Origin of the sequence: Scopulibacillus darangshiensis (assembly GCF_004341035.1) — a bacterium.
Taxonomy (GTDB): domain Bacteria; phylum Bacillota; class Bacilli; order Bacillales; family Sporolactobacillaceae; genus Scopulibacillus; species Scopulibacillus darangshiensis.
This window is the reverse complement of the sequence record NZ_SLXK01000035.1, coordinates 1-44,060: the sequence shown is the minus strand read 5'-3', so window position 1 is coordinate 44,060 and position 44,060 is coordinate 1. Positions and strand designations below refer to the sequence as shown.

The following is a 44,060-nucleotide window of genomic DNA, read 5'->3' as shown; positions in this document are numbered from 1 at the left end:
TCTTCAGCGCCGATGGTAATTGGGGGCTTCCCCCTGTGAGAGTAGGACGTCGCCAGGCAAACATAGAGATAGGCTTTAGAGCCTGTCTCTTTTTTTGCATTTTATATCAAATTCGCCCAACAGCTAATTTTTATTGATGTGACAAACACGAACGGTATTAATTGCCCATATAATATAAAAACGCGTCAAAATACAATATTTATTCTATGATAATCATTGAGCTGATGAACGAATGCATAAACTGGAAAGGTTTGCAGAGTGCAGGTCATAATTTGCCTGAATCATGCCACAGTCATGCAGAAACATTTCACATAAATATTCACTTAAAGTGAATATTTATTAAAAATTTGGGCAATATGGCTAATGGAGGTGGTTGGACGTGGCAGTAACGGCGAAAAAATACACAGGGGAAACGTGTATGATATGTAATGAAAAAAAAGCAGAAGGTATTCATATTTGTGATCAATTAATCTGTGATTCTTGTCAAAAGGAAATGCTAGAGACAGATGTAAATGACATAAAGTATCATTACTACTTAAAAAAGTTATCAAAATTAAGCATACAGGTAAAGCATGCTATGGAGAGTGGGCATTCATCATGATGTCCGCTTTATTTTTTTCTCAGGGGACAAGCCTCAAGGTGAAGTGAAGGATAACGAATCATATGATAAAATATGATTATGATAGATAAGATGGTAAAGGATTATATGATGAACCAATTTAAAACGCCACTTTTGGATGCTTTAACGAGATATAAAAAGAATCAGTATTGTTCCTTTCATGTGCCCGGTCATAAAGATGGCTTAATTTTCCCTGAAAAGGGCAGGCACCTTTTTAAAGACGTTCTTTCAATTGATGGGACAGAGGTTGACGGGTTGGATGATTTGTATCAACCCATGGGGCCGATTCAGGAAGCCCAGGCATTGTTGGCTGAATATTACGGGACAATCCGCAGTTACTTTTTGGTCAATGGGTCGACGGTTGGCAATTTAACAATGGTGTTATCGACCTGTCAAAGCGGGGATCAAGTATTGGTCCAAAGAAACAGCCACAAATCCATTTTCAACGCCCTTAAACTGGCAAAGGTTGACCCCATTTTTATATCCCCAACCATTGACCCGGAAACACATCTCCCTGTGGGTATTGACGAAGGGGCTTTAACTAGGGCATTAGATCTTTATCCTGATGCCAAAGCGTTAATACTCACTTATCCTAATTATTATGGTATGGCCTCTGAATGTGTTAACAGTGTCATTCAAATGGCCCATCAAAAGGGAGTCTTGGTCCTCGTCGATGAAGCGCATGGCGCTCATTTTAAAATGGGCGGTCCTGTACCTGAAAGCACGATCGATATGGGAGCGGATGTCATCGTTCATTCCGCACATAAGACATTACCCGCAATGACGATGGGATCTTATTTGCATATTAACAGTGAGACCATCTCTATTAACAAAATTGAAAATGTATTAAGCATGCTGCAATCGTCCAGTCCGTCATATCCAATTATGGCATCATTGGATTTAGCAAGATATCATTTAGCGGCAATGCCTAAAGACCAAATGGAACGGGCACTTTTTCAAGTTGATCAATTTGCCAAAAAGTTAAACAACATCCCCCAGATTAAACGAATTCACCCAAGTCCGGGGAAATATCGGTTGGATCCTTTTAAGCATTTGCTTCGCGCGCCTGACGGGATGACAGGCTACCGGCTTCAGGATATCCTCATGGCAGCTGGGATTTATCCTGAACTAGCCGATCCTGATCACGTTTTGCTAGTATCGGGAATAGGAGATTGCATGGACGAAAAAAATCCAATTGATAGAATAAATAAATGTTTGAATGGCTTGCAGGCAATAAAAGAAAGGCAACGAGATAATTGCAACATGCCGCCCTCGGTTTCCCATCTTGAGATTGCATATGAGGACATGGCCGATTTACCCGAAAAGGCTGTACCATTAAACGAAGCAATCGGCTATGTGTTATCTGAGGATCTTATTCCCTATCCGCCTGGCATTCCATTAGTATTACAGGGCGAAAAGATGACAGCTGATGGCGTGAAGAGTGTTCAGAGCTGGCTTGCGGCAGGTGCGACATTTCAGGGCAGCAAAACTGTTCAAACAGAGAAAGTAAAAGTCTATGATATCTATGAAGGAGAATGATAGTGAAAGGGTTGTTCATAACATTTGAGGGGCCTGACGGTTCCGGAAAATCAACACAAATAAAAAAACTGGCAGACTATCTTGAGCTTTGCCAAATCCCTTATATATTAACACGGGAACCCGGCGGTACCGAAATAAGTGATGTGATCCGATCACTTATTCTGAATCCTGCATATGTTGGACTAACGGATAAAACTGAAATATTGTTATATGCTGCATCAAGAGCACAGCATGTGAAACAAAAAATTAAACCTTCACTTAAAGAAGGGAAAATCGTCTTGTGTGATCGTTTTATTGACGCATCAATTGCCTACCAGGGATACGGCCTAGGGGCGCCGATTGAGCAAGTCAAGGCTATAAATCACTATGCTTCAGAGGGCCTTGAACCTGATAGGACATATCTTATTGATATCTCACCCGAATCAGCAAGGGAGAGAATGCAGAAAAGGGCGGAAAAGGAATATAATGAGGACTTGGATCGTATTGAACAAAGGAAATATGCCTATCATCGTCGGGTACGGGAAGGATTTAAGGCCATCCGTAGCGAAAATAAACAGCGTATTTGTTTTATAAATGGTGATCAAAGTCAGGATGATGTGTTTAAAATCATTCAGGAAGACTTTATTGAATCACTAAAACAGTTTAGCAACTAAAAAAATGAGGTGAGGACATTGAAGCTTATAATGGCGGTTGTTCAGGACAAAGACAGCAATAGATTATCCTCAGCGTTAGTGAAAACGGGGTTTAAGGCGACAAAGCTTGCAAGTACCGGCGGTTTCCTCAAGTCGGGGAACACAACATTTATTATCGGTACTGATGACGAGAAAGTTGATAAGCTTTTAAATATCATTAAAGATAATTGTGAAAGCAGAGACCAGTTAGTTGCACCGGTTTCTCCCATGGGCGGAAACGCAGATTCATATGTCCCGCATCCGGTAGAGGTAGAAATCGGCGGCGCAACGGTTTTTGTCCTCTCCATCGATCAGTTTAACCAATTTTAGGAGAGTCAGATGGCTATAAAAATTCAAAAGGAACGATCGATACATGAGTCTTTAGCAAAAACATTTTCATCAGATACGAAATCGGCTACACCATTTACAAACCATATAGACAAGCAGAATGAACGGCTGCAAGCAGATATGCTTCATAAACTGCTAAGTAAAATTGACGATCAGGCCAAACGGTTGACAGTCTCAAAAACGATCAAAGATGTTCAAATCTATAAAAAATGTATCCATGAATTTATTAAAGAAGCTGTTCATCATGGGTTGGAAGCCAAACAGTCCCGTTCATGGCATCGCCTGTCGGGTCCGCATCAAACGATTGTGAAACAACTAGATGAAAAGCTTGTTGCCCTGACAAATGATGTGCTGAACAAAGAGTCAGCGCCCATCGATCTATTGAATAAAATTGGAGAAATCCGAGGGCTGCTTATTAATTTATATATATGAAAGTGTGATTGTTCATGAGTTGGAAGGAGCTTGCCCAAACACAAGCAACAGCAGCGCGAATTTTAACGAATGCCCTTACCCAAGGCCAATTAGCCCATGCTTATCTTATTGAAGGCCAAAAAGGCACAGGCAAAAGAAAAGCGGCCAAGTTGCTTTCACAAAGCTTTTTTTGCCAAAATAAAGAAGGCGCAGAGCCTTGCGGACATTGCCGGGATTGCCGACGGGTTAACTCGGGTAACCACCCCGATGTCGTATGGGTCAAACCCGATGGCCAATCAATCAAAAAGGAACAAGTGTCAAACTTGATTAAAGAATTTTCATACCGGGGTGTTGAATCGCGCAGGAAAATTTTTATTATTGAACAAGCAGACCATATGACAATACAAGCGGCGAACAGTCTCCTAAAGTTTATCGAAGAACCTAATGGTGAAACTATTGCGGTGCTAATGACAGAGCAAATGCAACAGCTTCTTGATACGATTATTTCCAGGTGCCAAATCCTGACTTTTAGGCCCCTATCGAGACAACAAATGGAGGAACAGCTCGTTGCGAAAGAATTGCCCCGTCCGCTTGCCAGGCTTAGTGCTGCATTGACTAATGATATTGAAGATGCACTTGAATACTGCAGTAATGAATGGTTTGCAGAGGCAAGGCAAAAAGTGATACAATTCATGGAAGAGCTTATCAATCAATCTCAGTCAGTGCTACTTAAGATTTATGGCAGTTTTTCTCCTCACTTTGATGACCAATCCAAGATGGATATAGGCTTGGATCTTATCTTATTATGGTACAAGGATTTAATGTCTCTCCATTTGGAAAGAATGGATGATATCATATATATAGATCAACTCGATTTATTAAATAGACAAGCCCTAAAATCCTCATTGCAGCAAGTAACGGATGATATGTCATCAGTTTTATCTGCAAAGAAACGTTTGAGTGCACATGTCAATCAACAAAGTGTGATGGAACAGCTTGTACTCATGTTACAAGGGGGGGTCTCTAATGAATTATGATGTGGTAGGTGTCCGCTTTAAAAAGGCGGGTAAAATATATTATTTTGACCCAGGGGCATTCGACATGACACAGCATGATTGTGTCATTGTCGAGACAACCAGGGGTATAGAATACGGCAGAGTTGTGATCGAAAAAAAATCTGTAGGTGAGGACGATGTTGTTCTTCCTTTAAGAAAAGTCATTCGTGTTGCAACGGAAGAGGACCGTATTCAAGTGAACAAGAACAAGGCTGACGCAGACGAAGCGTTGGATATCTGTTTGACAAAAATCTATCAGCACGAATTGGATATGAAGCTTGTTGATGTTGAATATACATTTGACAGAAATAAAATCATCTTCTATTTTACTGCTGATGGACGCGTGGATTTCCGTGAGCTTGTTAAGGATTTAGCCGCGGTCTTTAAGACAAGAATTGAATTAAGGCAGATCGGTGTAAGAGATGAGGCCAAAATGCTTGGCGGGATCGGACCATGTGGACGGATGCTCTGCTGTTCAACCTTTCTAGGTGATTTTGAACCTGTTTCAATTAAAATGGCCAAAGACCAGAATCTTTCATTAAACCCGGCAAAAATTTCGGGGGTTTGCGGCCGCCTGATGTGCTGTTTGAAGTATGAAAATGATCAGTACGAAACGGCAAAGCAGGAATTACCGGACATTGGGGAAAGAATTGTTATACATCACGGCAAGGGCCGTGTCGTCGGGCTTAATATTCTAGAGAGACTTGTCCAAATTGAGTTAAGCGAACAGGAAAAAGTGATTGAATACACATTGGATGAACTCATTGAAGAAGGGGCCATCTCTTCGCAGAGCCACTAAATAATGAGGTGGATGACTTGGAGAAGAAAGACATTTTTTCACAAGTAAGTCGATTAGAAGAGCAGATTGGCCAGCTCTATAATGAATTAGGGGATTTAAAGGCTCAGCTTGCGAGTCTTCTGGAAGAAAATCAGCATCTTAGTATTGAAAATCGCAATCTTAGACGTCATATTGAGACATTACAAAAGGAACAAACGGAAGAGAAAGAGAATCGTCAGCAATCTCGAAAAAAGGAAATGTCGAAACCCGAAGTCGGTGAAGGGTACGATAACCTTGCCAGGCTTTACCAAGAAGGGTTTCATATTTGCAACCTTCATTACGGCAGCCTCCGTAAAGAAGGCGACTGTCTTTTCTGCTTATCTTTTTTGAATAAGAAGTAAAGCCTTTCCCTTGAGTGGAAAGGCTATTTTTACATAAAAAGGAATGACCTGTCATGACTACTGTTGGTGAAAATGAGCGGGTGGATAATCTATTTGATACAAATTTAAAGGTAATTCAATCGAACGATGTATTCGCCTTTTCTTTAGATGCCGTATTATTGTCGAGATTTGTTTATGTACCGATTCAAAAGGGTAAACTTATCGATCTATGTACTGGTAATGGCGCGATACCGATCATGTTAACGACACGAACGAAAGGAACATTAACCGGAATCGAACTCCAGCAAAGAATTTATGATATGGCTTTAAGAAGCGCCTCCTTAAATGGATTGGATGACCGTATTTCATTTATATGTGACGATGTGAAAAATGCCCCGGAGCGGCTTGGGAAGCATCAATTCGATATTGTAACATGCAATCCCCCGTATTTTCCGGCCCATCAGGCACGAGATCGTAACGTAAATGAACATATTGCCATTGCCCGGCATGAAATACATATTACATTAGAAGAGGTTATATCCATCGCAGGTGAGCTCTTAAAACAAAAAGGGAAGGCTGCTTTCGTCCATCGGCCGGAACGTCTTATTGAGATTATTTCTTCTATGAAAAAAAACAAAGTTGAGCCCAAACGAATTCAATTTGTTCATCCGAAAAAAGGAAAAGCAGCAAATATGGTATTAATTGAAGGAACAAAGGATGGAAAGGAAGGCATAACGGTCCTGCCGCCGATTCATGTCTATGATGAAAACGGTAATTATACGGAGGATATACGAAATGGCGGATAATAAAACATATGCAGTGTATATTCTTGAATGTGCCGACGGGAGTTATTATACAGGTTATACAACAAATGTGGAGCGGCGGCTGAAAGTTCATTCTGATGGTAAGGGAGCAAAATATACCCGCATACGCAGACCCCTATCACTTATTTATGAAGAATGGTTTGATGATAAATCCGAAGCGCTCAAAAGGGAGCATGCCATAAAGAAATTGTCAAAGAGGCAAAAGGTCGAGCTAGTAAAGGGGGCAAAAGCATGATGTTGTTACAAGAAAGCTTTCAAAATAAAGAGAGGAGCGGTATGCTTTACCTAGTACCGACACCAATCGGGAATTTGGATGATATAACCATGCGGGCGCTCAAAATATTAAAATCTGCTGATATGATTGCTGCTGAAGATACAAGGCAGACATTAAAGCTTTGCAACCATTTTGAAATCCAGACATCCTTAGTCAGTTACCACGAGCATAATAAAACGGTTAGCGGTGAAAAGATTTTGAAGGCGCTAAAAGAAGGTGCAAACGTTGCTCTTGTGTCAGATGCCGGCACACCAGCCGTGTCTGACCCGGGATACGAATTAGTTGTGAGCTGCGTAGAAGAAGGGGTCCCCGTTATACCGCTTCCGGGTTCAAATGCCGCAGTGACTAGCCTGATTGCTTCAGGGCTTCCAACGGATCACTTTTTGTTTTATGGTTTTTTGCCCAGGTCCAAAAAGGAAAAAGAAGCTGCTTTGGAGGAAATATCCCAATTCCCCTATACCTTAATTTTCTACGAATCCCCTTTTAGAATAAAGGACACCTTGGCCGCTGCATTCAAAACATTGGGCAACCGAAAGGCAGCCTTTGCGAGAGAATTAACCAAAAGATACGAAACCTTTGTAAGAGGTGACCTTGAGAGGTTGATTGAACATTTGTCGAATCAAGATATAAAGGGTGAATGTTGTCTTATTATTGAGGGGTCCAAAGAATCGGCTGATACGGAGACGAACGAATGGTGGCGTGAATTGACGATTGGGGAGCATGTCGATCATTATGTAAAGGTCAAGGCACTCTCAAGTAAAGAGGCGATTAAAAAGGTTGCAAAAGAACGTCAGCAGCCAAAGCGGGACATTTATCAAGCCTATCACGTTGACAATTAGCATTAAAATAACCCTGCAGGCATGAAAATTCATGCTAAGCAGGGTTATTTTTGATGACTTACTTTTTTAAGTAGCCCTCGATCTCTTTCATCACTTCTTCAGCGCCTTCTTTGCTTAAGATAAGCTTACCGCCGCCAATGTTCAGGTTATCGTCGGAAACGTCGCCAGTAATTTGACATGTCATGCTAGGCTTGTACTTTTTAAGGATAATTTTATCGTCATCAACATAGATTTCTAATGCATCTTTTTCATTGATTCCTAGAGTGCGGCGAAGCTCAATTGGTATAACCACGCGGCCGAGTTCGTCAACTTTTCTTACAATACCTGTTGATTTCATGAATATTTCTCCTCCTAAGTTCAAATTCCGTCATAATTCGACAATATTTGCTTTCTTTTAATAATACCAGTGTTTCCCAAACGGGTCAATGTTTTTCTTTTGAAAATTTAGTGCTTTTATCTGCTAAAGTTCACTAGCTCCTGAATAACCGGACAATGATGCGGATTATATAGTTTTCTAGATTTTCAAAGGACAGTTAAGCACCTCCTTTTGTTTACATTATTCGACAGCAATTTATTTTTTGTACAATCCATTTTAAAAAAATATAACTGTAGAAAGTTAATAATGAAAAAATTTACATGATTCGCACTCCGTATGTAAGGATTTTAACATTAATTACCTACCTTTTGTAATAGTAAAATAACCCATTTCACGGTAACGCGGGAAAAAGGATTTGTCGGAAGCATTAAAGTGCCAAAAGTCTTGGTATTCTTGACATTAGCGCTGCGGATTAGTATAGTTTTGAGCAGGAGACGGAGGCTACCTCTGCCTCAAAATTGGTATTTTTGTGTTAATAAGAAAGTGTAAATTTTCTTACGCACAACAATGTGACTACACTTCGTTTCGTCACAAGCCAGCACAGAAGTTTATTCGTCGCCGTAGGCTTGCAGCTAAGGCTTTCGCCATTTAAGGCTTGGCGATAAGCCAAGTTTTCTTTAGGAGGTTAAGGACAGTGGAAAATCGAAGGTCATTCTATATCACAACCCCGATATATTATCCAAGTGGAAAATTACATATCGGACATGCTTATACCACAGTAGCGGGCGACGCGATGGCTCGCTACAAACGGTTAAGGGGATACGATGTCATGTACCTTACCGGGACAGATGAGCATGGCCAAAAGATCCAAAGAAAGGCGGATGCTGAGGGAATATCTCCGCAAGAATATGTCGATAAAATGGCAGAAGGGATCCAAAGGCTTTGGAAAAAACTCGAAATTAGCAATAGTGATTTCATTCGAACGACGGAAGAAAGACATAGAAAGCCTGTGCAAAAAATCTTTAAACAGCTGTTAGACCAGGGTGACATCTATCTAGGGGAATACGAGGGCTGGTATTGTACATCTTGTGAATCTTACTTTACTGAAAGACAGCTTGACGATGGAAAATGCCCTGATTGCGGCGGGCCGGTTGAAAAGGTTAAAGAGGAATCCTACTTTTTCAAGATGAGTAAGTATGCTGATCGACTTTTGAAATATTATGAAGAACATCCGGATTTTATCCAGCCGGAGTCAAGAAAGAAAGAAATGATCAATAACTTCATCAAACCGGGTCTTGAGGATTTAGCTGTATCCAGAACGGCTTTTAACTGGGGAGTTGAAGTTCCGAATGATCCGAAGCATGTTGTCTATGTTTGGATAGATGCCTTATCCAATTACATTACAGCTCTAGGATATGGTACCGACAACGATGAGCGCTTCCAAAAATATTGGCCAGCGGATGTTCATTTAATGAGCAAGGAAATCGTTCGCTTTCATACGATTTATTGGCCAATTATATTAATGGCCCTTGACTTGCCGCTGCCAAAGAAGGTCTTTGCCCACGGCTGGCTGTTAATGAAAGATGGAAAGATGTCCAAATCAAAAGGCAATGTTGTGGACCCTGAACCTCTGATTGACCGTTACGGTTTGGATGCACTACGGTATTACTTGCTTCGAGAGGTACCGTTTGGTTCAGATGGCGTTTTCACACCTGAGGGTTTTGTCGAAAGGGTGAACTACGACCTTGCCAATGATCTGGGGAATTTATTAAACAGAACTGTGGCCATGGTGCAAAAGTACTTTGACGGTCACGTACCGTCCTATAATGGCAATGCAACTGATTTTGACCAAAGCCTCCGAGTTTTTGTCCTGGAAACGGTGAAAAAGGCAGAGAATGAAATGGAAAATCTGCAATTCTCCGTTGCTTTGTCGGCTATTTGGCAGTTGGTCAGCCGAACAAACAAATATATAGATGAAACCGAGCCCTGGGTCCTTGCTAAAAGTGAAGAAAACCGCAATAAATTGGCTTCAGTCATGGCACATCTTGTCGAGTCTTTACGAGCGATTGCGATTTTGATCCAGCCCTTCTTTACAAACACACCGCAAAAGATTTTCAGCCAAATCGGCGTGAGTGAAGATGCACATAAGTCTTGGGACAGCCTGCATGAATTTGGGTTATCGGATGGAAACTGGAAGGTCGAGAAAGGTCAGCCAATCTTTCCGCGTCTTGATGTTAAAGAAGAAATCGCCTATATTGTCGGGAAAATGAGAGGGACTGCCCCTGTTGCAGAAACAAAAACAGCAGCAAAAGAAGACAAGGTTCCAGAAGCCCCTGAATCGGATCATATAATGATCGATGATTTCGCCAAAGTTGACCTAAGGGTTGCTGAAGTGTTAGAAGCTGAGAAGGTTAAAAAAGCTGACAAGCTGCTTAAGCTAAAGCTTGACCTTGGTTTTGAAAAAAGGCAAGTCGTTTCAGGAATTGCCAAGTATTATTCCCCAGAGGAGCTGGTTGGCAAAAAAGTCATTGTTGTAGCCAATTTAAAACCCGTAAAACTCAGAGGAGAGGTATCTGAAGGCATGATTTTGGCCGGGGAGGAAAATGGAAAGCTGAAGCTAGCCACAATCGATGACTCCCTGCCAAATGGTTCAAAAGTAAAATAATTAGTAGTAAGGAGGTGGTGTAACATTATTGCCATCTCCTTTAATATTTGTTACATACTCTTAATATTTTGACATGCCGCTGTTGTATGCGAAATGTGAAATTGTGTTAAACTAGCTAGGACTTTATAATTGGTCCTTTATGGAGGATACATACGATGTTATTTGATACACACACACATATTAATGCTGAACAATTTAAAGATGACTTTGCCGACATGCTTGTCCGGGCAAAGGAAGCCGGAGTAGTTAATATGGTTGTTGTCGGTTTTGACCAACAGACCATTAAGGACGCCATGGCTATTGCGGAAGAATACGAGCATATCTATGCTGCTGTTGGCTGGCATCCCGTTGATGCCATCGATATGACGGATGATGATCTGCAGTGGATTGAAGAGCTATCCAAACATCCAAAGGTTGTAGCCATCGGGGAAATGGGGCTGGATTATCACTGGGATAAGTCACCGAAAGATATCCAGAAGGATGTTTTTAGAAAACAAATTCGACTCGCGAAAAAAGTAAAACTGCCGATTATTATTCATAACCGGGAAGCAACAGAAGATATCCTTGAAATTCTGAAAGATGAGCATGCTGAAGAGGTTGGCGGTGTGATGCATTGCTTTAGTTCAGATTGGGAAACAGCCAAACAATGTCTTGACATGAATTTTTACATAGGCTTTGGCGGCCCTGTGACATTTAAGAATGCACAGTTGCCAAAAGAAGTGGCTGCCCAAGTGCCGCTGGACCGGCTCTTAGTTGAGACGGATTGTCCATATCTTAGCCCTCATCCTTATAGGGGAAAAAGAAATGAACCAGCACGCGTCAAGCTCATCGCCGAGAAAATTGCGGAACTTAAAGGATTGTCTTATGAAGTGCTTGCAAAAAAAACGTCCGACAATGCCAAACAATTTTTTGGCTTAAAATAAATGATATTCAGCCCCAATTCGACAAATACCATCCAGGTTCATGTTAAAGTGAGTTGGAATAGTAGTTTTTGCCAAGACACCTGTCGATATGTTTGTATTTCATTCTAGCAATTAATCTGCTTATAATAAAAACTGCCCAATGAATACTAGAATTTATAAGATTATCACAAAGGAGAGGTTCGATGCTTGAAAACAAGAAAAATCTCTTTTTTCAAAAGAAGAGGGCCATCATAGCACTCCTGTCATTTGTTGTTTTAGTATCTGTCATTTCATATGCGGCCTATGAATCTAGCAAAAAGAAGGTCACATTAGTAGCAAATGGCAAAGTCAAGGATATCAGGACACATGCTGATACTGTAAAGGAATTGTTAAAAAACACAGGTGTGACACCCCGTTCGCACGATGTGGTTCAGCCCGGGATACATACGAATTTATCAGATAATATGAAAGTGGTTTGGGAGCCTGCCCAGAAGATACAATTCACCGAAAAAGGCGAAACAAAAACGGTATGGACGACAGCTGATACTGTGCAAGGCTTTTTTAAAACGCATCACATCAACATTAAGGCACACGATCAAGTCAAACCATCTCTTAACACAAAAATTGATGGCGGGATGGCGGTTTCTTATAAACCCGGTTTTCAAATTGACCTAACCGACGGGAAGCATAATAAGAAGGTCTGGGCTTCTTCAATGACGGTGAGTGAACTTCTCGCTCAAAAGGGCATTGATTTGTCAAAAAATGATCGTGTTGAACCTGGGAAAAACGTGACATTGACGCCGAATACTAATGTTAAGGTGATTCGTGTTAAAAAAGCGGAAGATATCGTAAAAGAGCCATTAAAATTTGATACAGTAAAAAAAGACAGCGGTGACCTTGAAAAGGGCAAAAAGAAAGTGCTCTCTGATGGTCATGAAGGTCAAGTTGCCAAGCATTATGAAGTGACATATGAAAACGGCAAAGAAGTCGCAAGAAAGCTGATTGGTAAAGAAGTTTTACAAGAAAGTCAAGACCGGATTGTAGCTTTAGGGACGAAAGAACCTGTAACTCATGATGAGCCGAATATTGTACCTGTATCCGCCAAGACGACATCACCGCCTAAGACAGCAGCTGTCTCCAGGAATGCATCAAGCTCAAACGATGAGGTTCGTTATGTTTCGAGCACTGCCTATACGGCAAACTGTTCAGGATGTTCCGGTATGACTACGACAGGGATAAATCTTAAAGCAAACCCAAATGCCAAAGTTATTGCTGTAGATCCAAACGTTATTCCGCTTGGGACTAAAGTATACGTTGAAGGCTATGGCTATGCGGTTGCCGGTGACACTGGCGGCAGCGTCAATGGCAACAAAATAGATGTCTTCTTCTCATCGGAATCCCAGGCTAATAGCTGGGGTTCGAGACGGGTTAAGATTAAAATCCTAAATTAACATTAAAAATAGATTATAATGGAGAAGTACAGAGGGAAGCTTTCTGTACTTCTTTTAGTTAATCAGAAAGCATAGTTATGCTCCTCCATTTCATTTTGTCGCAAGGCAGCAACGAAGCGGATCCATGCTGTAGCCTTTCTGATGCAGATAAGTGCAACTAAGCCTCTGTCTACGCCTATTTAAGGCTTGACAATCGGCAAGTTTTCTTTACATTTACGTTACAATTATAGGACGAGTGGGCGAAATAAAAGGTTTCAAAAAAGCGGAGGAAATTATGATTATTAAGGAAATTATCGTCGTGGAAGGCAAAAGTGATACAATGGCAATAAATAATGCCGTAAATGCGGACACTATTGAAACGAACGGCTCTGCGGTCAATAGAATGATTATTGAAGCGGTCAGGCATGCTAAAGAAAAACGGGGTGTGATCATCTTTACTGATCCGGATTTCCCTGGCGAAAAAATCAGAAAAACAATTAGTGAGAGCGTACCGGGTTGCAAGCACGCTTTTTTGACGAGAGAGGAAGCGGCAGGACTTGTAACGCAAAGCCTTGGCATAGAGCACGCTTCACCTGAAGCCATACGTGATGCTCTGGCAAAGGTTTATACAGAGACGTCCGAAACAGAAGAGCATATCTCGATGACAAAACTTAGAGAAAATGGTTTGGTCGGCGGAAAAGGTGCCAGAGAACGGCGTGAAAAGCTGGGTGAGCATTTGAAAATTGGCTATACAAATGCAAAACAATTACATAAAAGATTGAAAATGTTCCAGATTACTGAAGATGATTTTAATAAAGCATTAAAAGCTGTTATTTTGGAGGAAGTCAATGAATAACCGGGTATCTTCGCCTCGTACAACGAGTGACATCATAAAACAATATCAATTTACATTTAAAAAGAGCCTTGGGCAAAATTTTTTAATCGATGAAAATATTTTAAAAAAAATTGTATCCTCAGCGGAATTAACAAAAGACAGCTATGTCATTGAAATTGGGCCGGGGATTGGGGCTTTAACACAAGTGTTAGCCAAGGAGGCAAAGAAAGTTGTCGCATTGGAAATTGACAAGAGGCTTGAACCTATTTTAGCTGAGACCCTGAAGAATGAAGAAAATGTACGGGTTTGTTTTAAAGACGTCTTAAAGGCCGATTTGAAGAAGATTATTGCTGAGGAATTTCCTGCGGATGCAAAAGTGATGGTCGTGGCCAACCTGCCATACTATGTAACGACACCGATTCTAATGAAACTATTAACGGATCATCTCCCGATAAAGGGCATTGTTGTTATGATTCAAAAAGAGGTGGCAGAACGGCTCGAGGCAAAGCCTGGGGAGAAAAGCTACGGGTCGTTATCTATTGCTGTTCAATATCTTGCCGATCCTAAAGTGGTCATGACAGTGCCCAAAACGGTTTTCGTTCCGCAGCCGAATGTTGATTCTTCTGTTATACAGCTCAAAATGCGTAGAGAGAAGAAGGTCGCTGTCAAAGATGAAGCCTTTTTCTTCACAGTGGTGCGGGCTGGTTTTGCCAAGCGCAGGAAAACTTTAATGAATAATTTGCTTAACCTTTTCTCAAAGGAACAGAAAGAAGCTATTATGGAACGATTGGATGCCGTCCAAATTGATCCGGTCAGACGGGGTGAAACGCTGACCATAGAGGAGTTTGCGCGGCTGAGTGACGCTTTATTAACCATTCGGGATGAAGGTCAAACAAAATAGCTCCTTTAAAATCCTTTCATCAAAAAACCTTTCCTTGCATATGTTGAAAATAGGGTCTTTAATTTTCAGATTCGGTTCTTTTCGGGAAGTGTGAGGAGGTCTATAATGGAGATTCAAGTCGGCGATATCGTCGCAAGGTTATCCTACCAGTGTGACGTTTGTTTTCGTGTTGTCAAAATTGACACGAAAGATAATAAAGCAGAACTGTCAGGTCAGGAGCTCCGCTTATATGCTGACGCACCGTTAAGTGATTTAAAAGCAATGACTGAAGAAAAACGCCTGGAGTTTGAAAAGCGTTCTCAGGAATTAGAGGACCATTCTAACCGATTGTTTCGCCAGGATTATCAGAAGCTGAAATTAAAACGTGAATATACTGCGACGAACGGTTATCGTACGAGAATGACCTATTTTGAAATGCCTGGCAGGGTGCTGCATATTGATGGTGACCCCTTTTACCTCAAAAAATGCTTGCGGGTTTACGAAAAATTAGGTGTTCCGGTTTTGGGGAAGTATATGAAAGAAGAAGACATGCCTGAAAATGTCCCCAAATTAGTTAAGCAAATACGTCCGGATATTCTGGTTTTAACCGGACATGATGCCTATATGAAAAGTAAAGGGGAAGAAGATGATATTAAAGCTTACCGCCATTCGGGCCACTTTATCAGAACCGTAAAGGAAGTCCGATTTATTTTTCCGCACCTTGATCAACTGGTCATTTTCGCCGGGGCTTGTCAGTCTCATTTTGAAATGTTAATAAGAGCCGGAGCAAATTTCGCCAGCTCGCCGACACGAATTAATATCCATGCCCTTGACCCTGTATACTTGGTTTCGAAAATCAGCTTTACTTCATTTATGGATCATGTCAACGTATGGGATGTTCTGAGAAATACCTTAGCCGGGTCGGATGGTTTAGGCGGCGTTGAGACTAGAGGCATCCTTAGAACCGGCATGCCCTTTCCTTCTACAGATGAACAATAAATGCTGTATACATATTTTCTTAGATACAGCACATAATAACATCACTTGAGTGTGAAAAACATTGACAACATGGATTAAATACTGATATAATTCTCTGTTTTCCACTTTAGTTTGACATTTAGGCTCGAATGATGTTATAATTTGGTTAAGCGAGGTGGGTTGATCGATGGGAAAAACCATTAAGGATATCAAATGCGCTTTAGACGAAAGAGTCGGCAAACGTTTAGCTTTAAAGGCCAATGGGGGCAGACGAAAAACAATTCAACGCGTTGGTGTTTTAGAGGAAACCTATCCATCTGTGTTTATCGTCAAGCTTGATGAAGATTCGAATGCTTACGAACGTGTATCATACAGCTATACTGACGTATTAACTGAATCGGTTGAAATTACATTCTTAGAAGAAGCAGCAGCAAGCGGGCAGTAGGCATTCATGTCATACTGCTTTTTATTTTGTTTTTACATAATGGTTTTATTAGGAAGCTATAATCAGGCGGGTCCGATCAAATAATAAGAATGCTCAACTGAAAGGGGTTGTCTGATCATGGCTAGAAATCGTGGTGTGATGTCTGACCAGTTAAAAGAGGAACTTGCTAAAGAGCTTGGTTTCTACGACACTGTCCAACAAGAGGGATGGGGCGGAATAAGGGCACGCGACGCGGGTAACATGGTTAAGAGGGCTATTGAGCTTGCAGAAGGACAACTGGCTAATAAAGAAAATAAATAACGCCTGAGCAAAACCGGAGCCTTGTGCTCCGGCTTTTTAAGTTTTATGATTAAAGGAACCGAACAAAGAACGGAAAGTAAAGCGAGGGAAAGATGTGAAGGTAACTGAGAAAGCGCCGGCTAAGATTAATTTATCTCTCGATGTTTTGAATAAACGCGAAGACGGCTTTCATGAGGTTAAAATGGTGATGACCACTATTGATTTGTCAGATAGAATTGAATGTGAGGAGCTTCCTGGGGATGAAATCAGAATTTTTTCAACCGCTTCTTTTGTCCCTGAGGATCAGCGCAATTTTGCTTATCAAGCAGCGGATATTATAAAGAGCCGATATGGGATCAAGAGGGGTGTTATGATCTCGATTACTAAAGAAATTCCTGTGGCAGCAGGCTTGGCGGGAGGCAGCAGCGACGGAGCTGCAACAATACGGGCACTTAACCGTTTATGGAAACTTAATATGTCGCAAAAAGAAATGTTGGCTGTCGCATCAATGGTTGGTTCAGATGTTGCCTTTTGTGTCAAAGGAGGAACGGCTCTTGCTACGGGACGCGGTGAGTGTGTTCAGCCGATCCCATCGCCGCCCCCCTGTTGGGTCGTTTTAGCTAAACCACCCGTATCGGTATCCACCGCTGAAATTTATCAGGGGCTATGCTTAGAAAGGGCACCCCATCCGGATGTGGATGCGATGATCCAGGCGATTAAAAAGCAGGATTTTAATAAAATATGCAGGCTGTTGGGAAATACACTTGAATCTGTAACGCTCGATCGTGTTCCGGAAATATCCCAAATTAAAAGTCATATGAAACGTATGGGCGCGGATGGTGTTTTAATGAGCGGTAGCGGGCCGACTGTATTCGGATTGACCCAATATGAATCACGGATGCAGAGGTTATACAACAGTCTAAAAGGATTTTGTCCCCACGTTTATGCTGTTCGGCTTTGCGGAAGATGAGATTCTCTTGAATAAAGACGGATAAAGGTGTAAGATTTAGTTAAAATATTCGGATTTAGGAGGAGCATCATGAAATTAAAGCGGAGCAGCAGGTTAGTTGATATGACAGGATACCTCCTGCAGCGCCCTCATCAAATTATTTCACTTTCCACCTTTTCGGAACGTTATGGGTCAGCGAAGTCCTCAATAAGTGAAGATTTAGGGATTATAAAGGAAAACTTTGAATCACAAGGTACTGGACGGCTTGTGACGATTGCGGGGGCATCAGGCGGTGTAAAATACATACCCTATATGGAAATGTCCGATGCAAAGGAGCTAATGAGCCTTCTGAGCGGCCAACTGTCACAGTCCGATCGGTTGTTGCCAGGCGGTTATTTATATATGACGGATATACTTGGACAACCCTTTTATATCAATGCGATCGGCAGAATGATTTCAGCGGTATATTCGAAGGACGCCATAGATGTTGTGATGACAATGGAAACAAAGGGCATTCCGTTGGCTTATGCTGTTGCATCCCAATTTAATGTTCCGGTTGTCATCGTCAGACGCAGCAGTAAGGTGACAGAAGGGTCGACGGTGAGTATTAATTATGTATCAGGCTCCTCAAAAAGGATCCAAACAATGGTCTTGCCAAGAAGGAGTCTTACGCCCGGTTCAAAAGTCCTTATTATTGATGATTTCATGAAAGCTGGGGGAACGATGAAGGGCATGGCAAATCTTTTGCAGGAGTTCGACGCAGAGGTTGCCGGAATGGCGGTTTTCGTTGAAACCAAAGATAAAGCACCAAAGTTAATTGATGGTTACCTGTCATTATTGAAATTATCAATGACTGAACAAGAACAGAGCTTTGCGATCGAACTAGGAAACGTTTTTAATTATTATAGTTTGGAGGAGAAAATATGAAAAAGACACACACTGATGCAGCGCCAGCGGCCATTGGCCCGTATTCACAGGGGATAGTTGTTAATAATGTGTTTTATAGCTCAGGGCAAATCCCTCTGAAGGCTAATGGGGAATTAATTGGGGAAGACATTGAACAACAGGTCCACCAGGTTTTTTCAAATATTAAGGCAGTGCTCGAAAGTGCTGGAGCTTCGTTAGAAACGGTAATCAAGACAACGGTGTTTATTAAAAACATGGATGACTTTCCAGCTATTAATAATATCTATGGCACATACTTTACAGACCATTTGCCCGCACGTTCTTGTGTTGAAGTTGCTAGGCTTCCAAAGGATGTTAAGATTGAAATGGAAGTCATTGCGCTTGTAAAATAGGCCAAAAGCCACATAACTATAAAATATTTTGACTTTTTTTAATTCCTTTGAAGGATTTAAACAACATTTGTTGAATGGTTGTTATAGTCTCTTATTTATGGTAAAAGGTGGTGCCTAAAAATGGAAGTAACAGATGTAAGGCTGCGTCGAGTTAATACGGATGGACGAATGAAAGCTATTGCCTCAATCACGATTGACAACGAATTCGTTGTCCATGATATTCGTGTTATTGACGGAAATAACGGAATGTTTGTCGCTATGCCCAGCAAGCGTACTCCTGATGGAGAGTTTCGTGACATAGCTCACCCGATTACTTCTAGCACACGTGAGAAAATACAGCATGCTGTGTTGGAGGAATACCATCATGTAGGCGAAGTTGAAGCCGCTTATGAAGAAGCGGGTGCTTCTTAATAAACATTTTCGCCAGTAATAGAAGGAGACCTAATCACAATGGTTAGGTCTCCTTCGTTTGCGTTAAATTTGAATGCTCAAAGCAAAAAGATCTCTGCTCTTACGATTTTCTTGAAAAAACAGGCTATATAGGCTATAGTCATATGTGGACGAAAAGGAAGATGGAGGTCTTTTAATGTCGAATCGTTATGCTGTCATTCTCGGCGCAGGCAAAGGCACCAGAATGAAATCCAAGCTTTATAAAGTATTGCATCCTGTATGCGGTAAACCAATGATTCAGCATGTCGTTGATCAAATCAGGGGTCTAAATTTTGGAAAGATTGTTACCATCATAGGTCATGGCGGTGAAGCTGTCAAGGAACAGCTTGGCGAAACGGTCGACTATGCTGTCCAGGAAAAACAATTAGGGACGGCCCACGCTGTTCAGCAAGCTGCCGATATAATTCGCGGCCGACAAGGGACGACCGTTGTTCTATGTGGTGACACACCCTTAATTACAGGGGAAACAGTCGGCAAGTTGTTAGATTATCATGAAAATGAGGGCGCTGCAGTGACCGTTCTAACGGCACTAATGGCCAATCCGTCAGGTTATGGGCGGGTCATTCGAAATAAATCAGGTGATGTAGAGAGAATAGTTGAGGACAAGGATGCTTCTCCTTCAGAAAAAGAAATAAAAGAGATTAATACAGCAATTTATTGCTTTGATAATGAACGTCTGTTTGATTCTCTTAAAAAGATAAAAAATGATAACGCACAAGGTGAATATTATCTTCCGGATGTTATTAGCATTCTTAAGAGCGAAGGAAGTAAAGTGGCGGCGTTTTTATCGGATTCATTTGAAGAAACTCTTGGTGTTAACGACCGCGTTGCTTTATCACAAGCTGAAGGGTACATGAGAAAGCGCATTAATGCCTATCATATGAGGCAAGGTGTAACGATTACTAATCCTGATAACACAACAATTTCCGCAGATGCTGTTATCGGAAGCGATACCACCCTTTATCCAGGTACAATGATCCTTGGCCAAGCCAAAATCGGAGAAGGTTGTGAGATTGGCCCTTATACAGAAGTCAAAGATAGTGAGATTGGCCATTCTGCTAAAATCAAACAATCGGTTGTACATGATAGCAAGGTTGGGGAACATGTTAATATTGGGCCTTTTGCACACATTCGCCCGCTCTCACAAATAGGGGACAATGTAAAAATCGGCAACTTCGTTGAAATTAAGAAATCAGCCATGGGCGAAGGCAGCAAAGCCTCACATCTTAGTTATGTCGGAGACGCCGAAATCGGCAAGGATGTAAATCTTGGCTGTGGCTCTATAACTGTCAATTATGATGGCAAAAACAAGTATTTAACACGTGTTGAGGATGGGGCATTTATCGGGTGTAATGTGAATTTGGTTGCTCCTGTGACTGTCGGTAAGCATGCTTTCGTTGCTGCCGGTTCTACCATTACACAGACCGTTGATGAAAATGCGTTAGCCATTGCAAGATCACGTCAGACTAACAAAGAAAATTACGCTGAAAAGCTTGCGTTTAAGAAAAAATAATTGATGGAGGGACACACTGGCATGCCAAATTATTTAGACCCAAACCTGAAAGTATTTAGCTTGAATTCAAATCCCGATCTTGCAAAGGAAATTGCAGAACACATCGGGATCAACCTAGGAAAGTGTTCCGTTACATCGTTTAGTGACGGCGAAATTCAGATTAATATCGAAGAGAGCATCCGTGGTTGTGATGTTTATGTCATTCAATCTACTTGTGACCCAGTAAATAAGCACATGATGGAACTCCTGATCATGATTGATGCTCTTAAGAGGGCGTCAGCAAAAACGATTAATGTGGTTCTTCCTTACTATGGCTATGCCAGACAAGACCGCAAAGCACGTGCCAGAGAGCCGATCACAGCCAAGCTTGTCGCTAATCTTCTGGAAACAGCCGGTGCGACCCGTGTGATAACACTTGATCTCCACGCGTCACAGATTCAGGGCTTTTTTGATATTCCAGTTGATCAGCTGCTTGGCGTGCCGATTTTATCGGACTACTTCCTTAGTAAAGGTCTAGAGGACATTGTGATTGTATCCCCCGACCATGGCGGTGTAACAAGGGCAAGGAAGATGGCGGATCGCCTTAAAGCACCAATCGCCATTATTGATAAAAGAAGACCTAAGCCAAATGTTGCCGAAGTGATGAATATCATTGGCCACATTGAGGGCAAGACCGCTATCATTATCGACGACATTATCGATACGGCAGGTACAATTACTCTAGCGGCCAATGCCTTAATTGAAAGTGGGGCCAAAAAGGTATATGCTTGTTGTACACATCCGGTATTATCCGGCCCTGCCATTGAGAGAATTGAGAATTCGAGCATCAGCGAGCTCGTTGTCACAAATACTATACCGCTGCCTGAGGCGAAACAAATTGAAAAAATAACAAATTTATCTGTTGCGCCATTACTGGGTGAAGCGATTATCTGCGTTCATGAGAAACTTTCCGTTAGTAAATTATTTGATTAAATAAGAGTTATTTACCCTTTAAAATAGAAAAGTTAAAGCTGACTTTTGCACCTGAATTTTTTAATGCCCAAAAATTTCTGGTTTGAAATGATAGGAAAATGGTAATTGTATAATCAGAAAGGGAGTGTTGGTTTTGGTACAATTAAATGCAAAGAATCGTCAACATTTAAGGAAATCTATGACCAAGAAATTAAGAAATGAAGGAAGAATCCCAGCGGTTGTCTATGGGAAAAACGTTGGCAACCAGAATGTTTCTGTTGAAGAAGGGGAGATGATCCGCCTTTTCAGAAGTGACGGCAGAAACGCTGTAATACAAATGAAGGTGGAAAACAATAAGCCGTACTCAGTTATGGCACACGATATTCAATTCGATCGTTTGAAAGATGAAATAGTTCATATCGATTTCCTAGAGATTGATATGAAAACTGAAATAGATGCCGTTGTGCCTGTGGTACTTACAGGTGAATCTGCCGGTGAAAAAGAGGGCGGTGTCGTTCAGCATCAATTTAACGAATTGAACGTGAGATCACTCCCTGCGAATATTCCATCCAATATTGAAGTTGATGTATCTGCATTAAATATTGGAGATTCCTTGAAGGTCAGGGATTTAAAGGCAAATGCTGATTATGAAATTTTAGATGATGAGGATGAGGTTATTGTCTCAGTAACCCCGCCGACACTTGAAGAACCGGAAGCAGAGTCAGAAGAAGATGCTGAGCCGGAAGTGATTGAGGAAAAAGGGAAAGATGATGGCAACAACGAAGAGTAACTATAAATGGTTTAGGCAGGCGTAACCTGTGGTTACGTCTGTTTTCATATGACATACATTAGATTATAGTTAAGAATAGGAGTGCCTGACTATTGAAAGTTATAGCTGGTTTAGGAAATCCGGGTTCTGAATATGAGAACACCAGGCATAACATAGGTTTTAAGGCAGTGGATGCTTTATCAGCGACATACAAAATACCTGTCACAAAGTCCAAATTTAATGCGGTATTTGGTAAAGGTCTAATTAATGGCGAAGACGTCATTCTAGTCAAACCGCTGACATATATGAATTTATCTGGTGAGGCGATTTCCCCATTTCTAAGCTTTTTTAAAGTAGCTATTGATGACTTTCTTGTCATTTACGATGATTTGGACTTGCCTGCAGGGAAAATAAGGGTGCGCCAAAAGGGCAGTGCAGGGGGCCATAATGGCATCAAATCAACGATTAGTCATCTGCATACACAGGAATTTAAAAGGCTAAGAATTGGCATTGGGCGCCCCGATGGTATGCAGCCGGTTGTTGACTATGTGCTCCAACCGTTTTCTCCGGTCGATCAAAAGGCCGTCACAGAGGCAATCGAATTGGCAACAAAAGCCTGCTATAGTTGGATGACGATGCCATTTGACCAGGTGATGAACCGATTTAACCGATGAATAAAAGGATCTTTTAATGACGATACTATTCCTAGCATCTTTATTGCTGGGAGGTATATGCCCTTGGATGTTATTTATAAATGCCGCCATTGCGGTACCAAGGTTGGCCATATTGAAGCAAATGCTTTTCGAACGAATGATTTGGGTTTTGACCAATTAACAGCGGAGGAACGTAAAGACATGATTCAATATGACGATAATGGTCACATTCACGTTTCGACCATTTGTGAGGATTGCCAGGAGGCATTGGAAAGAAACCCCGAATTTCATCAATGGGACACATTCATACAGTAAACAGCTTTGGTCTTTGCCAAGGCATCTTTCTGTTTATTAAGGGAGGGGAATTCCTATGTTGGGGTTACAAAGGTATTATACAGAACAATTTAAAGATATAGATGCCATTCTGGACGGTTTTGAAAGCGGAATGAAACAACAGCTTGTTTCCGGGCTAACCAATGCTGCCAAATCTTTATGGATCGCTTCGATGTACGAAGAACGGGGAAAGACGATGGTGGTGGTTACGCATAACCTTTTTCAGGCACAGAAGCTTCAAGAGGATTTGGAGGAATTGATTGATCCGGAACAAGTATTTCTTTACCCGGTTAATGATTTAATTGCATCAGAAATTGCCACCCAAAGCCCCGAGCTGCGCTCGCAGAGGATTGAGGTGCTCAATCATTTGGTGCAGGGAGGTACGGGGGTCATTGTTATACCCGTTGCGGGTTTGAAACGCTTTGTATCTCCGACTCATATTTGGAAAGCGGGCCTGATTGATCTTCAACTCGGAAAAGTCATTGATTTAGATGCGTTAATCCACACTTTAACAGCGATTGGCTATGAAAGGGAAGCAATGGTGGCTGGCCCTGGGGAATTTAGTGTTCGGGGCGGCATTATAGATGTTTTTCCATTAACGGAAACCCATCCTTTGCGAATTGAACTTTTTGATGATGAGGTAGATTCGATTCGTTTTTTCAACAGCGACACACAGCGTTCCGAAGATAAGGTGGACCAAATTACCATTGGACCAGCAAAGGAAATACTCCTTTTCCCTGAGCATATGGACGCCGCTGCTGAACGGCTTTCGCAGGCACTCTCGCAAACTTTAAAAAAAGTCAAGGACCAAAAGGTTAAGGAAGCCTTAAGTGAACAAGTAGGTTATGAGATTGAACAGTTTAAAGAACATCAGGCATTTCAAGGGATAGCAAAATATACAGCCCTTATTTATGAAAAAGAGACCACTTTTTTGGATGTCGTCCCAAAGGATGCCCTCATTGTGATGGATGAAATTAGTAGAGTGCAAGAAATGGCAGAACAGCTTGATAGAGAGGAAGCGGAATGGCACATTGCTCTGCTTCAAAAGGGGGAAATTGTTAATGGTGTTTCCCTCTCTTTGAATTGGCATGATATCAATGAGTATCTTCAACACCCCGTTTTGTATTTATCGCTTTTTTTGCGCCAGCATGGCCATATCCAACCTCAGAATTTGATTAATGTCACCTGCCGTTCCATGCAAAATTTCCATGGGCAAATCCATGTTTTGAAAAATGAATGTGAGCGCTGGAAAAAAGGTCAATATGCTGTGGTTATATTGGCTGCGAATGAAGAACGGGCAGCTAGGCTTGAGAATGTCTTAGCAGATTATGATATTGAGGCACATACCGTTGAAAAAAGTACCATGCCAACACCAGGAGCCAATCAAATTGTTCCTCTTCGGCTCGATGGCGGGTTTGAATTGCCTCAGCAAAAGCTCGTGGTCATTACTGAAAAGGAAGTTTTCACAAACAAAGCTCCGAAAGCTTCAAGAAGAAATAAAAAACTGTCAAATGCTGAACGGTTAAAAAATTACAACGAGCTTAAGGTCGGAGATCATGTTGTTCATGTTGACCATGGTATTGGGAAATACATCGGCATTGAGACCTTGGAAGTTAACGGTGTCCATAAGGATTATTTGCATATTCTTTATAAAGGAAATGACAAGCTGTATGTACCTGTGGAAAGTATTGACCAGGTTCAAAAGTATGTAAGTTCTGAGGGTAAAGAGCCAAAATTATATACGCTTGGCGGCAGTGAGTGGAAGCGTGTGAAAAGCAAGGCCAAATCGTCCGTCCAGGACATCGCTGACGATTTGATTAAGCTTTATGCTGAACGTGAAGCAAGTGTCGGTCACACCTTTCAAAAAGACGGCCCCGATCAGCATGAATTTGAAGCGGTCTTTCCTTATCAAGAAACAGATGATCAGCTTCAGGCTGTTGAAGAAATTAAAAAGGACATGGAAAAGTCAAGGCCTATGGACCGCTTGCTATGCGGCGATGTTGGCTATGGGAAAACTGAAGTGGCTCTCCGCGCGGCATTTAAAGCGATATCAGAGGGTAAGCAAGTTGCTTTTCTTGTTCCGACAACAATCCTAGCACAGCAGCATTTTGAAACAGCAAGAGAACGCTTTGAGGAGTTTGCAATAAACATCGGGGTGCTCAGCCGTTTCCGAAGCCGCAAGGAGCAGCAGGAGACCATTAAGGGGCTTAAAAAGGGTGCGGTGGACATGGTTATTGGCACCCACCGTCTTTTATCAAAGGATGTTGTGTTTAAAGACCTAGGGCTTTTAATTGTTGATGAAGAACAAAGGTTTGGTGTGACACATAAGGAGAAAATTAAGAAAATGAAAGCGAACGTAGATGTTTTAACACTGACAGCGACACCGATTCCTAGAACATTGCATATGTCGATGCTTGGAGTCAGGGATTTATCAGTCATTGAAACACCGCCGGAGAATCGCTTTCCTGTTCAAACCTATGTCACAGAATACAGCGGGACACTTATGCGCGAGGCTATAGAGCGTGAATTGGCACGGGGCGGACAAGTCTATTTTCTATATAATCGTGTTGAATCCATCCAGAGAATGGCTGAGCAAATTGCCGCATTGGTCCCTGATGCAAGAGTGGCCTTTGCGCATGGGCAGATGAAGGAAACGGAGCTTGAAGCGGCAATGCTTGACTTTCTGGAAGGTTCATACGATGTCCTTGTCAGCACGACAATTATTGAAACTGGTGTGGATATCCCAAATGTCAATACATTGATTGTCTATGACGCTGACAGAATGGGACTGTCACAGCTATACCAATTACGGGGGCGTGTCGGCCGTTCCAACCGTGTCGCTTATGCTTATTTTACTTACCAACGGGATAAGGTCATGAATGAAGTGGCTGAAAAACGCCTTCAGGCAATTAAGGAGTTTACCGAGCTTGGTTCAGGCTTTAAAATAGCAATGCGGGATTTATCTATTCGTGGAGCAGGAAATCTCCTCGGTGCTCAGCAGCACGGCTTTATTGATTCAGTTGGTTTCGATCTTTACTCGCAAATGTTAAAAGATGCCATTTCAGAACGACAAGGGACAACTCAGGAAAAGAAAACGCCTCAGGTTGCAATTGATATTGAAGCTGATGCCTATATTCCTGAGAGCTATATTGAAGATTCCCTGCAAAAAATCGGTATGTATAAGAAATTCAAATCAGTTGAGACGGCGAAGGATATCATAGAACTTCAAGATGAAATGATCGACCGCTTTGGAGATTATCCTCAAGAAGTCGATGATCTTTTCAAAGTGGCCAAAATTAATGTTATTGCACATGAACTCATGATTGATACCGTTAAGCAAAAAGGGCGACAGCTTTCATTGGTGTTCTCGGAAGAAGGCTCTGTGAGTATTGACAGAGTAAAGCTTTTTGAAACAGTTAGCAGCATTGGATCGGGAGTAGGTCTAGGAGCAGAAGGCAATAAGATTAAGTTAACAATCAAAGCAGGCCGTTCGGGCTTAAGTGAACAGTTGGCTTATTTCACTGAGATACTTGAAAAAATATTCAATGAACAATATTCTCCTGCGAAGACTGGCTAATTTTTATAAAAATGAATAGATGTTGATAAGGCGTAAAATAATAAGGCAAGGAATTAAGGATTAATCTTACAAACAGCTTAAGATTTGTCACAATAATGGAAAGTGAGGACATCCTTTATATGAAAGCTACAGGTATTGTACGTCGTATTGATGATTTAGGACGGGTTGTCATTCCAAAAGAAATCCGCCGGACACTCCGTATCAGAGAAGGGGATCCATTAGAGATTTTTGTTGACCGTGAAGGTGAAGTCATTCTTAAAAAATATTCCCCGATCAGTGAATTAGGCAACTTTGCTCAAGAGTATGCAGAGACACTGGCTGAAAACTCCGGAAGGTTAGCAATGATCGCTGACAGAGACGCCATCATTGCTGTTTCAGGAGGCACCAAAAAGGATTACTTAGACAAAAGCATTACAGGTTATGTGGAAAAGGTTATGGAAGGCCGCCATTCGGTCCAAAAGGAAAAAGGGGAAGAGCTTGTTGAAGGGGCTGGCAGCGTTAAAGGCGGCTTTGTCATTGCACCAATCATTGCCGGCGGCGATCCAATTGGATCAGTCATCCTTGCAGCAAAAGAAGAAGGCGTCGTTTTGGGTGATGTTGAAATAAAGCTCACTGAAACCGCCGCCGGCTTCCTAGCCAGACAGATGGAACAATGAGCGAAGCATCTCGAATACGCGGCGAATTGCGACGAGCATTCGAAGAAGCGGAGGAGCACAATTTAAATTAATCTCGAATACGCGGCGAATTGCGACGAGCATTCGAAGAAGCGGAGGAGCACAATTTAAATTAATCTCGAATACGCGCGAGGAGCAAGATTAATTGGAATTTTGGACCTAATTGTAAGGAACATGAGCTTTAGCTGTCATGTATATCCAATAATATTTAAATGGGACAGGGCAACCTGTCTCTTTTTTATGGGGTCTCTCCCGCCAGCTATTCCTATAAGAATCGGGTATGCTATAATCTTTTGTAGACTTATTAAAAAGGTGTATATCATGAATCGTCAAATATGGAAGGGGACAATAGTCCTCACAGCAGCTGCAATTTTTGTCAAGATTTTAAGCGCAGTCTATCGTTTGCCTTACCAAAATTTAGCTGGAGATATTGGCTTTTACGTCTATCAACAAATTTATCCCTTCTATGCCTTGGCTGTTGTCATGGGTGGTACAGGATTTCCAATTATTATTTCAAAGTTAATCGCAGAAGAAGACTCCAAGAAGTCATCTTCCCCGAGCATTTTCGCCAACGCCTTCATTGGTTTATCAATAATGTCACTAATTATTTTCGCTATTCTTTACGGCGGGGCGCCCTGGATTGCATCGATGATGTCGGATCCGCATTTGACGCGGCCTCTAAAAATGATTGCCTTCATTTATTTGTTCGTACCGTTTTTGGGTGTTTTACGAGGCTTTTTCCAAGGCAGTCACGATTCAATGTCACCCACCGCACTGTCGCAAATTGGGGAACAGACACTCAGAGTAGGTATAATTTTAGGTTTAGCATTATTTTTATACTATAACAACGGGACACCGTATCAGTTTGGAACAGCCGCATCCTTTGGCTCCATGATCGCACCCGTCGCTTCAGTCAGTATTTTGCTTGTATTCTTTATAAAATACATAAAAAGAGAAAGGCCCGTCTTTAAGATGGTCCGGCTTGATCTAAACTTAATAAAGGGCCTTTTAATCGAAGGTTTGGCTTTCACCTTATTGTCATTAACACTTGTTGCCTTTCAATTTATTGATGCTATATCGGTTGTGTCATTGCTTGATAAATACAATTGGTCAGATCCTAAAGCGTTAAAAGGGATTTATGACCGGGCATATCCGTTGATCCAATTGGGAATAACTGCAGCTGTGGCGTTAACTACAGCGATTGTGCCAAGCCTTGCCAGGGTGAAAAAATCTCAGCACACAACACTTCTTCGCAATCAAATTAGCCTTTCGTTTCGGATCAGTATCATTTTCAGTTTGGCTGCGTCTGTCGGATTAATGCTTATTGCTCCCGAAACGAACCTTATGCTGTATAAAAACAGCGATGGAACAATGTCTTTAATGATCATGTCAGCGAACATATTATGCGTATCTATAATTGTAGCGGGAGCGGGTATTTTACAGGGGACCGAAGGCATTTGGACACCCATACGGTTTCTGGCAATAGCTGTCATGTGCAAGTTCATCTTAAATGTTTTCTTTATTCCATGGGCAGGCATCAACGGGGCGGCAGCGGCAACAATGATATCCTCCGGAACAGCGGCTTTCTTGAATTTGTATCATATTTACAAAAGGTTTTCAGTGTGCCTGCTGCAGAAAAGACAACTGCAGCAACTTGCCCTAGCCCTGATTACAATGATCGGGCTCATTTTACTATGGAAATGGTGTGCATACAGGCTAATCGGTCTTGACGGCGACTCGAGGGGACAAGCTGCTGTTATATCGCTATCCGGTGTTTTAATGGGGGCATTTATCTATTTAATTGTTTTAATCAAATTGGGCTTTTTTACAAAAACAGACCTGGAAAGCCTGCCTTTTGCGACTATCATAAAAAAAATGAAACATTCATAAATCGTATCTGCAGAAAGGATGATGATATGAGCGGGAAAATCACTGTTTTAGGATTGGGCCCTGCCGCTTTGGATCAGTTGACGATGGGTGTCTATAAACAGCTTAAAGGCGCGAACCACCTTTTTCTCAGAACCAAGGAACATCCAGTTGTACAAGAACTAGAGCAGGAAGGTATTGAATATACGTCCTTTGACACGATTTATGTGGAAAATGACGTTTTTGAGAATATTTATGATCAGATCGTTGACCGGCTTTTGGAAGAGGCAGATCTTCACGGGCACATTGTATATGCCGTTCCGGGCCATCCAATGGTAGCTGAGCGGACGGTCAGACTGCTGCTTGAAAAGACAGAAGAGGGAAAGGTAAAAGTGAACCTTACAGGCGGGCAAAGCTTTCTTGACCCGTTGTTTTCAACCCTTAAAATCGATCCGATTGAAGGGCTTACTTTTGTTGATGCAATGGATTTTGATGCCGAACACTTTTCGTTCCGCCATCACCTTGTAATTTGTCAGGTCTATGACGTTTTTACCGCGTCAGAGGTGAAATTATCGTTACTTGAACATTTACCGCATGATTATAGAGTAGCTGTTGTGACAGCCGCTGGACATAAGGATGAGCAAGTGAACTACCTGCCATTGCATGAACTGGATCACAGTATGGAAATCAATAACCTCACAAGTGTCTATGTTCCGCCGGTAGACTCTCTGAACACGCTTAATCACACTTTTCCTTCATTGCGCAAAGTTATTAAGGAACTTCGTGGCCCTGGGGGATGTCCATGGGATAAGAAGCAGACACATGAATCCTTGAAAAGGTATCTGGTTGAAGAAACCTATGAGGTTTTAGAGGCTATTGACAACCAAGATGATGATCACTTAGTTGAAGAGTTGGGTGATGTGCTGCTGCAGGTCATGCTTCACTCCCAAATTGGCGAGGATGAAGGTTACTTTACTATTCATGATGTGATCCGCGGCATAACCGATAAGATGATCAGAAGGCATCCTCATGTTTTTGGTACGGAAAAAGCGGGAAATGCCGATGATGTCACGGCGATTTGGCAAGAGGTTAAAGCAAAGGAAAAAGGTGAGGAAAAGACGGCGTCCATTTTATCAGATACCAATCAAGCTTTGCCTCCTTTGTTAAAGGCCCTAGATTACCAGAAAAGGGCTGCTAAAGCTGGATTTGATTGGCCGGATATCCAACCTGTTTGGGATAAGGTGAAAGAAGAGCTTGAAGAGTGCTATGAGGAGGAAAAGAAAGCTTCAGGGGATCTGGAAGGTGAACTGGGTGATTTGCTATTTTCTATTGTCAATGTTGCAAGGTGGCGTGATATTGATCCATTAATTGCGCTGCAACGGTCAAATCATAAGTTCCAGCAACGATTTAATTATATTGAACAGAAGGCCCGTTCCATGGATAAGCATATTAATGATTTATCCTTAGAAGAGATGGATCAATTTTGGGAGGAATACAAGAAATTTTCCCATAAAGAAGGATTCTAGCGCGAAATGGAGAATAAGTTTTGTTAAAATAGCAAATGCGGGTCTTCACTACTAAAAATTATTGTGAAGAAAAAGGGAGGATGTTTATCAATGAACAAGAACGAATTAGTTAATAATATCTCGGAAAAAACCGGCTTAACAAAAAAGGATGTTGAAAGTGTCATTAATGGTGTCTTGGATGAAGTGACGAATGCATTAAAACAAAATGACAAAGTTCAGTTTGTAGGCTTTGGTACATTCGAAACGAGAGAACGTTCAAGCCGTACAGGGAGAAATCCCCAGACGGGTGAGACAATTAATATTCCAGCATCTACGGTGCCGGCATTCCGTGCAGGCAATAAGCTGAAAGAAGCTGTTAAGTAATCATGCGTCTTGATAAATTCCTTAAGGTGTCTCGCTTAATTAAGCGGCGCACGCTTGCTAAAGAGCTGGCTGATCAGGGTCGTGTTCAAGTCAATGGCCAAGCGGCGAAAGCGAGTTCGACTGTTAAGGTCGGGGATACACTCAGTATCCGCTACGGGCAAAAGGTTGTAACCGTTAAAATATCTGGCTTGCAGGAGACAGTGAAAAAGGAAGATGCACAGTCTCTCTATGAAATGCTAAGTGAAGAACCTGTGAATAAATAGAAGGGCGATAGAGCCCTTCTTTTTTCTAAATCTACATGCCCGTTCTAAATTGGACAGCTCCCTCATATTTATTAGACAAAGAGGAGGGAGATTGATGGACCAATACTATACATCGAATAATGTTAATAGAGACAAGCAAGTGCCAAATCATGATATCATCATGAAAAGCAGGAAGAAGATTGAAATTACAGGTGTAAAACATGTGGAGAGCTTTGACCATGAAGAGTTTTTGTTGGAGACGGTTATGGGTTTCCTGGCTATTAAAGGCAGTCATTTAAAAATGCAGAACCTTAACGTAGAGCAGGGCATAGTGATCATTGAAGGTAAAATTTCTGATATTAGTTACCTTGATGATCAATATGGGGACCAGGCTAAAGGGTTCTTTAGCAAACTTTTTAAATGACCTTATCTGAGCAATTTGCGACGATGATCGCGATGACTGCCATGGGGCTATGGATAGGTATATCGCTGTCAACCTATCACCGGTTTATCAGGCCCAAAAGAAGATGGCTGTGGGTGATGATTATTACCGATATCTTCTTTTGGGTTTTACAAGGTCTCCTCATCTTTTCCGTACTCCTAGAAGTGAATGAGGGGCAGATTCGCTTCTATATTTTTCTAGCTTTGGCACTAGGTTATGCAATATATAAAGCTCTATTTGAAAGGATTTATAAGAAACTCCTTGAAGGTCTAATTTTTATCAACATGTCAGTTATCTCTTTTTTTGGTAAAACGTTGATGGTGTTATTTGTGATACCTGCTTTTAGCCTATTGAAGCTTGTCTTTATATCGTGTAAGATATTAGGTAAGTCTCTATTAGCAATCTTACTCTTTCTTTTAAAAGTTGTTTATTTACCGTTCAAGTGGATCATAACATGGCTTATACCAGAGACAATCCAAACTAAAGTAAAAAATGGGATCCAAAAGATCATTTCGATAGCTCTAAAGTTAGTTAAAAGGCCAAAGTAGGAGGGGTACTGTGAAAGCAGAGGGCAGGAGCCGTGTTGCACAAATTAGACCGGAATATACCAAGTCGAAAGAAATTCATGAAAAAGTCAGAAGAAAAAGACGTAAAGGTCTAATGCGGCGTCTTGCAGCATTTGCTGTTTTATTTATGCTGATTGTTGGCAGCATGGTATCATACATCTTTACTCAAACTGGCCAAATAAGCGAAAAGAACGCTCAGAAAGAACAATTACAACAGAAATTGGACGATTCTAAGAAGCAGGAAGCTAAATTAAAACATAACATTCGATTATTGCATGACAAAGATTATATCGGTGAGATTGCCCGCCGTGACTTCTTGTTGTCAAAGGATGGAGAAATTATTTTTTCCCAACCTGATACTGACAATGATTGACATGCTCTTTTTTCGTTATGTATAATAAAATAAAATTATATACTATTTTTTAGGAGGAGCATTTCTTTTATGTCAATTGAAGCAGGCAGCAAGCTGCAAGGTAAAGTGTCAGGTATTACAAACTTCGGAGCCTTTGTTGATTTACCGGGCGGAAAAACAGGACTTGTTCATATCAGTGAAGTAGCTGATCGCTATGTGAAAGATATCAACGAGGTTTTATCGGTCGGAGACGAAGTGACAGTTAAAGTACTTCAAGTGGAGCCTGACGGCAAAATCGGGTTGTCAATCCGCAAAGCTGTCGATAAGCCAAGACCAAAAGCCCCGCGTGGAAAGCGTTTTAATAGGGAACACAGGGAACCATCCTTTGAAGACAAAATCACTCGTTTTCTCAAGGATAGTGAGGATCGTCTCTCTACAATTAAGCGGCAAACCGAATCTAAGCGCGGCGGCCGCGGCGCCAGAAGAGGATAAGCTTGTTGCCTTAGATGTTATAGATAAAAAACACCCAAACACTTATATTGGGTGTTTTTTTGGTGTGTAGAAAACTAATTAAAACGGAAATCCCTTCCATTCTGGCCTTTTTTAAATATTAAGTTCGAAAAAGCGACAACCATATCTTTGTTCTGCAAAATGCTTCTAATAGCGTCTGGCCTTTTAATATTAACAAAATCAAGGAGATACTGGTTTTTTGAACATTTTGCATCTGATATTTTCTTGGCATACCACATAGAAACCCGTCGAAGACTTTTTTTGTTTTGCCCTGATGTTTTGACAAAAATTGAAGGTCTACTGTGTTTTAATGAAACATACAATAATAAACTATGGGTGGTGCAAGTCATGATGCAAAGATTTCAAAGTACGAATTCCCACGCACTAAGTGTCTACACACCAATGACTAAAGAAAACCAACATTTCCTGCAGCGGTTCTTTGCAGGTGTTGCAACCCAATGGTTAAAGTTATTTGTGCGGTGGGAGACCCTTTGTCTGATTATCGGATTTTTGCTTGGACGAGCTTTAATTCTCTCTGACATGTCTCCGTTTGTTTTACCTTTTTTTGCGACTGTCTTTGTATTAAAAAGAAACGGCAGGCTGCTTGCATTCATTAGTTTGTTGGCCGGCGGCATGACGGTTTCGCTGCAACAGGATGTATTCGTTCTTATTGTGGTTGCAAGTTTTGTTATTTTAAGACCGCTAACGCTTCGGGTCTTCAAAATTGAGATGACAAAAATGCTTCCGTATCTCGTATTTTTCAGCGGTCTTGGCGGCAGGCTGCTGTATGACTACTTTTTATCAAGAGAATGGTCCTGGTCCAGCGCCATGATCGGTGTCACGGAGGGGGGACTAAGTTTTATATTAACGCTCATTTTTTTACAGAGCATTCCGTTGTTATCGATCAATATAAGGAAAAAGGTATTAAAAAATGAGGAAATTATTTGTTTCATCATATTGCTTGCATCCGTTTTAACCGGGACTATTGGCTGGCACATACATAGTATATCTATGGAGCACGTGTTGTCCCGTTACTTTGTCTTAATGTTTGCTTACGTAGGCGGTGCAGCAATCGGCTCATCTGTTGGTGTTGTTATCGGCCTTATTCTTAGTCTTGCGAACGTGTCAAGCCTTTATCAAATGAGCCTTCTCGGCTTTTCGGGTTTGCTTGGGGGGCTGCTTAAAGAGGGAAATAAGCTGGGTGTTTCGATCGGATTGATTATTGGTACGTTATTAATAGGATTATATGGTCAAGGGTATGATCATCTTTTGAGTACAACCATAGACTCCTTGATTGCTATTGGCTTCTTTCTTTTAACACCGAGGGTTGTCGCCGCGAAGCTGGCAACCTATATACCTGGCACTAAGGAATATCACACACAGCAGCAGCAATATTTAAAAAAGGTGCGCGATGTTACGGCAAATCGGGTCGAGCAGTTTTCCAGCCTTTTTCAAGCATTATCAAACAGCTTCTCGCATGAAGAAGAGGAGTCTGACAAGGAAGTAGATATGTTTCTAAGCAAGGTAACTGAAAAAACATGTCAAACGTGTTTTAGAAAAGAACAATGCTGGGTGAAAAATTTTGATAAAACGTATGACTTTATGGCACAAATCATGGATGAAACAGAGTCTCAGCCAGTCATTCAGAACCCCAAATTAAAAAATGGCTGGAACAAACATTGTGTCAAATCCGATAAGGTCATCCAAGCGATCTACGAACAGCAGGCCCTTTATAACGAGGAAATAAAGTTAAGGCAAAGAGTTAAAGAAAGCAGAAGGCTCGTTGCGGAACAGCTGCTGGGCGTTTCCCAGGTAATGGGTGACTTTGCCAAAGAAATACAACGTGAAAAAAATACGCATCTTCAACAAGAGGAACAGATTCTGCTGAAGTTCCGAGATATTGGGCTGGATGTTGAAAATATTGATATTTTTAACCTTGAAGAAGGTGCGGTTGATATTGAAATGACGATTCCGTCTGATTATTATGGTGAATGTGAGAAAATCATTGCACCAATTTTATCAGATATTTTAGGAGAAACAATTATTGTTCAAAGGAAGATTGACCCCTCATTTACGAGCGGACTTTGCCAGGTGACGCTCACCTCAGCAAGGGCGTATGAGATCGACACGGGTGTTGCACATACGGCTAAAGGAGGGGGATGGATCTCCGGGGATAATTATTCAACATTTGAACTTGGAGCAGGGAAGTTTGCGGTTGCGATCAGCGACGGCATGGGGAATGGTCAGAGGGCCTTTATAGAAAGCAATGAAACGTTAAAGTTGCTATCTAAAGTATTGAAATCTGGCATAGATGAAACGATTGCTATAAAATCGATTAATTCTATTCTTTCGTTAAGGTCTACAGAAGAAATCTTCTCAACATTAGATTTGGCGATGATTGATTTGCAGGATGCCGGCGCGAAATTTCTGAAGATTGGAACCAATCCAAGCTTTGTTAAACGGGGGAACAAAGTTTTAATGATAGAAGCAGGGAATTTGCCAATGGGGATTGTTCCAGAGTTTGAGGTGGATGTTGCCCGGGAGCAGCTGAAGGCTGGTGACTTGCTGATCATGATGAGTGATGGCGTATTTGATGGGCCGAAGCATGTTGAAAATAAGGAGGCATGGATCAAACGTAAGATTAGGGAACTAAAAACAGAGAATCCTCAGGATATTGCTGATTTACTTATGGAGGAAGTGATTCGTACTCGGGGAGGATTAATTGAGGACGACATGACAGTTGTTGTGTCGAAAATAAAGCATCATATGCCAAAATGGGGCGCTATACCGACTTATACGAAAAAGGATGTGGTTCAGAAAAAAGCTCTGTAAACTAATTAATTATAGAAATGTATAAAGGAGGCGTTATTCAGCTTTGAACGATTAGTATAAAACCTCCATGGGCTGGCAATGATTGAACTAGAACATGAGAGGGGCTGGATAGCAATGGAAACAGGCACACTAAAACAAATTTTATTAATTACGGACGGCTGCTCGAACCAAGGTGAAGATCCCGCCGCTATGGCAGCGCTTGCTAAGGAACAGGGTATTGCGGTGAATGTTATTGGTGTCATGGAGGAACATTTTAGGGAGGATGGCGGCCTTCAGGAGATTGAGGATATTGCTCTAGCCGGAGGAGGGATCAGCCAAATCGTTCAAACAAAGCAGTTGTCCCAAACCGTTCAAATGGTAACAAGACAGGCGATGACCCAAACGATTAAAGGGGTGATTAACCAGGAGCTTCAACATATACTTGGTGAAACGGAAAGATTGGAAGACTTGCATCCTGAAAAGCGTGGAAAAGTCATGGAAGTTGTGGACGAACTTGGCGAGACTGTTAATCTTGAAGTCTGTATTCTCGTAGATACTAGTGCGAGTATGAAAACAAAGCTTCCGACTGTTCAGGAGGCGTTGCTTGATTTATCCGTAAGTTTAAATTCGCGCATGGGGAATAATCAATTTTGCCTTTATTCATTTCCCGGGAAAAGAAAGCCGATTGAAAAAAGAATGTCATGGACACCAAAAATAGATTCAATCAGCCATGTTTTCACAAAGTTGTCATCAGGAGGGGTTACACCGACAGGCCCCGCGATTAAAGAGGCGCTCGGCAGCTTTTCGAATTCATCCAGAAGGAGTTTCCTTTCAAATGATGAATCATACGACGAAGAAATCGGATATTAAGCTGGCACCGGGAACATTAATTACAGGCAAATGGTATGGACAGCACTACCAAATTATAAAATTATTAGGGAGCGGTGCCCAGGGAACGGTTTACTTGGCCCAATCTTCTAGTGGAAGGGTTGCTGTAAAATTTGGGAAGGACCGCTCGTCACTGACATCGGAAGTGAATGTTTTAAGAAGGTTTGAGAAGGTCCAAGGTGAACCCCTAGGGCCTTCTTTGTATGGTGTAGATGATTGGGTTTGCCGGTCGGGTAAATATAACTTTTATGTGATGGAATATATTCGAGGCACTTCATTACTTGACACAGTAAAAGTTAGGGGGTTTGAATGGGCTTGTATTTTTATGCTGCAACTATTGGGGGATTTAGATCGGCTTCATAAAGAGGGTTGGATCTTCGGTGATCTAAAGCCTGAAAACTTAATTGTAGAGAATGCAACACGGCGTATTAGATGGCTGGATGTGGGGGGAACAACCCTAATGGGGCGATCTGTAAAGGAGTATACAGAGTTTTTCGACAGGGGCTATTGGGGATGTGGTTCTAGAAAGGCTGAGCCGTCTTATGATTTATTTGCAGCAGCTATGATTTTAATTTATGCTGCAGAGAAAAGGCGCTTTGAGAAAAATCAGCAGCCACAAAAGCAATTGTTTGATTATATAAGGAACCAGCCAAAGCTCTCACGTTTTGAATCGGTTTTAACAGGTGCTATTGCAGGTAAATATACAACTGCGGAAATGATGAAAAAAGACCTTTTATCAAAAATGAGTGAAACTTCTTCTTGTGCCATTCGTAGTACAAATAGGAGCCGATCTGACAGGCATCAGCGGCGGAGAAAACGGAAAAGTTGGACCGGCACGGTGATGTTAACAGTTGTTTTGGCTGCGGCATACATTATATATCTCATGATTGGCGTAATGTAATCACTGCATGGTATGATGACCTTCATAAAGCCATAACCTAAGGGTGACATCAATTTGAAACAGGCAGTTGACCAATTTATTAAACGTCATCAACTTATTAGACCAAACACTGTAATTGTTGTTGGGGTATCAGGAGGCCCCGATTCCATGGCCCTTCTTTCATATCTGGATGACGTCAAATCCCAATGGAATATAACGTTAGTTGTAGCGAGTGTAGACCACATGCTTCGCGGCCAGGAGTCGAAAAACGATTTGGACTACGTCGCATCGTTTTGCAAAGATAAGGATATATTATTTGAAGGTGAACAGGTTGATGTCTCAACTTATAAGAAAAGACATCATTTGAGCACATCAACCGCGTCCCGAATATGCCGTTACAGGTTTTTTCGGAGAGTTATGGAAACTTATCAGGCAGATTCACTTGCGCTAGCTCATCATGGGGATGACCAGATTGAGACGATGTTAATGAGACAGGTACGCGGCAGCTTTGGCACGGCATTGGCAGGTATCCCTGTTAAACGTCCATTTTCCGGAGGACAGATCATCAGGCCGTTTCTGACATTAACCAAAGATCAGATTGAAGATTATTGCCGGCAAAAGGGCATTCAGCCGCGCAGAGATTTGAGCAACGATTCTGACGACTATACTAGAAACCGTTTTAGAAAACAGGTTCTCCCATTTTTAAAACAAGAAAACCCTCTTGTTCATTTGCGTTTCCAACAAGAAAGTGAGATGCTGACTGATGATGATCTGTATCTTAGCCAATTAGCGGAAAAGCAAATGAATGATATTCTTCTTACTCATATGAAAGGGGAAGTCGCGTTTTCAATTGAAGCCTTTCTCCAAATTCCTGTTCCTTTACAAAGGAGGGTAATTCATCTAATATTAAACTATCTTTATGATAGTGAACATAACGATTCATTACATCAATCTATACATATTGACATGCTGATTGATTGGCTCCATCGGAAACAATCTTCAGGCCAGCAGCACCTCCCTCACGGACTTGCGGCGACAAGGTCTTATGATCTATGCCGGCTTTGTTTTTATCACGGTGTGCCCCAAGATGAGAATTATGAGTTAACTCTTGCCATACCGGGAATAATTGAAACACCTATTGGAAATATTTCTGCTGAAGTCAGAGATGCTATTAATGCGGCTGATCATCAAGGACTAAATCATTTTGTTTGTGATTTTAGTACTGTTCAAACACCTGTCAAAATTAGAACGCGTTTGGACGGGGACCGAGTCGGACCAAAAGGAATGGAAGGGACGCAGAAAATAAAGGACATCTTTATTAATGCAAAAGTAGACCGGAAATACAGGTCGCTATGGCCGGTTGTTATAGACGCCGATGGAACGGTTTTGTGGTTGCCATTGCTTAAATACAGCAGAACAGCACCAATCAATACTGGCACTTCTAAATTTCTAGTTTTAACCTTTATACCTACAGTTGATCTTGGGAGGCAAATGCAATGAAAGATGATTTACAGGAAATACTTTTTACTGAAGAACAACTCCAGAATAAAGTTGCGGAATTAGGCGGCAAACTATCTGAAGAATATCATGACAGCTTCCCGCTTGTCATTGGTGTTTTAAAGGGTGCCATGCCTTTTATGGCTGATTTAATTAAAAGGATGTCCATTCATCTGGAAATTGACTTTATGGATGTTTCAAGTTATGGGAATTCAACTGTCTCTTCAGGGGAAGTTAAAATTATTAAGGATTTGGACACATCAGTTGAAGGCCGGGATATTTTAATCGTTGAGGACATTATTGACAGTGGATTAACCCTAAGTTATCTGGTGGATCTATTCAAATACCGCAAAGCGAAATCCATTAAAATTGTCACTCTTTTGGATAAACCTACAGGCAGAAAGGTCGATATCGTGCCAGACTTGACCGGATTTACTGTTCCGGATGCGTTCTTGGTTGGGTACGGTTTGGACTTTGCAGAGAAGTACCGCAATCTTCCCCATATCGGCATCCTGAAACCGGAGATTTATAAGGGGTAAATTGTTGTGACAATGAAACAGAGTGTGATACTATTAAATATGGTTTTCTTTTATTGCGGGAGGAGGTAAGGGATGAATCGAATATTTAAACAAACCATTATATACTTATTTATATTTTTAGTTATAATCGGGGTTGTCAGCTTCCTTACAAAGTCCAATCAAGAAGTTGAATCCATGAATTATAGCGACTTTCAACAACACTTAACACAAGGTGATGTTAAAACGTTAACCTTGCAGCCCGAAGGCAGTGTATATGTCGGAACCGGGCAATTGAAGAGTTATGATAAGAATACAACATTCAAAACATACGTACCATTTAACGAAAAAGCCGTTGACCAAATTAGAGATGTAGGAAAGAAAACGGATGTTCAGTTCAAACCCAAAGAGCAAACAAGCGGTTGGGTAAGTTTCATTACATCCATCATCCCGTTTATCATTATCTTTATATTGTTCTTCTTCTTGCTTAACCAGGCACAAGGCGGCGGTGGCCGTGTCATGAACTTCGGTAAGAGTAAAGCGAAGCTTTATTCGGAAGAGAAGAAAAAGGTGACATTTAAAGATGTTGCCGGAGCCGATGAAGAGAAGCAGGAACTGGTCGAGATTGTTGACTTCTTGAAAGACCCTAGGAAATTCTCCACACTTGGCGCAAGAATTCCAAAAGGTGTCTTGTTAGTTGGACCTCCAGGTACAGGTAAAACATTGCTGGCCCGTGCTGTGGCCGGTGAAGCGGGCGTACCATTCTTTTCAATAAGCGGTTCAGACTTTGTGGAAATGTTTGTCGGTGTTGGTGCCTCCCGTGTACGGGATTTATTTGAAAACGCAAAGAAAAATGCATCTTGTATTATTTTTATTGACGAAATTGATGCAGTAGGCCGTCAACGCGGTGCCGGACTAGGCGGCGGTCATGATGAACGTGAACAAACATTGAACCAACTGTTAGTCGAGATGGATGGCTTTGGTGCCAATGAAGGAATCATTATTATAGCTGCAACAAACCGTCCGGATATCCTAGACCCGGCGTTACTGCGTCCTGGACGTTTTGACAGACAAATTCCGGTTGGCCGTCCTGATCTTAAGGGTCGGGAAGCAGTTTTGCGTGTTCACGCCCGCAACAAACCTTTGTCCAAGGATATTGACTTGAAGACAGTGGCGAAATTGACACCTGGTTTTTCAGGTGCTGACCTTGAGAACTTGTTAAACGAAGCGGCATTGGTTGCCGCTAGAAGCGATAAGGATCATATTGAAATGGAAGACATTGATGAGGCTGTTGAACGTGTCATTGCCGGTCCTGCAAAGAAATCACGTGTGATTTCACAAAAGGAACGCAATATCGTTGCTTATCACGAGTCAGGCCATACGGTTATTGGTCTGAAGCTTTCAAGTGCAGAGACTGTGCATAAGGTAACGGTTGTCCCTCGTGGTCAAGCCGGTGGTTATGCTGTGACACTGCCTAAAGAAGACCGTTACTTTATGACGAAGCCCGAACTGCTCGAGAAGATTATTGGTTTACTTGGCGGCCGGGTCGCTGAGGAAATTACCTTTGGCGAAGTCAGTACGGGAGCAAGCAATGACTTCCAAAGAGCAACCAATATTGCGAGAAAAATGGTTACTGAATTTGGTATGAGTGAAAAGCTTGGACCAATGCAGTTTGGACAAAATGACAGCGGGCAAGTCTTCCTAGGCCGGGACATTCAAAATGAGCCGAATTACAGTGATACCATAGCATATGAAATTGATTCAGAAGTACAAAGAATCATCAAAGAATGTTATGCGCGCTGTAAGAAGATCTTGACTGAGAATCAGGATAAGCTTGAATTGGTTGCTAAGACCCTGCTTGAAGTCGAGACACTTGAGGCGGACCAAATTAAAGCCCTTGTTGAGACTGGTGAGCTTATCGAACCAAACGCTAACCGTTATGCGTCGGAAGACAGTAATGTGAAGGTTAATATCAACAAAAAAGAAGAGAATCAAGATAGTGTTGATTCAGATGATCAAAATGGTCCTGATAACCAGGGACCAAAGAATCTTTAATTAATATTTAAAAGCGTCTCCGCTGTGAGGCGCTTTTTTCATGAGTGCTGAACCCTTTCAACCATTGCACCTTTGTGTTAAGATAAAAACGCTTTTATTAACAAAAAAATAGTATGGTGATAAATAATGATCTTTGTATGTGATGTTGGTAATACTAATATTGTTCTTGGCGTCTATGAAAACGATGAATTGAAATATCATTGGCGGATTGCAACAAGCAGGGAAAAAACTGAAGATGAGTTTGCGATGGTTGTCAAAAACTTATTTCATCATGTTGGACTTGAATTAGATCAAGTCAAAGGTATTATTATATCTTCTGTGGTTCCTTCAATTATGTTTTCATTGGAGCGGATGTGCGAAAAATACTTCCGCCAAAAGCCGGTTATCGTTGGCCCGGGCATTAAAACGGGATTGAATTTAAAATCCGATAATCCGAAAGAAATTGGTGCCGACAGGATCGTTAATGCGGTTGCGGCGACGACCTATTATCAATCGCCAATCATAATAATTGATTTCGGCACAGCAACAACCTATTGCTTTGTAGATGAAAAGGACAACTATATTGGCGGAGCCATTGCTCCGGGGATTAATATTTCCACGGAAGCTCTATACACACAGGCATCAAAACTTCCGCGCATTGAAATTTCTAAACCTCCCCACATTGTAGGGAAAAATACGGTTAATGCAATGCAGTCAGGAATTGTATATGGCTATGTCGGTCAAGTTGAAGGCATCGTCAAAAGAATGAAGCGTCAGGCTGTCAAAAATCCTGTTGTCATTGCTACCGGGGGCTTGGCTGCCTTAATATCGCGGGAAACCAGTGTGATTGATCATGTCGATACATTCTTAACCTTAAAGGGGCTGCATCTGATTTATAAAAGAAACAGGCAAGGGGTTTTATAATGATGTCAGACTATTTGATAAAAGCCTTGGCTTACGATGGTATGCTCAGGGTCCAAACCATCACGTCGACGGGCATGGTTGGTGAGGCCCAGCGGCGTCACTACACGTGGCCGACAGCATCGGCTGCTTTGGGCCGCACAATGACGGCGGGCACAATGATGGGTGCCCAGTTAAAGGGAGATAACAGTTTAACGATCACCATCGAAGGCGGCGGTCCAATCGGTGCCATCATCGTTGATGCCAATGCGAAAGGTGAGACAAGAGGTTATGTCAGTAATCCGCAGACCCATTTTGATTTAAATCAATATGGGAAGCTAGATGTTGCAAGAGCTGTGGGAACGAACGGTTTTATCAGCGTCGTTAAAGATTTAGGATTGAGGGATAATTTTACAGGCAGAGTCCCGCTTGTATCGGGTGAAATCGGTGATGACTTTACATACTACTTTGCCCGTTCCGAGCAGATCCCTTCAGCCGTAGGGGTCGGGGTGCTTGTCAATCCCGATAATTCCATCCTCGCTGCAGGAGGTTTCCTGATCCAGGTATTACCCGGTGCACCAGATGACATTATCAATGAGGTTGAAAAGCGGTTAAGTAACATTCCCCCGGTATCTAAGCTGATTGAGGGTGGACAAACACCTGAGGATTTGCTTGTCACTTTGTTTGGTGAAGGGAACTATAAAATTGTTGACAAAATGCCGATTGCATTTGAATGCCAATGTTCCAAAGAAAAGATAAGTCAAGCTATCTTGGGACTTGGAAAAGACGAAATTAAAGCAATGATTGAAGAGGACCATGGTGCCGAAGCCAATTGTCACTTTTGCCGGGAGACTTATCAGTTTTCAGAGGATGAGCTGCAGGAGCTTTATCGTTCGCTTGATTAATATCTAAAAACTCGCCAATCGGCGGGTTTTTTAATTACGACTTTAGTCCGTTGAGCACGCGATAGCGTGCGAAACAATAAACCACCTGCTATGCAGGTGGGAAACAAATGGTTATACCAAAAAACTCA

General features: G+C 41.7%; 47 protein-coding genes. 46 read left to right on the top strand and 1 reads right to left on the bottom strand.

The features are described 5' to 3' along the window. Positions 1-379 precede the first annotated feature (379 nt). The 11 genes from EV207_RS18000 to rsmI all read left to right on the top strand — a co-directional run bounded on the left by EV207_RS18000 (position 380) and on the right by rsmI (position 7,738). Positions 380-601, top strand: coding sequence for a sigma factor G inhibitor Gin (locus EV207_RS18000; RefSeq protein ID WP_243647138.1), 222 nt, complete (start codon positions 380-382; stop codon positions 599-601). Positions 602-679: 78 nt separating this feature from the next. Continuing rightward, complete coding sequence (locus tag EV207_RS17995) at positions 680-2,158, top strand: aminotransferase class I/II-fold pyridoxal phosphate-dependent enzyme (RefSeq protein WP_243647137.1); 1,479 nt, start codon at positions 680-682, stop codon at positions 2,156-2,158. A gap of 2 nt (positions 2,159-2,160) precedes the next feature. Further along, a complete protein-coding gene (gene tmk / locus EV207_RS17990; RefSeq protein ID WP_207902969.1) occupies positions 2,161-2,811 on the top strand; it encodes a dTMP kinase in 651 nt (216 codons plus the stop codon). 18 nt (positions 2,812-2,829) lie between these two features. Beyond that, the gene (locus EV207_RS17985) at positions 2,830-3,159 is read left to right on the top strand and encodes a cyclic-di-AMP receptor (protein WP_132747535.1); all 330 of its coding nucleotides are present in this window, start codon (positions 2,830-2,832) and stop codon (positions 3,157-3,159) included. 9 nt (positions 3,160-3,168) lie between these two features. After that, a complete protein-coding gene (locus tag EV207_RS17980) occupies positions 3,169-3,609 on the top strand; it encodes a YaaR family protein (RefSeq protein WP_132747534.1) in 441 nt (146 codons plus the stop codon). Between the two features lie 14 nt (positions 3,610-3,623). Next, the gene (gene holB, locus EV207_RS17975) at positions 3,624-4,625 is read left to right on the top strand and encodes a DNA polymerase III subunit delta' (RefSeq protein ID WP_132747533.1); all 1,002 of its coding nucleotides are present in this window, start codon (positions 3,624-3,626) and stop codon (positions 4,623-4,625) included. Continuing rightward, positions 4,615-5,442, top strand: coding sequence for a PSP1 domain-containing protein (locus EV207_RS17970; protein ID WP_132747532.1), 828 nt, complete (start codon positions 4,615-4,617; stop codon positions 5,440-5,442). The genes holB and EV207_RS17970 overlap by 11 nt, the downstream gene beginning before the upstream one ends. Before the next feature lie 17 nt (positions 5,443-5,459). Then, positions 5,460-5,822 (top strand): DNA replication initiation control protein YabA, encoded by a 363-nt coding sequence (gene yabA / locus EV207_RS17965; protein WP_132747531.1) that lies wholly within the window; start codon positions 5,460-5,462, stop codon positions 5,820-5,822. Positions 5,823-5,875: 53 nt separating this feature from the next. Beyond that, positions 5,876-6,607, top strand: coding sequence for a tRNA1(Val) (adenine(37)-N6)-methyltransferase (locus EV207_RS17960; protein ID WP_132747530.1), 732 nt, complete (start codon positions 5,876-5,878; stop codon positions 6,605-6,607). Continuing rightward, positions 6,597-6,860 carry a GIY-YIG nuclease family protein gene (locus EV207_RS17955; RefSeq protein ID WP_132747529.1) on the top strand — a complete coding sequence of 88 codons (264 nt, stop codon included), beginning with the start codon at positions 6,597-6,599 and terminating at the stop codon, positions 6,858-6,860. Before EV207_RS17960 ends, EV207_RS17955 begins: the two co-directional genes overlap by 11 nt. Further along, the gene (gene rsmI, locus EV207_RS17950; RefSeq protein WP_341539810.1) at positions 6,857-7,738 is read left to right on the top strand and encodes a 16S rRNA (cytidine(1402)-2'-O)-methyltransferase; all 882 of its coding nucleotides are present in this window, start codon (positions 6,857-6,859) and stop codon (positions 7,736-7,738) included. The genes EV207_RS17955 and rsmI overlap by 4 nt, the downstream gene beginning before the upstream one ends. A 58-nt stretch (positions 7,739-7,796) precedes the next feature. On the opposite strand, the gene EV207_RS17945 is transcribed toward rsmI, so the two are convergent. After that, on the bottom strand, positions 7,797-8,081 hold the full coding sequence (locus tag EV207_RS17945) for an AbrB/MazE/SpoVT family DNA-binding domain-containing protein (protein ID WP_165887001.1): 285 nt from the start codon (positions 8,079-8,081) through the stop codon (positions 7,797-7,799). Between the two features lie 634 nt (positions 8,082-8,715). Between EV207_RS17945 and metG the strand changes: the two genes are divergently transcribed. From metG to hslO, 35 genes are all read left to right on the top strand, one after another. Continuing rightward, complete coding sequence (gene metG, locus EV207_RS17940; protein ID WP_132747541.1) at positions 8,716-10,719, top strand: methionine--tRNA ligase; 2,004 nt, start codon at positions 8,716-8,718, stop codon at positions 10,717-10,719. Positions 10,720-10,874: 155 nt separating this feature from the next. Then, complete coding sequence (locus EV207_RS17935; RefSeq protein WP_132747527.1) at positions 10,875-11,642, top strand: TatD family hydrolase; 768 nt, start codon at positions 10,875-10,877, stop codon at positions 11,640-11,642. A 182-nt stretch (positions 11,643-11,824) separates the two neighbouring features. Beyond that, a complete protein-coding gene (locus EV207_RS17930; RefSeq protein WP_132747526.1) occupies positions 11,825-13,072 on the top strand; it encodes a G5 and 3D domain-containing protein in 1,248 nt (415 codons plus the stop codon). Between the two features lie 274 nt (positions 13,073-13,346). Next, entirely contained in the window at positions 13,347-13,907 is a 561-nt protein-coding gene (gene rnmV / locus EV207_RS17925; protein WP_132747525.1) for a ribonuclease M5, read from the top strand. After that, positions 13,900-14,787, top strand: a complete 888-nt coding sequence (rsmA, locus tag EV207_RS17920) for a 16S rRNA (adenine(1518)-N(6)/adenine(1519)-N(6))-dimethyltransferase RsmA (protein ID WP_132747524.1) — start codon at positions 13,900-13,902, stop codon at positions 14,785-14,787. Before rnmV ends, rsmA begins: the two co-directional genes overlap by 8 nt. 105 nt (positions 14,788-14,892) lie before the next feature. Continuing rightward, positions 14,893-15,765, top strand: coding sequence for a sporulation peptidase YabG (gene yabG / locus EV207_RS17915; protein ID WP_132747523.1), 873 nt, complete (start codon positions 14,893-14,895; stop codon positions 15,763-15,765). Positions 15,766-15,931: 166 nt separating this feature from the next. After that, complete coding sequence (gene veg, locus EV207_RS17910) at positions 15,932-16,189, top strand: biofilm formation stimulator Veg (RefSeq protein ID WP_132747522.1); 258 nt, start codon at positions 15,932-15,934, stop codon at positions 16,187-16,189. Positions 16,190-16,306: 117 nt separating this feature from the next. Continuing rightward, positions 16,307-16,489, top strand: a complete 183-nt coding sequence (locus tag EV207_RS17905; RefSeq protein ID WP_132747521.1) for a small, acid-soluble spore protein, alpha/beta type — start codon at positions 16,307-16,309, stop codon at positions 16,487-16,489. A 94-nt stretch (positions 16,490-16,583) separates the two neighbouring features. Next, on the top strand, positions 16,584-17,438 hold the full coding sequence (gene ispE, locus EV207_RS17900) for a 4-(cytidine 5'-diphospho)-2-C-methyl-D-erythritol kinase (RefSeq protein ID WP_132747520.1): 855 nt from the start codon (positions 16,584-16,586) through the stop codon (positions 17,436-17,438). A gap of 69 nt (positions 17,439-17,507) precedes the next feature. Further along, positions 17,508-18,344, top strand: a complete 837-nt coding sequence (gene purR / locus EV207_RS17895) for a pur operon repressor (RefSeq protein ID WP_132747519.1) — start codon at positions 17,508-17,510, stop codon at positions 18,342-18,344. Next, positions 18,341-18,715: a RidA family protein gene (locus EV207_RS17890; RefSeq protein ID WP_132747518.1), complete on the top strand. Its 375-nt coding sequence runs from the start codon at positions 18,341-18,343 to the stop codon at positions 18,713-18,715. Before purR ends, EV207_RS17890 begins: the two co-directional genes overlap by 4 nt. A 120-nt stretch (positions 18,716-18,835) precedes the next feature. Continuing rightward, positions 18,836-19,126 carry a septation regulator SpoVG gene (spoVG, locus tag EV207_RS17885; RefSeq protein WP_132747517.1) on the top strand — a complete coding sequence of 97 codons (291 nt, stop codon included), beginning with the start codon at positions 18,836-18,838 and terminating at the stop codon, positions 19,124-19,126. 175 nt (positions 19,127-19,301) lie between these two features. After that, on the top strand, positions 19,302-20,678 hold the full coding sequence (gene glmU / locus EV207_RS17880) for a bifunctional UDP-N-acetylglucosamine diphosphorylase/glucosamine-1-phosphate N-acetyltransferase GlmU (protein WP_132747516.1): 1,377 nt from the start codon (positions 19,302-19,304) through the stop codon (positions 20,676-20,678). 21 nt (positions 20,679-20,699) lie between these two features. Beyond that, positions 20,700-21,650, top strand: a complete 951-nt coding sequence (locus EV207_RS17875) for a ribose-phosphate diphosphokinase (protein ID WP_132747515.1) — start codon at positions 20,700-20,702, stop codon at positions 21,648-21,650. A gap of 133 nt (positions 21,651-21,783) precedes the next feature. Further along, a complete protein-coding gene (locus EV207_RS17870) occupies positions 21,784-22,419 on the top strand; it encodes a 50S ribosomal protein L25/general stress protein Ctc (protein WP_424511385.1) in 636 nt (211 codons plus the stop codon). 92 nt (positions 22,420-22,511) lie between these two features. Continuing rightward, positions 22,512-23,072: an aminoacyl-tRNA hydrolase gene (gene pth, locus EV207_RS17865; protein ID WP_132747514.1), complete on the top strand. Its 561-nt coding sequence runs from the start codon at positions 22,512-22,514 to the stop codon at positions 23,070-23,072. Positions 23,073-23,135: 63 nt separating this feature from the next. Further along, positions 23,136-23,366 (top strand): anti-sigma-F factor Fin, encoded by a 231-nt coding sequence (gene fin / locus EV207_RS17860; protein ID WP_132747513.1) that lies wholly within the window; start codon positions 23,136-23,138, stop codon positions 23,364-23,366. A 55-nt stretch (positions 23,367-23,421) separates the two neighbouring features. Beyond that, positions 23,422-26,961, top strand: coding sequence for a transcription-repair coupling factor (mfd, locus tag EV207_RS17855; protein ID WP_132747512.1), 3,540 nt, complete (start codon positions 23,422-23,424; stop codon positions 26,959-26,961). Positions 26,962-27,080: 119 nt separating this feature from the next. Further along, on the top strand, positions 27,081-27,617 hold the full coding sequence (gene spoVT / locus EV207_RS17850) for a stage V sporulation protein T (RefSeq protein ID WP_132747511.1): 537 nt from the start codon (positions 27,081-27,083) through the stop codon (positions 27,615-27,617). Positions 27,618-27,956: 339 nt separating this feature from the next. Then, a complete protein-coding gene (locus EV207_RS17845; RefSeq protein WP_165887000.1) occupies positions 27,957-29,525 on the top strand; it encodes a putative polysaccharide biosynthesis protein in 1,569 nt (522 codons plus the stop codon). Between the two features lie 26 nt (positions 29,526-29,551). After that, on the top strand, positions 29,552-31,027 hold the full coding sequence (yabN, locus tag EV207_RS17840) for a bifunctional methyltransferase/pyrophosphohydrolase YabN (RefSeq protein WP_132747509.1): 1,476 nt from the start codon (positions 29,552-29,554) through the stop codon (positions 31,025-31,027). A gap of 90 nt (positions 31,028-31,117) precedes the next feature. After that, on the top strand, positions 31,118-31,390 hold the full coding sequence (locus EV207_RS17835; RefSeq protein ID WP_132747508.1) for an HU family DNA-binding protein: 273 nt from the start codon (positions 31,118-31,120) through the stop codon (positions 31,388-31,390). 2 nt (positions 31,391-31,392) lie between these two features. Beyond that, on the top strand, positions 31,393-31,653 hold the full coding sequence (locus EV207_RS17830) for an RNA-binding S4 domain-containing protein (protein WP_132747507.1): 261 nt from the start codon (positions 31,393-31,395) through the stop codon (positions 31,651-31,653). 94 nt (positions 31,654-31,747) lie between these two features. Then, on the top strand, positions 31,748-32,056 hold the full coding sequence (gene yabP / locus EV207_RS17825) for a sporulation protein YabP (RefSeq protein WP_132747506.1): 309 nt from the start codon (positions 31,748-31,750) through the stop codon (positions 32,054-32,056). After that, positions 32,053-32,622: a spore cortex biosynthesis protein YabQ gene (yabQ, locus tag EV207_RS17820; RefSeq protein WP_132747505.1), complete on the top strand. Its 570-nt coding sequence runs from the start codon at positions 32,053-32,055 to the stop codon at positions 32,620-32,622. Before yabP ends, yabQ begins: the two co-directional genes overlap by 4 nt. 10 nt (positions 32,623-32,632) lie before the next feature. Then, the gene (locus tag EV207_RS17815; RefSeq protein WP_132747504.1) at positions 32,633-33,013 is read left to right on the top strand and encodes an FtsB family cell division protein; all 381 of its coding nucleotides are present in this window, start codon (positions 32,633-32,635) and stop codon (positions 33,011-33,013) included. Between the two features lie 69 nt (positions 33,014-33,082). Then, complete coding sequence (locus EV207_RS17810; RefSeq protein WP_132747503.1) at positions 33,083-33,484, top strand: S1 domain-containing RNA-binding protein; 402 nt, start codon at positions 33,083-33,085, stop codon at positions 33,482-33,484. A gap of 369 nt (positions 33,485-33,853) precedes the next feature. Next, a complete protein-coding gene (spoIIE, locus tag EV207_RS17805) occupies positions 33,854-36,334 on the top strand; it encodes a stage II sporulation protein E (RefSeq protein ID WP_424511386.1) in 2,481 nt (826 codons plus the stop codon). A 114-nt stretch (positions 36,335-36,448) separates the two neighbouring features. Then, the gene (locus tag EV207_RS17800; protein WP_132747538.1) at positions 36,449-37,183 is read left to right on the top strand and encodes a vWA domain-containing protein; all 735 of its coding nucleotides are present in this window, start codon (positions 36,449-36,451) and stop codon (positions 37,181-37,183) included. Further along, entirely contained in the window at positions 37,149-38,102 is a 954-nt protein-coding gene (locus tag EV207_RS17795; protein WP_132747502.1) for a serine/threonine protein kinase, read from the top strand. The genes EV207_RS17800 and EV207_RS17795 overlap by 35 nt, the downstream gene beginning before the upstream one ends. Positions 38,103-38,156: 54 nt before the next feature. Beyond that, complete coding sequence (gene tilS / locus EV207_RS17790; RefSeq protein WP_132747501.1) at positions 38,157-39,581, top strand: tRNA lysidine(34) synthetase TilS; 1,425 nt, start codon at positions 38,157-38,159, stop codon at positions 39,579-39,581. Beyond that, complete coding sequence (gene hpt / locus EV207_RS17785) at positions 39,578-40,117, top strand: hypoxanthine phosphoribosyltransferase (RefSeq protein ID WP_132747500.1); 540 nt, start codon at positions 39,578-39,580, stop codon at positions 40,115-40,117. The genes tilS and hpt overlap by 4 nt, the downstream gene beginning before the upstream one ends. Positions 40,118-40,189: 72 nt before the next feature. Further along, a complete protein-coding gene (gene ftsH, locus EV207_RS17780) occupies positions 40,190-42,148 on the top strand; it encodes an ATP-dependent zinc metalloprotease FtsH (RefSeq protein WP_132747499.1) in 1,959 nt (652 codons plus the stop codon). Between the two features lie 126 nt (positions 42,149-42,274). Next, the gene (locus tag EV207_RS17775; RefSeq protein WP_132747498.1) at positions 42,275-43,051 is read left to right on the top strand and encodes a type III pantothenate kinase; all 777 of its coding nucleotides are present in this window, start codon (positions 42,275-42,277) and stop codon (positions 43,049-43,051) included. Between the two features lie 2 nt (positions 43,052-43,053). After that, the gene (gene hslO / locus EV207_RS17770; RefSeq protein WP_132747537.1) at positions 43,054-43,932 is read left to right on the top strand and encodes an Hsp33 family molecular chaperone HslO; all 879 of its coding nucleotides are present in this window, start codon (positions 43,054-43,056) and stop codon (positions 43,930-43,932) included. Positions 43,933-44,060: the final 128 nt, after the last annotated feature.

What these genes read in the sequence shown, in the direction of transcription:
- EV207_RS17995 (WP_243647137.1), top strand. Translation starts at nt 680, where the DNA reads ATGATAGATAAGATGGTAAAGGATTATATGATGAACCAATTTAAAACG.
- EV207_RS17980 (WP_132747534.1), top strand. Translation starts at nt 3,169, where the DNA reads ATGGCTATAAAAATTCAAAAGGAACGATCGATACATGAGTCTTTAGCA.
- holB (WP_132747533.1), top strand. Translation starts at nt 3,624, where the DNA reads ATGAGTTGGAAGGAGCTTGCCCAAACACAAGCAACAGCAGCGCGAATT.
- EV207_RS17970 (WP_132747532.1), top strand. Translation starts at nt 4,615, where the DNA reads ATGAATTATGATGTGGTAGGTGTCCGCTTTAAAAAGGCGGGTAAAATA.
- EV207_RS17960 (WP_132747530.1), top strand. Translation starts at nt 5,876, where the DNA reads ATGACTACTGTTGGTGAAAATGAGCGGGTGGATAATCTATTTGATACA.
- EV207_RS17955 (WP_132747529.1), top strand. Translation starts at nt 6,597, where the DNA reads ATGGCGGATAATAAAACATATGCAGTGTATATTCTTGAATGTGCCGAC.
- rsmI (WP_341539810.1), top strand. Translation starts at nt 6,857, where the DNA reads ATGATGTTGTTACAAGAAAGCTTTCAAAATAAAGAGAGGAGCGGTATG.
- EV207_RS17935 (WP_132747527.1), top strand. Translation starts at nt 10,875, where the DNA reads ATGTTATTTGATACACACACACATATTAATGCTGAACAATTTAAAGAT.
- EV207_RS17930 (WP_132747526.1), top strand. Translation starts at nt 11,825, where the DNA reads ATGCTTGAAAACAAGAAAAATCTCTTTTTTCAAAAGAAGAGGGCCATC.
- rnmV (WP_132747525.1), top strand. Translation starts at nt 13,347, where the DNA reads ATGATTATTAAGGAAATTATCGTCGTGGAAGGCAAAAGTGATACAATG.
- rsmA (WP_132747524.1), top strand. Translation starts at nt 13,900, where the DNA reads ATGAATAACCGGGTATCTTCGCCTCGTACAACGAGTGACATCATAAAA.
- yabG (WP_132747523.1), top strand. Translation starts at nt 14,893, where the DNA reads ATGGAGATTCAAGTCGGCGATATCGTCGCAAGGTTATCCTACCAGTGT.
- veg (WP_132747522.1), top strand. Translation starts at nt 15,932, where the DNA reads ATGGGAAAAACCATTAAGGATATCAAATGCGCTTTAGACGAAAGAGTC.
- EV207_RS17905 (WP_132747521.1), top strand. Translation starts at nt 16,307, where the DNA reads ATGGCTAGAAATCGTGGTGTGATGTCTGACCAGTTAAAAGAGGAACTT.
- purR (WP_132747519.1), top strand. Translation starts at nt 17,508, where the DNA reads ATGAAATTAAAGCGGAGCAGCAGGTTAGTTGATATGACAGGATACCTC.
- EV207_RS17890 (WP_132747518.1), top strand. Translation starts at nt 18,341, where the DNA reads ATGAAAAAGACACACACTGATGCAGCGCCAGCGGCCATTGGCCCGTAT.
- spoVG (WP_132747517.1), top strand. Translation starts at nt 18,836, where the DNA reads ATGGAAGTAACAGATGTAAGGCTGCGTCGAGTTAATACGGATGGACGA.
- glmU (WP_132747516.1), top strand. Translation starts at nt 19,302, where the DNA reads ATGTCGAATCGTTATGCTGTCATTCTCGGCGCAGGCAAAGGCACCAGA.
- EV207_RS17875 (WP_132747515.1), top strand. Translation starts at nt 20,700, where the DNA reads ATGCCAAATTATTTAGACCCAAACCTGAAAGTATTTAGCTTGAATTCA.
- mfd (WP_132747512.1), top strand. Translation starts at nt 23,422, where the DNA reads ATGTTGGGGTTACAAAGGTATTATACAGAACAATTTAAAGATATAGAT.
- spoVT (WP_132747511.1), top strand. Translation starts at nt 27,081, where the DNA reads ATGAAAGCTACAGGTATTGTACGTCGTATTGATGATTTAGGACGGGTT.
- EV207_RS17845 (WP_165887000.1), top strand. Translation starts at nt 27,957, where the DNA reads ATGAATCGTCAAATATGGAAGGGGACAATAGTCCTCACAGCAGCTGCA.
- yabN (WP_132747509.1), top strand. Translation starts at nt 29,552, where the DNA reads ATGAGCGGGAAAATCACTGTTTTAGGATTGGGCCCTGCCGCTTTGGAT.
- EV207_RS17835 (WP_132747508.1), top strand. Translation starts at nt 31,118, where the DNA reads ATGAACAAGAACGAATTAGTTAATAATATCTCGGAAAAAACCGGCTTA.
- EV207_RS17830 (WP_132747507.1), top strand. Translation starts at nt 31,393, where the DNA reads ATGCGTCTTGATAAATTCCTTAAGGTGTCTCGCTTAATTAAGCGGCGC.
- yabP (WP_132747506.1), top strand. Translation starts at nt 31,748, where the DNA reads ATGGACCAATACTATACATCGAATAATGTTAATAGAGACAAGCAAGTG.
- yabQ (WP_132747505.1), top strand. Translation starts at nt 32,053, where the DNA reads ATGACCTTATCTGAGCAATTTGCGACGATGATCGCGATGACTGCCATG.
- EV207_RS17810 (WP_132747503.1), top strand. Translation starts at nt 33,083, where the DNA reads ATGTCAATTGAAGCAGGCAGCAAGCTGCAAGGTAAAGTGTCAGGTATT.
- spoIIE (WP_424511386.1), top strand. Translation starts at nt 33,854, where the DNA reads ATGCAAAGATTTCAAAGTACGAATTCCCACGCACTAAGTGTCTACACA.
- EV207_RS17800 (WP_132747538.1), top strand. Translation starts at nt 36,449, where the DNA reads ATGGAAACAGGCACACTAAAACAAATTTTATTAATTACGGACGGCTGC.
- EV207_RS17795 (WP_132747502.1), top strand. Translation starts at nt 37,149, where the DNA reads ATGATGAATCATACGACGAAGAAATCGGATATTAAGCTGGCACCGGGA.
- hpt (WP_132747500.1), top strand. Translation starts at nt 39,578, where the DNA reads ATGAAAGATGATTTACAGGAAATACTTTTTACTGAAGAACAACTCCAG.
- ftsH (WP_132747499.1), top strand. Translation starts at nt 40,190, where the DNA reads ATGAATCGAATATTTAAACAAACCATTATATACTTATTTATATTTTTA.
- EV207_RS17775 (WP_132747498.1), top strand. Translation starts at nt 42,275, where the DNA reads ATGATCTTTGTATGTGATGTTGGTAATACTAATATTGTTCTTGGCGTC.
- hslO (WP_132747537.1), top strand. Translation starts at nt 43,054, where the DNA reads ATGTCAGACTATTTGATAAAAGCCTTGGCTTACGATGGTATGCTCAGG.